The organism is Pseudomonas sp. YA1, from assembly GCF_058680555.1.
The window spans coordinates 1-56,525 of the sequence record NZ_JBZWBG010000014.1 but is presented as its reverse complement, the minus strand read 5'-3'; the positions used below and the strand labels follow the sequence as shown (position 1 = coordinate 56,525).

The window sequence follows — 56,525 nt, the reverse complement described above, 5'->3', positions numbered from 1 at the left end:
CTGGACGAAGAGCACGAACTTGTCATACAGCGAACCGGCACGTTCGGCGATTTCCCGCGCATTCTGGTTCTGCCGCTCCTGGCGCCAGAGGCTGTCGATTACCCGCAGGGTGGCCAGCAGGGTGGTCGGGCTGACGATCACGATATTCTGCGCGAAGGCGTCCTGGAACAGGTTCGGCTCGGCCTGCAGGGCCGTCGAGAAAGCCGCCTCGATCGGCATGAACAGCAGGACGAAGTCGAGGCTGTGCAACCCTTCCAGGCGTCGATAGTCCTTGCCGGAGAGGCCTTTCACATGGTTGCGCAACGACGTTACGTGCTGCTTCAGCGCCTGCTGGCGCAGCAGATCGTCGTCAGCGGCGATGTACTGCTGGTAGGCCGTGAGACTGACCTTGGCATCCACCACCACCTGCTTGTCGCCGGGCAGGCGGATCAGCACGTCCGGCTGGAAGCGTTCGCCCTCGGCGCCCTTCAGACTGACCTGGGTCTCGTATTCCCGGCCTTTTTCCAGGCCTGCATGCTCGAGCACCCGCTCCAGCACCAGTTCGCCCCAGTTGCCCTGGGTCTTCTGACCCTTGAGCGCGCGGGTCAGGTTGGTCGCTTCCTCGCCCAGGCGCAGGTTGAGCTGCTGCAGACGCTCCAGTTCCTTGCTCAGGGAGAAACGCTCGCGCGCTTCCTGCTGGTAGCTTTCCTCCACCCGCTTCTCGAACGCCTGGATGCGCTCCTTGAGCGGATCGAGCATCTGCCCCAGGCGCTGCTGGCTGGTTTCGGCGAAACGCTGTTCGCGTTCATCGAAGATCTTTCCCGCCAGTTCGGCGAACTGTGCCCGCAACTCGTCGCGGGCCGACTGCAGGTCGGTCAGGCGCTGCTGGTGGCTTTCCTGCTGCTCGCGAAGTTCCGCAGCCAGCGCAGCCCGTTCGGAAGCCAGGCGACGCACTTCCTCTTCCCGGCCCTGGCGCTCGCTTGCCCAACGTGCCTCCGCCTGGGACGCCCGTTGCCGCTCCTCCCCCATCAACTCGGCTTCCCGACGCAGCGCGGCGACCTCGCCGGCGAGCCTGGCATGGCGCTCGCCGAGTTGCTGGTAAGCCTCCCTGCTGGTCTCCAACTGCGCATTCAGCCCGTCCTGGGCCAGTTGCGCGGTCGCCAGTCGCTCGCCGAGCAAGGCTATCTCGCGCTCCGCCAGGCTGGCCCTTCTCTGTAGCTGCCATGCCAGGCCGGCCAGGGGAATCGCGGCAGCCAGCAGGCCAAGCAACAGGTTCGGTAGATCGACGGGCATGGGGCACTCCAGCGGAAAACGACGCAACACCCGCCTGGCAGGCGCGCGTGCAGCGGATTCTAGGTTCTTGGGAAAAGACCGTCGAGCGAATAGCGCCGCGCCGAACGAGCACTCCGCTTCCGAGCTGTGCGTAACCCCATGCGCAGGACATTTCAGATACTTCCGTAACGGAAGCCATCGCCCTGCGCCCTTCGCCGCCGGGACATTTCTGCTTCCACGGCATTTTTGTCGCGGCTACAGGGCTTGCCTTGGAGCGTGCGATGTGCTGTCGAGCAAGCGCTTGGGAAATCCACAGATCCTGTGGATAACCCAGTGGAAAAGCCCCTAAAAAACTGCCGAACCCCCGATGGAGTGGGGCTATGGGACAGATTGACGATTTTTTCACCAACTATTTTTATCGTTATTTTTCAATAAGTTACGTTTCAAACATGAAAAATCAAGCGTTTAGAGCCTAACGCTCTCAACCCTTGACAAGCTGCTTTCCATTTGTGCACAAATTTTCGCCGAAGCCTCTTGCCGCCCCATTGCAGGGCAATGCCGTTCGAAATCCCCAGCCACTCTTTTCCTCGGGGCATGCAGGCCAGCAGCCCCGCCCAACCAGCAGGTTGCGGCCTCCAGACGGCGACCCCGGATCGCTGACAACCGTGCGACCCTCCACTCACGCCGGATGCGGCAACTTTCCGTCCACCAGGAACAGCTCCCAGGAGAAGATTTTCGGCGACCCCGGCACATGCGCCGGCTTGAAGGCCACGTAACCGGCCGTGGTTTCGCACAGCCAGGGCGTCAGGTTGCGAGGGCGCTTTTCGGTGAAGGCCGCGGGCGTGAACAGGGCGACATTGCAGCCGCGCTCCGGGCAACGCGCCGAACGGTATTCGAATGCCTGCACCCCGGCGCTGCGCATGGCACTCCCCAGTTCCTGGGGAGCGCGGTAGTCGGCGATGTCGGTCAGCGCAGCCTCGTGATCGGAGAAAGGCGGCGCCTGCAGACGGATTCCCCGCTCCACCTTCCAGCCCGCCTCGAACGAAGCGTGCTCGGACAGAATCCTCCCGCTCGGTGGCGGCACCGCCATGCCACTCCACAGGACACAACGGTAATACGCGCTTTCGGCCATGGCCGTTTCCAGCTTCAACGCGGCGTAGAACAGGCTTGGCTCGTGACGACGGCCAAACCGCGACCCCCAACGCAAGGGCGGATAACGGAACGGGGTCTTCAACAGGTAATGCAATGGCTCGGCATCCGCCGGCACCGGCGGCTTGCTCGACTCGAGCAGTTCCTCGAGCAACGCCTGTTCTTCCAGGGTGTCGACCAATTGCAGGGTCGCCACCTGCTCCTGGCTCTCCACCAACCGCACCAGCCGCCCCTGGAGCGGTCGGACATGCCGCTCACCCTTGCACTGTCGCCAGATCTCGCTCACCTTCCGCCCCTCGCTTCCTGTGGTGTCGGATGCCAGCGTAGCGGCACCGCAGTCTCCATTCAGCCAGGCGTGTCGCCTCTGGCTGCCAGCCTTTTCCGTGACAGGCGTAGGCCCCCGTACAGGCGCGCCGGGCATCAGACCTTGCCGCGGATCGCATCCAGGTATTCCAGCACATGAACCAGGCCCTGCACCTGTCCCATCAGTGCCAGCGGCTCGCCCGCCAGGTGATGGTTGGGAGTGCGCAGGAAGTGGCGCATGTCCTCCTGCTGCCCGCCGAACAGGGCATACAGTGCGCGATAGACCCGCACCAGCAGCAGAGCCAGCTCGCCGGTCTTGCTGTCCACCCGCAGGCCCTGGGTCTTCCAGCGGCTGATGGCGCTGCGATCGACGCCGACGATGCCGGCCAGTTCGAGCTGCGTCAGCCCCAATTGCTCGCGCGCGGCCAGGACGGCCTTGGCCAGGACAGCATCGGCGCTGGGACGTTCCTTGATGAGAGCGCTCATGACGACCTCCTCATGTGTGTTTACAACAAACTATCATTATTTTGCTGAAAACACACCTTGATTCGGTCGAACCTAGAGAACCACGCGCAAGCATTGACCGGCGTGATAGAGAGAAAAACCCATCTCGTAGGCGCAACTGCGCAGCCTGGCCGCGGGGACGGGCTTCATGTCACTGAACGGCAACGGCAATGTCGCTCGCTCGCCGCTCAGCAGGTAGTCGGCGAACGCCTTGCCCACTACCGTACCGGTGGTCACGCCGCGTCCGTTGTAGCCGGTCACCGCCAGCAAGCCTTGCGCAGGCTCGAACAGGCGCATCAGATGATCGGGGGTGAAGGCGATGCAACCCGTCCAGCTGTACTCCCAGTTGACCTGGCCCAGGTCGGGAAAGTAATGGCTCTGGATTCGATCGGCCCATTGCCGCAGGAACCAGGCGGGCTTGTTCGCGCCATTGCCGAGGCTTCCCAGCAACAGGCGGCCCTGGGCATCGCGACGGATGCTGCTGAGCACCGTCCTGGTGTCCCAGGAACCCTGGCCGTGAGGCAGGATGCGCTCGGCCGCGGCGCCGTGCAGCGGCGCCGAAGCCACCTGGTAGTAGTAGCCGGGAAAGAAGTGCCGCCTCAGGTTGGTCCACTCGCCCTCGGTATAGGCGTTGGAGGCGATCACCACCTGTTCCGCCAGTACCGCCCCCGCGGCGCTGCGCACCGCCCACAGCGCGCCCTGCCGCTCCAGGGCGAGCACCGGCGAGCGCTGGTACAGTTGCCCGCCCCGCTGTACGACGGCGGTGGCCAGTCCGCGCGAATAGGCCATGGGATTGAGAGTGCCGGCGCGTCGGTCGAGCAACGCCGCGCTGATTCGCCGGGTGCCGCAGGCCTCGTGGCAAGCCGCGCCGGTCAGCAACTCCAGCGGAGCGCCGCGGCGCGTCCACTGCGCGTGACGGCGTTGCAGATCGGCCACGCCGCTGGCGTTATGCGACATGTGCAGGGTGCCCTCGCGGCGCAACTGGCAATCGATGCCGAGGCGTTCGATGGTCTCCATCACCAGCGCCGGCGCCCGCCCCAGCACGGCGTTGAGCTTTTCTCCCTGCTCGGCGCCGAGGGTGGCGACCACCTCGTCCGGGGGAATCCAGGTGCCGGCGTTGATCAATCCGACATTACGTCCCGACCCGCCGTGGCCGACCTCGTACGCTTCCAGCACGCACACCGAACGGCCCGCCTCCAGCAGGTGGAGCGCCGCCGAAAGCCCGGTGAAACCGGCGCCGATCACACATACGTCGGCGCGCTGCTCGCCGTTCAGGCTCGCCGCTCCGGACAGGCGAGGCGTAACCACTTCCCACAAACACCGTTGCTGCAAACCGCCCATGCGCGACTCCGCTGCCAGCCTCATTGCCATGCGGCGGGAGCCCGCCGCGCCCCGTTCAATCGAAGGTGATGCCCTGTGCCAGCGGCAGCTCGCGGGAATAGTTGACGGTGTTGGTCTGCCGTCGCATGTAGGCCTTCCAGGCGTCCGAGCCGGACTCGCGACCGCCGCCGGTCTCTTTCTCGCCGCCGAACGCCCCGCCGATTTCCGCCCCGCTGGTGCCGATGTTGACGTTGGCGATCCCACAGTCACTGCCCGCCGCGCCCTGGAACAGTTCCGCCTCGCGCAGGTCGGTGGTGAAGATGCACGACGACAGTCCCTGGGGAACCTCGTTGTTCAGGCGCAGGGCCTCGTCGAAATCGCGGTAGCCGACTACGTACAGGATCGGTGCGAAGGTCTCCGTGCGCACCACTTCGGTCTGTCCCGGCATCTCGACGATGGCCGGCGACACGTAGTAGGCATCCGGATAACGCTCCTGCAATTGCCGCTCGCCGCCAAACACCCGTCCCCCCTGCTCGCGGGCTCGCGCCAGGGCGTCCTGCATGGCCAGGTAGCTGCGTTCGTCGATCAGCGGCCCGACCAGGTTGCCCTCCAGCGGATGACCGATACGGACCCTGGAATAGGCTGCCTTGAGGCGCTCGACTATCTCGTCCTTCACCGACTCATGGGCAATCAACCGGCGCAAGGTGGTGCAGCGCTGCCCGGCGGTGCCCACCGCGCCGAACAGGATGCCGCGCACCGCCAGGTCGAGGTCGGCGCTTGGCGCCAGGATCATCGCGTTGTTGCCGCCCAGTTCGAGGATGCAGCGAGCGAAACGCGCCGCCACCCGCGGCGCCACTTCGCGCCCCATGCGAGTGCTGCCGGTGGCGCTGACCAGGGCGACGCGACGGTCGTCCACCAGCGCTTCGCCGGCCTCGCGGTCGCCGATCAGCAATTGGCTCAGGTGCGCCGGCGCATCGCCGCCGAAGGCCCGCGCGGCACGCTCGAACAGTGCCTGGCAGGCCAGTGCGGTGAGGGGGGTCTTCTCCGAAGGCTTCCAGACCACGGAATTACCGCAGACCAGCGCCAGCGCGGTATTCCACGACCACACCGCGACTGGGAAGTTGAACGCGCTGATCACGCCTACCACGCCCAGCGGGTGCCAGGTCTCGCGCATATGGTGGCCGGGACGCTCGGATGCGATGGTAAGACCGTACAACTGGCGCGAGAGGCCCACCGCGAAGTCGCAGATATCGATCATTTCCTGGACTTCGCCGAGGCCTTCCTGGGTGATCTTGCCCGCCTCCCAGGACACCAGTTCGCCGAGTTCGGCCTTGTGCCGACGCAATTCCTCGCCGAACAGCCGCACCAGTTCACCACGGCGCGGCGCCGGCACCTGGCGCCAGGCGCGGAACGCCTGTTCGGCGCGCTCGACCTTGGCGGCAACGGCGGCGCGCCCCTCCAGTCGCACCGCAGCCAGGCGACTGCCGTCGATGGGGGTATGCACGGCAAGCTCGCCATCGCGAAAAGCATTGGGGTCGAGGCCGAGACTGCGCAGCAATCCGTCGATCATGTGAGGTTCTCCTGGCTGTTCGTTTCCGCTCGTTTTAGTCGGTTTGCCCGGTAGCGACAAACGACCTTTATTCGCCACGTCATTCCGAGTTTTCATACTGGCTCCGAGCTGTCGCGATCCGCCGTCTTTCCCGTACCATGCACGCCTTCGCCGGCCAGCCCCCGCCTACCCGACATGGACAAGAAACAGCTGTTGCGCCTGATCACGGAAAAGCTCGCCGCGGACCTGGAAGTCGCCGTCCGCGCCGCGCAGACCGCCCATGAGACGGCAACCCACGAAGAGAACGTCGCCGAGAACAAGTACGACACCCTCGGCCTGGAAGCGGCCTACCTGGCCGCCGGGCAGTCGCGCCGGGTCGAGGAGATCCGCCAGGCGCTGGGCCTGTACCGCAACCTGGTGCTGCGCGATTTCGACGAGGAACAGGGCATCCAGCTCACCGCGCTGGTCACCCTGCTGAACGCCGACGGCAGCCGGCGAACAGTGTTCCTCGGCCCTGAGGCGGCCGGGCTGAAGATCGATTGCGAAGGTCGCGAGGTGTTGGTCATCACGCCTCGCTCGCCACTGGGCCAGAGCCTGATCGGCAGGCACCCGGGCGACGAGACCGGGGCGAAGGACTCCCTCCTTGCGGTGGAAATCCTCGCCGTCGACTAAGGCTACTGCTGCGGCGCACCGCAGGCGCCGCAGAACTTCGCGCCCGCCGCGAGATCGGCGTTGCAGGCGATACAGCGCAGCGGCGCCAGGGCGCCGCCGCAGCCCTGGCAGAATCGTGCCGTCGCCGCATTCTCGGTGCGGCAGGCGGGACAGGCCATTCCCGCCGCGACTGGCGCCGGCGGATAGCCGCCCTGACCGCGGTGATGACCGCCGCCGTGATGACCACCGCCCTGTCCATGATGACGCCCACCCATCAACAACCGTTCGAAGAACCCCATGGCACAACCCTCTCGTCTGGATCTGACGGCTTCCAGTGAAAAGGCTGTAGCCACTACAGGGTCAATGGCGCGGAAACATCGGGAAACTCAAGTCCGCTTCACCACAGCGGCAACGCGTAGCTGACGATCAGCCGGGTCTCGTCGATGTCGTTGCCGAAATCGCTGCGGAAGGTGCCGTTGCGCAACTTGATCCCCAGGCTCTTCAGCGGCCCCGATTGCACCAGGTAGGCGATATCGGTGTCCCGCTCCCATTCCTTGCCGCGCCCACCGCCGTCCAGAAGGTCGATGTGTTCGCCACGCAGGTAGCGGCTCATGAATGTCAGGCCGGGCAGGCCGATGGCGGCGAAGTCGTAGTCGTAGCGCAACTGCCAGGAGCGCTCGTCCTTGTTGGCGAAATCGCCGATCTGCACGAAGTTGACCAGATACGGATCGGTCCCGCCCAGGTAGGCGAAGCCGCTGTCGCCGGACATGCGCTGGTAGCCGAGGCCGAAGGCGTGGCCGCCCAGGCGATAGGTGAACAGCGCATTCAGCGCGCGATTGTCGACGCGGCTGCCGCCCTCGTCGGTGGAACGCGCCCAGCGGATGTCGGACTTCAGCGACTGGTCATCGGCGAGCGGCAAGAGGTGCTGCACGCCGAGATAATGCTGGCGGTAGAAATCCTCCAGGTTGGCGTAGTGGTAGCTGCTGCTCAGGCGCTCGCTCCAGCGGTAGGTACCGCCGGCGAAGTCGAAGCGGTCGCTGCCGGGGTGCCGGCCCGCCAGTACGTTGCGCTTGTTGCCGCGGGTGATGCCGAGGTCTTCGGCGTTGGTCGAGTCGCGCTGCTTGACCTGGCGCAACTGGCCGAACTGCAGCGCCAGCCCGTCGATCTCGTTCACTTCCAGCAGTCCACCCTGGAAGGTTTGCGGGTGCAGGCGCGTGTCGTTGAACTGCACCACCGGCAGCCTGGGCATCAGGCTGCCGATCTTCAGCGTACTGTGCGAGACCCGTAGCTTGGCGGTCAGGCCCAGGCTGGAATAGTCGTGGGCGGCGCGCCGGTCGCTCGTCGAATACGGCAACAGACCGCTACCGGATCGCTCTGGCGAGGAGTCCAGCCTGACGCCCAGCAGGCCCAGCGCATCGACACCCAGGCCGAAGAGCCCCTCGGTGTAGCCGGACTCGTAGCGCAACAGGAAACCCTGCGCCCACTCCTCCGAATAGGACTGGCTGGCACCGGGCTGGCGATAGTCGCGATTGAAATAGAAATTGCGCAGTTCGAGGCCGGCCTTGCCGTCGGCGAAAAACTCCGCCTGGGCGAACGACGGCAGCAACGCCAGCCCCGCGGCCAGCATCGGAACGGGAAGAATTTTCATTGTTGTTGTCTCTTCGTCGTCAGTGGATAGACACGGCGCCGCGGCCACTCCCTGCCGCGACCGCCGTGGCGGAGCGGATCAGACCCCGGCGAGCATGCCCTCCAGGCGTTGACGCACCAGTTGGCGCGCCTGCTCGACGATGTCCCTGAGCAACTCGGCGCAGGCCGGTTCGTCGTCGATCAGGCCCTGGACCATGCCGGCCGACCAGATCCCCAGGTCGGTATCGCCCTGCTGGTACACCTGGCGACCGCGCTGGCCGCTGACCAGCGCGGCGATATCGGCGTAGCCGGCGCCGCCGCGTGCCTCGATCGCCAGTACTTCCTGGCTGATCGCGTTGCGCGCCACCCGCGCGGTATTGCGCAGGGAACGCATGATCAGGTCGGTGGAACGCTCGTCGGCCGCACGGATCGCCGCCTTCACCGCAGGGTGTATCGGACATTCGCGAGTGGCCAGGAAGCGCGTGCCCATGTTGATCGCGTCGGCACCCAGCGCCAGCGCCGCGACCAGGCCACGTCCATCGGCGAAACCGCCGGAGGCGATGATCGGCACGCGTAGCCGGTTGGCCGCGGCCGGCAGCAACACCAGGCCGGGGATGTCGTCCTCGCCCGGGTGGCCGGCACACTCGAAGCCGTCGATGGAGACGGCGTCCACACCCAGTCGCTCGGCCTTGAGCGCATGGCGCACGGCGGTGCACTTGTGGATCACCTTGACGCCGTGTCGACGGAATTCGGCGATGTGCTCGCCGGGGTCGTTGCCGGCGGTTTCGACGACGCGGATTCCCGCCTCGATGATGGCTGCGCGATATTCGGCATAGGGCACCGGCTTCTGCGTCGGCAGCAAGGTCAGGTTGACCCCGAACGGCCGATCGGTCAGCTCGCGGCAGCGGGCAATCTCCGCAGCCAGTGCCTCCGGGCTCGGCTGGGTCAACGCCGACAGCGTCGCCAGGCCACCGGCGTTGGCCACCGCCGCAGCCATCTCGGCACGGCCGACCCACTGCATGCCGCCCTGCATGATCGGGTGTTCGACGCCGAAGGTCTCGGTGAAACGGGTCCTGAACACGCCCATGGATTGCCTCCTCGGTCAGATCGGGTCCCAGGAGAACACGTCCGGGCTGCGCGCCAGGTCCATGAAGCTGCCGCGCAACGCCGGCATGCCGTGCTCGGCGATGCTCTCCGGGGTCCAGCCGTGCTCGCTATGCACACTGCGCAGCGGCCGGCTCTGGCTCATCAGGAAGAGTTCGTGGTGACGCGCGGCGAACACCTGGCCGGTGACCTCGCGGGCGGCGTCGGACGCCAGGTAGACGGCCAGCGGCGCGTTCTTCTCGGGGGTCATGCGCTGCAGCTTGTCGACGCGGGCCTTCTGCTCCGGGGTTTCGGCCGGAATCGAGTCGGTCATCCGGCTCCAGGCGAACGGCGCGATGCAATTCGAACGCACGTTGTAGCGCTGCATGTCGAGGGCGATGGATTTGCTCAAGGCGACGATGCCCAGCTTGGCCGCGGAATAATTGGCCTGGCCGAAGTTGCCGATCAGCCCGGAAGTGCTGGTCATGTGTACGAAGGCGCCGGCCTGCTGGGTACGGAAGCGTTCGGCGGCGGCCCGGCTGACGAAGAAGCTGCCGTTGAGATGGACATTGATCACCGACAGCCAGTCGTCGGCGCTCATCTTGTGGAAGATCGCATCGCGCAGGATGCCAGCGTTGTTCACCACGATATCCAGACGCCCGAAACCGTCCATGGCGCATTCGACGATACGCCGCGCGCTGTCCCAGTCGGCGACGCTGTCGGTGTTGATCAGACCTTCGCCGCCTCGCTGGCGGATCAGGCCAAGGGTCTCTTCGGCCGGCGAGGCCGACCCGCCCTCGCCCTGTAGCGATACGCCGATATCGTTGATCACCACCCGTGCCCCGGAATCGGCCAGGGCCAGGGCGATCTCGCGGCCGATGCCGCCGCCCGCGCCGGTAACGATCGCGACCTTGCCTTCATTGAGTCTGCTGCTCATGGGTAATCCTCTTCGTCCCGTCGATGTCGTTCGGTTGCGCTCAGCCCGGCAGGCCGAGGACGCTCTTGGCCAGGATGTTGCGCTGGATTTCGTTGCTGCCGCCGTAGATGGTGGTCGGCCGCGACTGGATGAAGATCCCCGCCGGATGCAGCTCGGGGTCTTCGGCGAAGGGCTGCAGCAGGGCCGAGTCCTCCCCGGCGACCTCCAGGCCCAGCTCGCTGATGCGCTGGAACAGTTCGGACTGGAATATCTTCAGCATGGATACCTCCGGGCCGAGGCTCTCCCCACGCCGCAGGCGTTCGGCGAAACGCTCGTAGAGCGCCTTGTGGCTGTCCAGGTCCATGCTCAACGCGGCGAAGCGGCGCGCGAACAGAGGGTCGTGCCACAGTCCCAGGTGCCGGGCCAGGCGCTCCAGGCGCTGGAGGGCGAAGGTGGACTGCTTGGGCGAACCGAGGAAGATCCGCTCGAAACCGAGCAGCGCCTTGGCCATGCTCCAGCCCTGGTTGATTTCGCCGACCAGGCTGTCGTAGGGCACCCGCACGTCGTTGAAAAACACTTCGCAGAACTCGCCGTGCAGCTCCAGGTTGAGGATCGGCCGCACCTCGATGCCCGGGCTGTCCATCGGCACCAGCAGGAAGCTGATGCCGTGCTGCGCCTTGGCGCTGCGCTCGGTGCGGACCAGCAGGAAGATCCAGTTGGCCTCCGAGCCCATGGTGGTCCAGGTCTTCTGTCCGTTGATCACCCACTCGCCGTTTTCCAGGCGCGCCTCGGTGCGCAGGCTGGCCAGGTCGGAGCCGGCGTTGGGCTCGCTGTAGCCCTGGCACCAGATGTCTTCGCCGCTGAGAATGCGCGGCAGGAAGCGCGCCCGTTGCGCCTCGTCGCCATAGCGGATCAACAATGGGCCGAGCATGGTCACGCCGCTGTCGGGCAGGCGCGCGCAGCCGTACTCCTCCATTTCCTCCATCATGATCAGTTGCTTGCCGGCGCTCAGCCCCATGCCGCCGTACTCCCTGGGCCAGCCGGGACACAGCCAGCCCTGGCGCGACAACAGCAGGTACCACTCGCGGGTTTCCTCGCGCCCCAGGCGACGGGGCGGATTGCGGATGCGCTGCGGATAGTTGGCGGCGATCCACTCACGGACCATCAGGCGAAAGGCGTTGTCATCGAGACTGTCGTAGTCGGTCATCTCAGTTTCCTCTGAATACGGGGGGACGCTTGGCGAGAAAGGCCGCCTTGCCCTCGGCGTGGTCGGCGCTGAGAAACAACTGGCTCTGCAACTCGCCCTCCCGCTCCAGCAATAGGTCAAGGCCCTCGGCGAGCAACGCCTTGGTCATCGCCAGGGGCAACGGCGCCTGCTGCTCCACCCGCCCGGCCAGTTCCAGCGCCATCGCCAAGGCGCCGCCAGCGGCGCAGAGGCGGTCGGCCAGGCCGATGCGCAGTGCCTCCTCGGCCTCTACCACCTGGCCGAACATCAGGATCTGCCGTGCCCGCCCCCAACCGATGCGCGCCGGCAAGGTATGCAACTGGCCAAGGTCGGCGAGCAGCCCGACCTTGCCGAAGCCGGCGGCGAAGCGGGCGCCGGCGCCGCAAACGATGCTGTCGCAGGCCAGCGCCACGGACAGCCCGGCTCCCACCGCCCAGCCCTCGACCGCGGCGATCAGCGGCTTGCCCATGCGCACCATCTGCCGCACCAGCCGCGCGTTGTCCTGCATTCGCGCCCTGCCGGCGGCCAACTCGGTCACCCGCATGTCGCCCAGGTCGCCGCCGGCGCAGAACACCTCTTCGCCACCGGTCAGCAGCACGCTGCGGATCGATGGGTCGCATTCGGCCGCCTCCAGGGCCCGCAGCAATTCCATGCGCAGCGCCGGCGACAGTGCGTTGCGCCGGGCCGGGTTGTCGAAGCGCAGCAGGCGCACCGTGCCGCGCGTTTCCTGCAACAAACCGCTCATCAGGCCACCTCCCGCTGTAGCAGCGCGGCGTAGCGCGCCTTGTGGAACGCCAGCGAGCCGTGGGCATTGAGCAGTACCATGGCGCGGCGCAGGAACAGGCCGATGTCCGCCTCGTCGGTGTAGCCGATGCCGCCGTGCAACTGGATGGCCTGGCGGGTCACCAGCAGAGCCGCTTCCGAGGCCCGTACCCGTGCGCTGGAAACCTGCCGCTGGCGCTCGCTTTCCGACGCCCCGGCATCGATCGCGGCGGCGGCCTGCTCGACCATGGCGCGCGACAGTTCGATCTGGATCCTCAGGTCGACCATGCGGTGCTGCAGCGCCTGGAAACTGCCGATCTCGCGGCCGAACTGGCGACGTACCTTGAGGTACTCCAGGGTTCGCTCGAAGGCGCCATCCATCAGTCCGACCAGATAGGCCGCGCAGGCCAGCGCTGCCTCGTCCAGAACCTGTTCCGTTACCTCGCCGGACAACCACCGTGCCGGCGCATCGCGGAAACGCAGGCGCGCCAGGTGAGCGCCATCCTGGGTCGCCTCGCAGAGCAGTTCCACGCCATCGGCATCGCGCTCGACCAGCGCCAGGCCCTGCTCGCAGGCCACCAGCCAGGCATCGGCGGCACCAGCCAGATGTACGTGAGCGACTTCGCCGTGCAACCGCCCTTCCTGCATACGAGGGCGTCGCCGCCCATCGCGGTAGGCGATGCCCACCGGCAGGACCAGCCGCTCGGCGGCCAGCAACGCAACGCGCTCGTCTTCCGGCAGCAGCGGCGCCACCAGCCCGGCCTCGATCAGCGGCTCGGGCAGCAGGCCGCGCCCCAGCGCCTCCAGCAACGCCGCGTATTCGCTCATGCCCAGGCCGCTGCCGCCCAACGCTTCATCCAGGCGCAGCGCCGGCCAGCCCATGGCGCAGACCTCGCGCCAGGCCTGGCGGTCCACCCCGCTACCGGTGAAACGACCGCGGCGCACGCGGCTCAGGTCGCCGTCGCGCGGCACCAGCGAAGCCGCGCTGTCGCGGATCATCCGCAGACGCTGCTCGCGCTCGCCGGCCCACTCGTCTTGCTCACTCATCTGTTCGCCCTCCTGTCGATACGCCGACCGCCCGTCCGTCATCTGCACGGGCGGCGCCGGCTTGTCCGCGCGGAGCGACCGCGCAGGCCGTGGTCCGGACGCGCGACGGATGGCTCCGCTGCCGCGCCGCCGGAACTCCGCTACGGCTTAGCCGCGCGGTACCTGAAGCTGCCCGAGGCCATGGCGATGACCTCGCCGTCCTCGTTGCAGATTTCCGCCGTGCAGAAGCAGATCGTGCGGGTCCGCCGCACCACCCTGCCAACCGCACGAAGCTCGCCGCGGGCGCTACCCATGAAGTGGGTAGCCATGTCGATGGTCACCATCGAGCAGTCCGGCAAGCAGGCACGGATCGCCTGGGCCATGGCGGCGTCCAGCACCGACATCAACACCCCGCCATGGAACTGTTGCAGGTAGTTCATCAGTTCCGGGCGATGCCCCAGGCGCACCCGCGCCACCCCGTCGGCATCGGTCCAGCGCTCGAAGCCGATGAACTCCTGGAAGCTGGCGGGCCGCTGCTCCGCCGCTGGCTGTCGTGGAAAAGAACTCATGGATGTGCACTCCTTCCGCAGGATCAGGCCTTGGCCGCGCGCCGCTCGGCGGTATCCACGGCACTGCCCGGCGCTTGCCGTCGGGAAGCGCTCTCGCCATCGCGGGACTCGCGGTTCGGGTCGTAGAGCCGGTCCGCAATGAACAGCGCCGGGATCAGTCCGGTGAGCACGTAGGTGATGCCCATCACCAGGAAACCCGCGCCGATCGACACGTGGGTGGCCAGCAGGCCGATGCCGGCGGGCGCCACCGCCGCGCCGATACGACCCAGGTTGTAGGCGGTGCCCACCGCCGAGCCGCGGACGCGGGTGGAGAAGCTCTCGGTCATGTAGGTGGCCAGCACCCCGACCGGAACGCCGTAGATGAAGCCGAAGGTGATGAGGATCCAGAGGATGTTGGAGGGCGAGTGGTAGAACACGATCAACGGCATGAAGGCGGCGCTGCCGATGGCCCCGGCGGCGAAGGTCAGGCGCCGGCCGAAGACATCGGCGCAGACACCGGCGGCGACCTTGCCGAGGATCATCGCGCTGTAGGTGCCGACCATGTAGCCGGTCATCGACTTGAAGTTCATCCCCAACTCGCTCTCCAGGTAGGACGGCATCCAGTTGTTGGTGCCGTAGTAGCCGAACAGCAGGAAGCAGGAGGTGAGGCTCCAGAGCAGGAACATGCCGCGCGTTTCCGGATCGCCCAGCATCCGTCCCAGCGGGCCGGCGCCACCAGCCTCGGCGTGGCTCTGCGGAGCCGCGCCGGGACGCTGGCGCCCGGCCTGGGCCGCGAGCCAGGACGGCGACTCCGGCACCCAGGGCCGCAGGGCCAGGCAGACCAGCGCCGGCGCCACGGCGGTGAAGAACAAGGCGCGCCAGCCGAACTCGGGGATGATCTGCCCCGCCAGCAGGGTCGCCACCAGGTAGCCCACGGTCCAGCCGGCCTGCATGGCAGCGAGGATGGTGGTGCGGTACCTGGTTCCGACGCACTCGGACATCAGGATGTTGCAGGCGACGAACAACGAGCCGAGGCCGAGCGAGGCGACGAAGCGGATCAGCGCGAACTGCCAGTAGTTCTGGGTCAGCCCCAGCAACGCGGTACCGATGGAGAACAGCACGATGGTCCAGGTCACCACTCGCACCCGGCCGAAGCGGTCGCAGCACCAGCCGCCATAGATACCGCCGACGGCCATGCCGGCGAGAGTCAGGCTGCCGAGGGAGCCGGCTTCGAAGTTGCTCAGGCCGAATTCGGCCTTCAGGCTGTTGAGGCTGTAGGCCAGGAACATCAGGTCGACGCCGTCGGCGAGCAGGCCGAGGAAGCAGAAGACGAAGGCGATCAGCATGGTGCGCCGGGAAATGGCCGGCGCCGGGTTCGGGGAAAGCGCGGTTGCATTCATTATTCTTGTTCTCGCAAGCAGGATTTCGGTTGATCTTCACGGCAGCCCGACGGTCGTTCCCTCGCGCCACCGCCCTTCGCTTCAGTCCGGCCGCTCTGGCGGCGGACCTACCCGGCCGTTGTCCAGCACCACCACATCGCGCTCGACGACGCGAGTGCGGAACGAGCCGTCGCTCCACATCTCGGTACGCAAGGTCTCGCCGGGAAACACCGGAGCCGAGAAACGCACCTGCAGATGTCCCAGTTGCTCCGCGCGGTAGTCGGCGAGCCCGCGCAACACCGCGTGGAATGCCACGCCGAGGGTGCACAGGCCATGCAGGATCGGCCGCGGGAAGCCGGCCCGCAGCGCTGCCGCGGGCTCCGCGTGGAGCGGGTTGTCGTCGCCGTTGAGGCGGTAGTACAGGGCCTGCTCCGGACGGGTCGGCAGGTCGAGTCGCAGGTCGGGTGTCCGTTCAGGCAAGCGATGCGGCGTTTCCGGCACCTGCCGGGAACCACCGAAGCCGCCGTCGCCGCGAAGGAAGGTGGTGCTGCGGGCGACAGCCAGCACCTCGCCGCTGAGCGCGTCGCTGAGCACCTTCTCGCTGTAGAGCAGCGCGCCCTTGTCGGCGCCCTTGTCTACCAGACCGGTGACCCGGGTCCGACCGATCACCTCGCCTTCCGCCGGCAACGGCCGCCGCCACTCCAGGCGCTGCTCGCCGTGAACCAGGCGCAGCGCGTCCACGCCAGTCGCCGGATTGCCCAGCCAGAAGCCCGGATGACCGAGCACCAGGGCCATGCACGGCAATGCCTGGAGATCGCGGCACGGATCGACGTAGACCAGTTGGCGCTCGTCCAGCGGGTCGCCGCCCAGACCGAGGGTCAATGCATAGAAGGCGCTGTCGCGCCGGCTGTAGCGCTGGCGTACTTCGGGGATCGGGTAGTTCAGGAGCACCTCAGGATCGAGCGCCATCGGCCACCTCCTCGACTTCCAGCACCGCATCCACCGCCCAGGCGCCCTGGCCCTCCGGCAAGGCGATGACCGGGTTGAGGTCCACCGAGCGCAAGCGCTCTCCCGCCTCCCAGGCGAACCGCGAGAGATTCGACAGCAGCCGTGCCAGCGCCGCGACGTCGGCCCGCGGCCGGCCTCGCGCGCCGAGCAGGAGCGGCGCGCCTCTGATGCTACGGATCATCGCCTCGGCTTCGTCGACCTCGAACGGGCAGCGGCGGAACACCACGTCCTGCAGCACCTCGACGAAGATCCCGCCCAGGCCGAACAGCGCCACCGGGCCGAACAGCGGATCGCGCTGGATCCCCATGAAGCACTCCACCCCGCCCTGCAGCTGGCGCGCCACCAGGACGCCATCGAGACGCGCCTGCGGCGCCTTCTCGGCGGCCCGGCGCAGGAGCAGTTGGAAACCGGCGCGTACCGCGTCCGCATCGCTTACGCCAAGCAACACGCCGCCGATTTCCGACTTGTGCTGGATGTCCGCCGAGGCGAGCTTCAGCACCACCGGGTATCCGATGCCCTCGGCGAAGGCAACCGCCTCTTCGGCACTACCCAGCACCGCCTCGGCGGCGGACTCGATACCGGCGCGCGCCAGCAGGCGCTTGGCCTCGGCTTCGCCGGGCGTGGAGGCGGGCAACTGTAGCCCGCCGGCAGGCCGGCGCAGGCGCAACGGCCGGGCGAAGGCTTCGCCGAGCCGCCCCATGGCCTGGATCGCCACTACCGCCCGGGTGGGGTCTTCGAACAGTGCGAAGCCGGCCTCCTCGTAGGGTGCCAGCTCTTCCCCCTCGCCCATCACCGAGACCACGAACAGACGCTCGGGATGAGCCTCCTTGATCCGCCGGAACTGCTCGGCCAGGCGCGCGCCGATGGAGGCGGCGGTGCCGGCCTGGGTGAAGAAGGCGAGCAGCGAACGGTAGCCACCGTCGACCACCATCGACTCGGTAAAGTCGCGCACCAGCGTCAGATCGTTCAGGGCCTGCGCGGTGCAGTCCACCGGGTTGATCGGCGAGGCGAAGGACAGCCGTTCCTTCAGCCGCTCCTGGGCCATGTCCGGCATCGGCGGCATCGGCAGGCCGACTTCCTCGGCGACATCGCTGACGATGATCCCGGCGCCGCCGCTGACGGTGATCATGCCGAGGCTGTTGCCCACCGGATAGATACGCCGGGTGGCGAGGTAGGCGATGTCCATCAGTTCCTCGGTGGTCCTGGCGCGGATCACCGCATAGTCGCCCAGCACGGCGTCCAGCACCTTGTCGTCGCCGGCCAGCGAAGCGGTGTGGGACAGCGCCGCGCGGCTACCCAGGGCGCTGCGCCCGACCTTGTGCAGGATCACCGGCTTGCCGGCGCGATGCGCGGCCTCCAGGGCGGCGAGGAAGCTGTCGACGTTGCGGATGGATTCGGCGTAGGCCATCACCACGTCGATCTCCGGCGACTCCACCAGCCAGCCGATGCTGTCGCCCAGGGTGACGTCGGCCTCGTTACCGGTGGCCACGCAGATAGGGGTTCCCAGGCGGCGCTGGCGCGCCATGCCGAGCAGGTGCGCGCCGTAGGCGCCGGACTGGGTGGCGATGCCTACCCGGCCGGGCAGCGGTACGCCACGTTCCAGGCTGGTGGAGAAGAACGCGTAGTAACCTAGGTTACTGTTGAACGCGCCCAGCGCATTCGGACCGAGCAGACGCATACCGTACTCGCGGGCAGCGGCTACCACCGCATCCTGCATCGCCGCGCCGGCCTCGCCGACCTCGCTGAATCCGGAAGAGAACACGATGGCACTGCGCGCCCCCTGGCGGCCCAGTGCCCGGACGGTCTCCAGCACCTGAGGCGCAGGCACCGCGACAATGGCCACGTCCGGTGCCTGCGGCAGCTCCGCGACGCTGGCGAAGGCCGGTAGCCCCTGGATTTCAGCACGGTTCGGATTGACCGGGAGGATTTGCCCGGCATAGCCATGGCGCAGCATGTAGGCGATGGGTCGGCCACCGATGCGGGTCGGGTCGCTGGAAGCGCCGATCACCGCGACCGAGCGTGGTTCGATCAATGGAGTAAGACTGGCGAAACGGGGAGCGTCGATGAGCTGTTGCGAGTGGTTCGCTGACATGGGTTCACCTGATCCGTTTGTCTGTGGCCGGCACGACAACCTTCTCGCGGGCGAGCGCGCCCGCGGGACGCCGCCACGGCAGCGCCCGGAAGGCCTGTCGGCCAGGGGTCTAGAGCGTGTCGCCGGTGCCGAGCAACGCGGTTACCTGGCTGGACAGCGTGCCACCGTTGCCGTGCAGCAACGCCACGTCGGCCTTGGCCAACTGCCGCTCGCCGCCCTGGCGGCGGAGCTGGGTCACCGCCTCGATGATCAGGAACATCCCGTACATCCCCGGATGCACGCAGGACAGCCCGCCACCGTTGGTGTTCACCGCCAACTCGCCGCCGGGCGCGATGCGTCCGCCCTGGACGAATGGGCCGCCCTCGCCCTTGGCGCAGAATCCCAGGTCCTCGAGGAACAGCAGGGTGTTGATGGTAAAGGCGTCGTAGAGCATCACCAGGTCGATGTCGGCGTGCCGCACACCGGCCATCTGCATGGCTCGCGGAGCGCTTTCCGAGGCCGCCGTCACGGTGAGGTCGGGCATCGACACGATCGAGCGATGCCACTGCGCTCCGGCCGCGCCAAGGAAGTACACCGGCGCATTGGGCAAGTCGCGGGCGCGCTCGGCGCGCACTACCACGCAGGCGCCGCCGCCGTCGGTGACCAGGCAGCAGTCGGCGGCGCTCAGCGGGTCGCTGACCATCCGCGCGGCAAGGACGTCATCGACGCTCAACGGCCCGCGGGCGAACGCCTCAGGATTCAGGTTGGCCCATTGCCGGGCAGAGACCGCCACCTCGGCGAGCTGCTCGCGTGTGGTGCCGTACTGGTGCATGTGCCGGCTGGCCGCCAGGGCATAGGCGGTGATCGGGTGGCGCGGCTTGTAGGGCGTCTCGTGCCATTGTGGCTCGCTCATCGATACCAGGCGGCCGCCGGCGGTTCGCTGGTTGGAGCCGTAGCAGATCAGCGCAGCGTCGCAGAGACCGGCCTCCAGTGCCAAAGTGGCCTGCAGCAGGTGCAGCTCGAAACTGGAGCCGCCGATATTGGTGCCATCCACGAACTTCGGGCGGATGCCGAGGTATTCGGCGACCGACAAGGTGGGAAAGGCATGGGAGCTGGTGGCGGCGAAGATCGCGTCGATGTCGGAAAGCTTCAGGCCGGCATCGGCAATGGCCTTGAGCGACGCCTGGCCGAGCAGTTCGATGGCGCTGTAGCCCGGCGCCTCGCCGACGCCGGCGCTACCGATGCCGACGATGGCGGTCTTGCCACGGATGGCCGCGCTCATGGTCGTCCCTCCTGGTGGGGAACGAACACCACGACATTGGCACCGTCCTGCTCGACGATGCGCGCCTGCACACGGGTGCCGATCGGCAGGCTCTGGTGCCCGTCGATCCGCGACATCATGCGCACGCCCTCGTCCAGGTCGACCAGCGCGACATTGTGATTGCCGCCGCGGGAGCGATTGACAGTGATCGCGTAGAGCGTACCCAGGCCGCTGGCGGGAACCCACTCGAGATCAGTCTCGCCGCTACCCGGCACCAACTGGCGCGGGTAGAACACATGGCGACCGCTGGAACGGCTGCGCTGCAACATGAAACGGCCCTGGGCGAGAAACGCAAGGTACTGCGCCTCAGGTCCCGGAGTACTGCCATCGGGAAGATCTGCCACGAGGTTTCTCCTTTGTTCTTGTCGACCTTTGCTGCAAAGTGCATCGCGCTGGACGCCGAACCGGATACTGCTTCCGTTCCCGGTTGTACGTTCCGGAAGGCCAGAATATATTCACTATCGTGAATGTCAATCACAATACTGAATGAAAAGAGGAAAAATGACCAAGGACGCCACAACCAAAGGCACCAGCAGCAAAGATGTCGGCGCGGTAGTGAACGCCATTCAGATACTTCGCCACCTAGCCCACGCCGACGGACCGCAAGGCGTGGCCGCCATCGCTCGCGCCACCGGCATCAGCCCGAGCAGCGCCTTCAATATCCTGCGCACCCTGAGCAACGAACGGCTGACCTCCTTCGACGATGCGGGCAAGACCTACCAACTGGGCCTTGGCCTGTCGGAACTGGCCGTAGGATTCGTCGGACGCAGCTATGCCGACCTGATCCAGCCAGAGCTGGAGCGACTGAGCCTTGCCCACCACATCCTCATCGCCCTGTGGCAAGTCACCGACGATGCGCACATCCGCGTCATCGCCCTTGCCGCACCGCCCGTCGCCCACGTCAACGTCGCCGTCGGCACGCGCCTGCCGGAACTGGTCGGCGCCGCCGGGCGTTGCATTGCCGGCCTGCGCGAACTGCCGGAGGACGAACTGCGCCGCCGACTGACCCGCGTGCGCTGGGAAAATCCGCCGAGCTTCGAGCGCTACCAGGCCGAAGCGTCCGAGGCCGTCGAGCGCGGCTGGGCTATCGACCAGGAACACCTCTACCGCGGCGTGAGCATGGTTGCCAGCGCCATCACCGACCGCGACGGACAACCGCGCTTCGCCATCTCCGCGATCGGCATCAGCGCCCAGCACCAGCCCGACGACCTGGAACGGATCGGCACCAGCCTGCGGGATACCGCGCGCTTCGTGAGCCGCGCGCTATTTCCCCAGGGCGAGGCACTGAAGGAGAAATCCTGAAATGATATTCAACCCACTGAAAGATTAGCCGGCCAGCCGTCATCGACCCTCGACGCCGGTACCACCTTTCAACCCGAGGACCGGCAGATAACGGAGAAAGCGCCAGAATCGCTTCAGCGTCACCCGGTCCCACGCCCGCAGCGGCACCGAGCGGAACAACTGCCAGGCATATCGCCCATCCTGGACAACAGCCTTCTTCAGCGCCTTGTTCAGGATCAGTTGCCGGGCCCGGCGATAATTCGGGTGAGCCCGATAAGGCTCGATGGCTTGCATATCCGCCTCGTAATTGAGCTTGTACCTGCCGGACAGACCGCTTCCATGCCGGCGATAACGCCCCATGTAGGCCGGCAGTCGATGAATTTCATAGCCCTGCGCCGCGATCCTTAGGGTGATCTGGAAATCCTGCACGCGAATCGACGGGTCGAAGAAATCCGCCCGCTTCATCGCTTCCATGCGGTAGAGCGCCGTCAGCGGCATGACCACCAGGGTCTCGGCCAATGCTGCATCGAACCCCCAACGCTCCACACACCCCTCGCTGAAACCGTCTCGCGCCACTTCGTTACCGGCACTGTCGATACAGATATTGAAACCGCCCACGCACCCGACCTCGGGGTGCGCAAGCAAGTAGTCGACGCGCGTGTCGAGCGCTCCAGGCAGGAGAATGTCGTCCAGGTCGGGAGTCATCACGAACTCGCCCCGCGCATGACGCAAACCGTGATTGAGCGCGTCGCTCACCCCTCGGTTAGCCTGGCGGTAGAGCTGGAAACCGTGACGCTCGCGGAGCATGGCGAGACGCTCATAGGTGTCGTCCGTGGATCCGTCATCCACCACAATCAACTCGAGATTGGGATAGCCCTGCGCGTAGATGCTGGCGATCGCCTCGTCCAGATACTTCGAGATATTGAAACAGGCGCAAACGACGGAAACGAGCGGACGCATTTCTTCCTCCCCAGCCCCGTCTCCGGGACTCGGCACAAACCGATATCCTGGCTGTCCGCCGGAGGGAAACCGTGCCATGCAGCTCGGCCACACATCCGCGGCGCCTTCAAGCGCCGGGATACTAAGAAGAACCGCACCGACCATCGAAACCGGCAGGTCGCCCGACCCGGCGCCCGAAGGACAGAAAATCGGAAGCGGTGGAGAAATGCGCGCTCAGCGCACCCACGAAACCCAGGCAGAGCGGGACGACCACCCAGAGGAGAAGGAAGGGCAGAACCAAGGAAGGGCCCGCAGCATTCCTAGGAAAGCTGCACGACCTGGCCGGCACCCGAAACCATGGCACGGCTTTTTCGCCCGCCCGGCAGAGGGGATGCCCGAACACTCGCCAGAAAAGACAAAGCCCCCGGAACGCCAGGCATTCCAGGGGCTTTGCTCATATGTAATGGCGGAGAGATAGGGATTTGAACCCTAGGAGCCATTGCTGACTCAACGGATTTCGAATCCGTCCCGTTCGACCACTCCGGCATCTCTCCGTGCGGCGCGCATGATACCAGCTTGTACGAAGAACGCGAAGCTTTCTTGAAGATTTTTTCGCGTTCTTTCAGATGGTTGCGCGCGTTAGGAGGTTAAAGCGGCACGCCCAGGCGCTTGGCTACCTCTTCGTAGGCTTCGATCACATCGCCGAGGCCCTGGCGGAAGCGGTCCTTGTCCATCTTCTTGCGGGTTTCCTTGTCCCACAGACGGCAGCCGTCCGGGCTAAACTCATCGCCGAGGACGATCTGGCCATGGAACAGGCCGAACTCCAGCTTGAAGTCCACCAGCAGCAGACCGGCGTCGTCGAACAGCTTGTTCAGCACTTCATTGACCTTGAAGGAATAGGTCTTCATCTGCGCCAGCTGCTCGGGAGTGGCCCAGCCGAAGGCCTGGACGTGGGATTCGTTGATGAACGGATCGCCCAGGGCGTCGTTCTTCAGGAACAACTCGAAGGTGGGAGGAGTCAGGGCGATGCCCTCTTCCACGCCGAGGCGACGCACCAGGCTGCCGGCGGCAAAATTGCGCACCACGCACTCGACCGGGATCATGTCGAGCTTCTTCACCAGGCACTCGGTATCCGACAGCAGCTTGTCGAACTGGGTCGGAATGCCGGCAGCTTCCAGCTTCTGCATGATGAAGGCGTTGAACTTGTTGTTCACCGCGCCCTTGCGATCGAGCTGTTCGATGCGCTTGCCGTCGAAGGCGGAGGTGTCGTTGCGGAACAGCAGGATGAGACGATCGGCATCGTCGGTCTGGTAAACCGACTTGGCTTTGCCGCGGTAGAGTTCTTCGCGTTTTTCCATGATGGGCTCCGCTTACGGGTAATAGGGCCTAGGCGATCTCGCGCCAATCCAGGCCTGAATGCTGATCGGCCACCTGCAGCCAGCCCGGATCGCACCCGAGGGTGTCGACGAAGGTTTGCCGGGCCAGCTGCGGCGAGTTGTTCTTTTCGCTGAGATGGGCCAGCACCAGGTGCTGCATGCGGCCCCAATCCAGCTGCTTCACCAGCTCTGCGGACTGATGGTTGTTCAAGTGCCCTCGCGAACCGCCTACGCGGGCCTTGAGAAAATAGGGATACGGGCCACCGGCAAGCATCGTGCTGTCGTGGTTGGCCTCGACCACCAGAGCATCCACCGCACGATAGCACTCCAGCACCTCGGCCGTGGCCATTCCCAGATCGGTGAGCATGCCGAAGCGCCGCTGCCCGTCGGACAGCACGAACTGGGTAGGCTCGCGGGCGTCGTGCGAGACGCCAACCACCTGCACTTCCAGCCCGCGGATCGCCAGGCGCTGGCCGGCCCCCAACAGCTCGGCGGGGTGCACCGGGCGGCGCATGCCGCTCAGGGTACCCGCACTGAGATAGACCGGGATTTGGTAATGCCGCGCCAGCAGTTCGACGCCATGGATGTGATCGGCGTGTTCGTGCGTGACCAGGATCGCGTCCAGCTGCGCGGGACTCAGCCCCAGGCGCGCCAGACGCTTGATGATTTCACGCAGCGGGAAGCCGCAATCGATCAGTATCCGGGTGTCAGAACTGCTCACCAAGGCCGAATTGCCCCGGCTTCCGCTGCCCAGAACCGCGAACCGCATTGCGCATGCTCTCCTGGAGTTTTTCCAGTACGTTTTGCGCGACATCGGCCGGCGCAGAGGTGTTGATGTCCTTGTCGACGGTGACCTGCACGGCGTCGCTGACGGTGGTCAGGCGGACCTGGTAGCGCTGCGCCTTGGCGTCTTCCTCTTCCTTGGTCTTCTCGCCGCCGCCGAACAGGCGACTGAAGAACCCGGGCTTGTCTTCGTCGGGTTTCTTCGCCCCTTCGGCGATGTTCACGTAGTACACGCCAAGGCTGCGGTTGAGGTCGTCGACGCGGATATCGGCGTTATCCAGGGCACGCCCGACGCTGACCCAGGAGCGGTCGAAGTCGGATTGCAAGGTCAGCACCGGGTTGCCGCTGCCGTCCTTGCTCAACTCGAAGGTGCCGGGCGTGTCGTAGATCGAGTTGGCTGCCAGCAGGGAGACCGAGCCGCCCTGCTCGGCGCTGCGCGCCATGCTCGCGACCATCTCGTCGAGCAGCGCCGCGTCGAGGCTCGGCGCCACCGACTTGCTCGGCCAGTTCGGGCTGCTGGTGTCACCGGCGGCGCGGGTCTGGCTGAGCACGTAGACCTCGCTGGTATTGCTTTGCACGCCGGGCTCGATACGCACCCGAACCCGTGCCTGGCCGTCCGGCTCGACGCCGCTCACGCGGCTGCTAAGGCGGCGTGCCAGCGGCGCGGAAAGCTGCGACAGCGATTGCCAGTCGGAACTGAACTCACCGGTCTGCGGGCGCTCGTCGGCGATGCGGAAACCGTTCTCCTCGAAGAACTGCCGGGCCACCGGCCAGACTTCCGCCGGCGGACGCTGGGCCACGACCCAGCGGCTATCGCCGCTGCGCTGCAGGCTGTAGTCGCTGATGTCGCCGGCGTTGGCCAGCGGCTGCGGACGCGGAACCTCGTACTCACCCTCTTTTTCGTGGGTGGTGGCGACGTTCAGCGGAATCGGCAGCAGCGGATCGAGCGGCTTGCTGTGCACCCCTTCGGGCAATTGCATGGGAGGCGTCTCGCGGGCGCCGAGGTAGTCGTCGCCGCGGTCGCGGAAATAGCCCTCCGGCCCCCACAGCCAGCCGCAGCCGGAAGTGTTGCCGATAACCAGGGCGAGGGCGGTCAGTCCAGCCAGTCGCTTCATTGCGTGGAGCTCCTTGATCAAGCCAATACGCCGGTCTGGCGCATGGCCTGACGCAGCGGCTCGTGGCAACGCGGGCTGAGCCAGGTCAGGGGCAGGCGGATGCCCTCGGGGATCAGACCCATCTCATGCAGGGCCCACTTCACCGGAATGGGGTTGGATTCGATGAACAGCGCCTTGTGCAGCGGCATCAGGCGGTCGTTGATGGCGCGCGCAGCAGCGGCGTCGCCGCGCATGGCGGCGGCGCACAGGTCGCTCATGGCGCGCGGCGCGACGTTGGCGGTCACGGAGATGTTGCCCTTGCCACCCAGCAGCATCAGCTCGACGGCAGTGGCGTCGTCGCCGGAATAGACGAGGAAGTCCTTGCCGACGCGCTCGATGACTTCCTTGGCGCGTTGCAGGTCGCCGGTGGCCTCCTTGATGCCGATGATGTTCGGCACCTTGGACAGGCGCTCGACGGTCTCCGGAAGCATGTCGCAGGAAGTACGCCCGGGCACGTTGTAGAGGATCTGCGGGATCGCAACGGCTTCGGCGATATGGCGGAAGTGCTGGTACATGCCTTCCTGGGTCGGCTTGTTGTAGTACGGCGTCACCAGCAGGCAGGCGTCGGCGCCGCCGCTTTTCGCGGCCTCGGTCAGCGCCACCGCCTCGCGGGTGGAGTTGGCGCCGGTGCCGGCGATCACCGGGATGCGGCCCTTGACCTGGTCGACCACGCGACGGATCACCTGGATGTGCTCTTCCACGTCCAGCGTGGCCGATTCACCGGTGGTGCCGACGGCGACGATGGCGTTGGTGCCTTCCTGCAGGTGGAAGTCCACCAGCTTGGCGAGGCTGTCCCAGTCCAGTCGACCCTGAGCATCGAAGGGGGTGACCAGTGCCACCATACTGCCCGCAATCATGCAACCGCTCCTGCCGCGAAATTAAAGCGGTAATGGTACTGTCGGCGGCAGGCCTTGCACAAGACGAGCGCCACCTCGTCGGAAGCCGCTGACAGGCGGCAGACGTTTCCCTCGGCGGCGCTTTTCGCTACCCTTCCCGCTTTAGGTACGGCCCGTGCCGCCAGCGTATTCCAGGAAAGTTGAATGTCCACCAGCCAACCCCGCGAACAATTCCTTCTGATCAGCGCCCTCGGCCCCAATCCGATGGAGCTGACCACCCTGCTCTGCCGCGCCTGCGTCGAGAGCCGCTGCGCCGTGGTCAGCAGCCGCCTGACCCGCCACGGAGAGTTCAGCGCCCTGGTGCTGCAGATCTCCGGAAGCTGGGATGCCCTCGCCCGCCTCGAGGGCAGCCTGCCGGCCCTCACCAAGCGCGGCGACATCACCCTCAGCATGACCCGCAGCAACGCCCACGTGACCCGCGCCCAGGCGTTGCCTTACGTGGCCTATGTCAGCGCGGTGTATCGCCCAGACATCCTCAACGAACTCTGCCAGTTCTTCATCGACCACAACATCGAGCTGGAGAACCTGACCTGCGACACCTACCAGGCGCCGCACACCAACACCACCATGCTCAACGCCACGATTACCGTGACGCTGCCCGCCGGCACCCAGATCAGCTGGCTGCGCGACCAGTTCCTGGACTTCGCCGACGCCCTGAACCTGGATGCCCTGATCGAACCCTGGCGCCCCCAACACCCCTGAGGAGCCGAGCCATGCCGGTCGCAATCGACAAACCCGTACCCGACTTCACCGCCCCCGCAACCAGCGGCAAGGAGGTGACCCTGTCCGCGCTGAAGGGCAAGCAGGTCGTCCTGTACTTCTACCCGAAGGACAGCACTCCCGGTTGCACCACCGAGGGCCAGGGCTTCCGCGACCAGTACGCGGCGTTCCAGAAGGCCAATACCGAGGTCTTCGGCATCTCCCGCGACGGCCTGAAGTCCCACGAGAACTTCAAGTGCAAACAGGAATTCCCCTTCGAGCTGATCAGCGACAAGGATGAAGCGGTCTGCCAGCTGTTCGACGTGATCAAGCTGAAGAAGCTCTACGGCAAGGAATACATGGGCGTCGACCGCAGCACCTTCCTGATCGACAGGGACGGCGTACTGCGCCAGGAGTGGCGCGGCGTGAAGGTGCCCGGGCATGTCGACGCGGTTCTCGCCGCCGCCCAGGCGCTCAACGGCGCCTGAGCCCCGCCCCGAAAAAAAAGGCCGCATCCGCGGCCTTTTTCATTTTTCATGCGGCCGGTGCTATCGCGTGGCTGCCGGAGTCTCGGGAAGGTCCTTGGGCCAGGCATCCAGCACCGCTTTCACCAGGGTCGCCAGGGGGATCGCGAAGAACACGCCCCAGAAGCCCCAGAGCCCGCCGAACAGCAACACCGCGCAGATGATCGCCACCGGGTGCAGGTTCACCGCCTCGGAGAACAGCAGCGGCACCAGCACGTTGCCATCCAGCGCCTGGATGATCGCGTGGGCCACCATCAGGTAGATGAACTGGTCGCTCCAGCCCCACTGGAAGAAGGCGATCATCGCCACCGGTACGCTCACCACCACCGCGCCGATGTACGGCACCACCACCGACAGGCCGACCAGCAGGGCCAGCAGCGCCGCGTAATTGAGCCCCAGGTAGGCGAAGGCGATGTAGGTCACCGCGCCGGTAATGACGATCTCGATGACCTTGCCGCGAATGTAATTGGCGATCTGCTGGTTCATCTCGGCCCAGACCTGTTTCATCAGCCCGCGCTCGCGCGGCAGGTAGCGGTGGAACCAGGTATGGAAGCGCTTCTTGTCCTTGAGGAAGAAGAACACCAGGATCGGCACCAGTACCAGGTAGATCATGACGTTCACCACCACCGGCAGGCTGGCCAGCGACGAGGTCAGCGCCCACTGGCCGATCTGGCCGAATTCGCCGCGCGCGGTCTCGATGGCCTTGAGCACCTGCTCCTCGCTGATCAGGCTGGGATAGCGCTCGGGCAGCATCAGCAGCACGCTCTGCCATTCGCCGAGCATCCGCGGCAGTTCGTTGAACAGGGTGAACAATTGCTGCCAGAGCAGCGGCAGCAGGACCACCAGGAACAGCGCCAGCAAGCCAAGGAACAGGCTGTAGACCAGCCACACGGCGAACAGGTGCGGCACCCGGAAGCGTTCCAGCATGCCGACCACGCCCTGGATCAGGAAGGCGATCACCATCGCCGCCAGTACCGGCGCGAGCATCCCGCCGAAGGCGAGGATGACGCTGAAGCCGAGCACCAGCATGATCGCCAGCACCACTGCCTCCTCGTCGGAGAAGTAGCGCTGCATCCAGTCGCGTAACACCTTGATCATCGGAAATCCTGAATCGGAACGGCGAAGGCTCCGCTAACGCTTGCGCAGCCAGTATCGATAGACGCCTTCGGCGGCCTCTTCGCGCAGCAGTTCATGGCCGGCGAGCTGGGCGAAGGCCCGGAAGTCTCGCTGCGACCCGGCATCGGTGGCGATCACCTTGAGCACCCCGCCGCTGGGCAGGCGGTTCAGCTCCAGCTTGGCCTTTAGCAGGGGCAGCGGACAATTGAGACCACTGGCATCCAGCTCCGCGTCACATACCAGGGGGGATGAATCGTTATCCGTCATGACAGCCTCTCCCGAAGGGCCGACAAGCATACCCAAGCCTATCCGCCGCTGGCCAGTTGAAACGGCGCTCGAAGTCCAACAGCTTCGGGTCTCGGGCAGATACCTAGGCAGTGCCGATAACCAACGGCTAAAGTAAGGCCTTTGCCAACCTGAGCCTCCTGCATGAATGTACTGCGCCCTGCCCTGTTGACGCTCGCCTGCATGCTCGCTTCGCCGGTCATGTCGGACGATCTGCCCTCCCTGGGCGACGCATCTTCCTCAATCGTTTCGCCGGAGCAGGAGTTCCAGTTGGGCCGCGCCTGGCTGAGCATGCTACGCAACCAGGTCGATGCGATCTCCGACCCGCAGCTCAAGGACTTCGTCGAAAGCAGCGTCTACCGGCTGGCCGAAACCAGCGACCTGCAGGACCACCGGCTGGCCTTCATCCTCATCCGCGACGCACAGATCAACGCCTTCGCCGCGCCCGGCGGCGTGATCGGGGTCAACGGCGGGCTACTGCTCAACGCCCAGACCGAAGGCGAGTATGCCGCGGTGCTGGCCCACGAACTCGGCCACCTGATCCAGCGCCACTTCGCCCGCGGCATCGAGGCACAGCAGCGCATGCAACTGCCGGTGATGGCGGCGATGCTCGCCGGCATCGTCGCCGCAGCCGCCGGCGCAGGGGATGCGGGTATCGCGGCGATCGCCGGGACCCAGGCGGCGGCGATCCAGAACCAGTTGCGCTTTTCCCGGCAGAACGAGCAGGAAGCCGACCGCGTCGGCGTCACCAACATGGTTCGCGCCGGTTACGATCCGCGCTCGATGCCGAACATGTTCGAGCGCCTGGCGCGGCAGTATCGCTACGACGGCAAGCCGCCGGAGTTCCTCCTCACCCACCCGGTCACCGAATCGCGTATCGCCGACACCCGCAACCGCGCCGAACAGTATCCCCAGGGCGGCAAGGAAGACAGCCTGCGCTACCAGCAGATGCGCGCGCGCACCCAGTTGCTCTTCGAGGAAACCCCGGGGATGGCCGGCAAGCGCTTCCGCGCCATGCTCAACGACAATCCCAAGCTGGACGCCGCGCGCTACGGACTGGCCATCTCGCAGACGCGCATCGGCCAGCTCAACGATGCCCGTGACAACCTCAGGCAATTGCTGGCGAAGGCGCCCAACGACGTCGCCTACAACCTGGCCCAGGTCGAGCTGGACATCACCGCCAACCGCCTGCCGGATGCCGACCAGCGGTTGAAGAAGATGCTCGCCCAGTTCCCCAGCAGCTACCCGCTGAAACAGGTGCGCGCCGACCTGATGCTGAAGATGAGCAAGCCGCAGGAATCGGAGAAGATCCTCGACGACCTGAGCAAGGCGCGGCCGCTGGACCCGGATGTCTGGAACCGCCTGGCCGAGGTGCGCAGCCTGACCAACAACGCCATCGGCGTGCACCAGGCCCGGGCCGAGTACCTGTCTCTGACCGGCGACTACCAGGCCGCCATCGAGCAGCTCGATTTCGCCAAGCGCCGCGCTGGCGGCAACTTCCAACTGGCTGCGCGACTCGACGCCCGCCAGCAGGAAATTCGCCAGCAGGAAAAGATGGTCAAGGAAATGTTCCGCTGAACGGCGTATCCGAGGAAAAACGCCCGACGATGCTCGTCGAAACAGGAGGTTGGGCGAACAACCGCACCGCGCTTACTCGCCCTACGCAGCGGCACGCCCTCGCCAGGATCAGGCGTTCCCGGCCTGGCGCAGGCGCGCGGCCTGGGTGAAGTCGAGCATGCGCTTCAGCGGACGGACCGCCCTCGGGATCAACGCCGGGTCGACGAAGATTTCCCCGCTGCCCTCGCGCAGGCAGGCCAGGGTCCGCTCGAGCGTGTTCATCGCCATCCACGGGCAGTGCGCGCAGCTGCGGCAGGCGGCGCCGTTGCCGGCGGTGGGGGCCTCGATGAAATCCTTGTCCGGGCACAACTGCTGCATCTTGTAGAAGATGCCGCGATCGGTGGCGACGATGAAGGTCTTGTTCGGCAGGGTCTGCGCGGCCTTGATCAACTGGCTGGTCGAGCCCACGGCATCGGCCAGCGCGACCACGCTTTCCGGCGATTCGGGGTGGACCAGGATGGCGGCGTCCGGGTAGAGCGCCTTCATGTCTTCCAGCTGCTTGGCCTTGAACTCCTCGTGGACGATGCAGGCGCCATCCCAGAGCAGCATGTCGGCCCCCGTCTCGCGCTGGATGTAGCGTCCCAGGTGCTGGTCCGGCGCCCAGAGGATGGGCTCGCCGTTGTCCATCAGGTGTTCGACGATCTCCACCGCGCAACTGGAGGTCACGACCCAGTCTGCGCGTGCCTTCACCGCCGCGGAGGTGTTCGCATAGACCACCACGGTCCGTTCCGGGTGCTGGTCGCAGAATGCCGAGAATTCATCCACCGGGCAGCCCAGGTCGAGCGAGCAGGTCGCTTCGAGGGTCGGCATCAGCACACGCTTCTCAGGGTTGAGGATCTTCGCCGTCTCGCCCATGAAGCGCACCCCGGCCACGACCACCGTCTGCGCCGGATGCTGGTTGCCGAAACGGGCCATCTCCAGCGAATCGGATACGCAACCGCCGGTCTCCTCGGCCAACGCCTGGATCACCGGGTCGCAGTAGTAATGCGCCACCAGTACAGCATTTTGCGCCTTCAGTTCGGCCGCGATCGCCGCGCGATGCTCGGCGCTCTCCTGCTCGCTCAACACACGGGGTTGCTTGGCGGCCAGGTGGGCCTGTACCAGGAGTCGTTCGGAAATGTGCGTCATAGTCGCTACACCTGAAGGCGCAACAGCGCGTCTCTCGATTTTATACCCGGCGGCAGGCTGGACCGCAGGGAACTGACGATTGCAGGTTTCGGGCACGGCACCCGTGTCCCCCTTGAGCAAACCCCGGGGATCCGCCTGCAAGGCCGCGGATTCTAACCGCATAGGTCGCGCCAGGGCCATCCCGGCATCCGTACCGGCCTGGCCGGTGGCTACGCTAACAAAAGACATAGGTTTCGGTCGTTAGACCTACGCGACATAATTTTTTCGTTTCTTAGAACCGTCCCTGGCTCGGCTCGCTCCACGACCGAACACGAGATGCCGGCATGCCAGCGTTAATACTTTGGTATTAGGCCCTTGGTATTAACGTTAAATAACCGGTAAATATCCGGATTTTCTTTTCGTCGAATTTACGAGCAATATGAAACATATTTCGTTGAAATAAGCTCTTCTTTCACATAATTATAAAAATATCCTGAAACAGAGCCGTCATCCCTCACCTCCAAAACGACGACTCCCCGTGCCGTGCGCCCGCCGCGCAGAAAGCGAGCCGGCGGCCGATTCCACCCTCGCACGCCAGCCCTTGCGCTTCACTGACCGACGGGAGGTTTCCCCGATGAAAACGTCATCCAGAAGACAAGTTGAAACACTCGGGCGCTATCTATCGAGTCCTCGACGCTTCTTCCACAGTAGCGGCAACCTGACCCGATCAAGGGAAGCGGCACGCGCCACCCAATAAAAGGAATAAGGGATGCCTATTCATAACCTGAATCACGTGAACATGTTCCTCCAGGTCATCGCCTCCGGTTCGATTTCCTCCGCTGCGCGGATCCTGCGCAAGTCGCACACCGCGGTCAGCTCGGCGGTCAGCAACCTGGAAATCGACCTGTGCGTGGAGCTGGTCCGTCGGGACGGCTACAAGGTCGAACCCACCGAGCAGGCGCTTCGCCTGATCCCTTACATGCGCAGCCTGCTGAACTACCAGCAGCTGATCGGCGACATCGCCTTCAATCTCAACAAGGGTCCGCGCAATCTCCGGGTGTTGCTGGACACCGCCATCCCGCCGTCGTTCTGCGATACGGTGAGCAGCGTACTGCTCGACGATTTCAACATGGTCAGCCTGATACGCACCTCGCCCGCCGATAGCCTGGCGACGATCAAGCAGGACAACGCGGAAATCGATATCGCCATCACCATCGACGAGGAACTGAAGATCTCCCGCTTCAACCAGTGCGTGCTCGGCTACACCAAGGCGTTCGTCGTCGCCCATCCGCAGCACCCGTTGTGCAATGCCTCCCTGCACAGCATCGCGAGCCTGGCCAATTACCGGCAGATCAGCCTCGGCAGCCGCTCCGGGCAGCATTCGAACCTGCTGCGGCCGGTCAGCGACAAGGTGCTCTTCGTGGAAAACTTCGACGACATGCTGCGTCTGGTGGAAGCCGGCGTCGGATGGGGCATCGCGCCGCATTATTTCGTCGAGGAACGCCTGCGCAACGGTACCCTGGCAGTCCTCAGCGAACTCTACGAACCGGGCGGCATCGACACCAAGGTGTATTGCTACTACAACACCGCGCTGGAATCCGAGCGCAGCTTCCTGCGCTTTCTCGAAAGCGCCCGCCAGCGCCTGCGCGAACTCGGCCGCCAGCGTTTCGACGATGCGCCGGCCTGGCAACCGAGCATCGTCGAAACGGCGCAGCGCCGCTCAGGCCCGAAGGCGCTCGCGTACCGCCAGCGCGCCGCACCAGAGTAGAGCGTTCTCCAGCAGACGCTGGCCGTGGGTGGTGAGAATCGACTCGGGATGGAACTGCAAGCCCAGCTGTCGATTGCGCGGATCGGCCATCGCCATGATCTCGCCATCGGCATCGGCCAGGCAGTCGAAACCTTCCGGCAGGCGACTGACCACCAGCGAGTGGTAGCGCGCGACGCGCAGGTCAGCGATGCCGTCGAACAGCGGGTGACGCTGATCGAAACGCAGGGACGTGCTCTTGCCGTGCAGCGGCTTCCTCGCCTCGCCCACCGCGCCACCGGCGGCCAGCGCCAGCGCCTGGTGGCCGAGGCAGACGCCGAGCACCGGCAAGCGCCCGCGGGCCCAGGCGAGCAATTCCAGCATGCAGCCGGCGTCTTCCGGCCGACCGGGCCCCGGCGACAGCACCAGCAGTTCGCAACCGTCGGCCAGCAATGCCGCCTGGATCGTCGGCAACGGCGTATCGTTGCGCATCACCCGGACCTCCGCGCCGAGCAGGCAGAACTGCTCGACCAGGTTGTAGGTGAAGGAATCGAAGTTATCCAACAGCGTGATGCGCATCGCGCTCTCCCCTTTCGCGTTCGGCAGCGGCCACGGCGGTCAGCACCGCCAGCGCCTTGTTGCGGGTTTCCTCGGCCTCCAGCCGTGGATCCGAATCCAGCACCACGCCGGCGCCTGCCCGGACCCGGGCGATACCTTCGCGGACCTCGGCGGAGCGGATGACGATGCTGGTATCGAGGTTGCCGGCGCTGTCGAGAATGCCGATCGCGCCACCGTAGCTGCCGCGATAGCCATCCTCGTACTGCCGCAGCAACTGCATGGCACGGACCTTCGGCGCACCGACCAGGGTGCCCATGTTCAGGCAGGCACGGTAGGCATGCAGCGCATCCAGTTCGCCATGCAGTTCGCCAGCCACGCGCGAGACCAGGTGCATCACGTGGCTGTAGCGATCGACCTTGAGCATGTCGCGCACCTGCCGCGTACCGCTGCGGCAGACCCGCGCCAGATCGTTGCGCGCTAGGTCGACCAGCATCATGTGCTCGGCGATCTCCTTGGCGTCCAGGCGCAACTCCGCTTCCAGGCGATTGTCCAGTTCCGCATCGATGGCGCCCCGGGCATCGCGTCCGCGCGGGCGGGTGCCGGCGATGGGATAGAGTTCCACCTCGCGACTCTCCGCGTCGTACTTCAATGCCGACTCCGGCGAAGCGCCGAACAGGCAGAAGTCCCCCGCATCGAGGAAGAAGCGGTACGGGCTGGGGTTGCGCAGGCACAACTGGCGATAGGCCCGCCAGGGGTCCGCACACGGCATGCTGAAGCTGCGCGACGGTACGATCTGGAACACGTCGCCGGCCCTCACGTGGGCCTGCAGGCGCTCTACCTGGCGGGCAAAGCTCGCATCGTCCAGGTCGACCTGGTAGTTGCCGGCCCGTACGCCTGCCACCGGCGACTCGGAAGCCTCCTCCACGGCGCCATGGAATTCGTCGGCACACTGGCGCAGGCTGGCGGCCAACCGGTCGTGCCCGGCCGGATCGTGGACGAACGCCTGCAGCGAAGTCCGGCGCGCCAGGTGATCGATGTCCAGCAGCAACTCCGGCACCAGGAACAGGTAGTCCGGGCAATGCCGCGCAGGTTCGGCCGGCGCCGGCAAGGGTTCGAACTGCTCGGCCAGGTCGAAGCTGAACAGGCCGCCCAGCAGCGCGGGCCCCTCCGCGTCGCCCAGCGTTCCGAGCACGCGGCGCAGCGCCTCCAGGCTGGACAGGCCATGCAGGCGTCGCCACTCGTCCGCATGCGACTCTTCCTGGGGGAAGCGCCAGTGCAGGGTGTCGCCGTCACGCAAGCAGGTGACCTGGGCCGGACAGGCCTCGCTCAACGGCGCCAGCAAGGCGCGTCCATTGGCGTTCAACGCCCGCAGCACCACATCGCGCCCCCAGCACTCGATGCGCAGGCAGCTGGAAAGGATCGCCACGCTACGCCGCGCAGCCTTGCTGTCCACGTCGAAGCAGTCGAACAGCATCCGGTTGGCGCCGGCCATGCGCCAGATCGACAGCGCCTCCGGCACCAGCGTGCGGTACTCCAGACTTTCTTCCAGTCGATAGCCAACCCCGCTCACGAGCCACCTCCTCGCGCCCATGGGCGACTGGCCTGCGCGACGCTAGCGCGCAACGGCATGTTCATCATCGATACCCCCCCTTTTCCCCCAATTGCGACCGCTGCCGTCGGCGGCGATCGCCGCAATGGATGTCCCGTCTCAGTCCAGAGGCAGCGCCTGGCGGGAGAGAATCTCCAGCATCCGGCGCATGCTCCCCAAGTGCAGTTCGCCGGGCAGGAAGTCGACGCTCTGCCCACCCCAGGCGCGGTGCAGCTCCTCGCTCAGTTCGTCGAGGGATTCGCCCATGGACTGGCGCCAGAGCAACCGCCGGCACAGGCGCAGACACTCGGTATAGGCCGACTCGGCCCCATCCGCGGCCAGCCGCCCCCGCAGCAGGCCGCCGTGTCCCGGGATCAGTTGCAGCAGGGTCGGCAGACGCTGCAGACGTTCCAGGGACTCCAGGTAAGCCTCCATGTCGTCGAACACCAGCGGCCGCCACACCCCCTCTGCCTCGTCGAACTCGCCCAGGGCATCGCCGCAGAACAGGCGTCGGCGTCGCACGTCGTAGAAAACCACGTGATCGTCGCTGTGGCCGTGGGCCTCTATGACCTGCAGGCGATGCCGCGGTCCCAGCTCCAGCCACTCGCCGTCGGCCACCGCGCGAACCGGCAGAGCGTCCCAGGCACAGGCCTCGGGCAACCGCTGCTCCGCACGCAACAGTTGCCGGTTCAAGCGCTCGACCACCCGCACCGCGCTTTCCGACTTCCAGGCCTGGCAGGTCCGCTCGGACGCCAGGACCTGTACGTTCGGCAGCCGCGGACACAGGTAGGGCAGCAGGCCGCAGTGGTCGTAGTGCTTGTGGGTGATCAGCCAGTAGTGCACCTGGGACGGGTCGGCGACCCAGCGGCACAGGTCCGCCCAAACCAATTCGGCATCCCGGCTGATCCCTCCTTCAACCAGCGCCCAGCTCGCCTCACCGAGACGCAGCAGAAACACCGGCACCTGGACGTCCCCCAACAGGCACAGGTCATCATCCAGTTGACCGGGAGCCGAAAGCCTCAACATGGCCGGTTCACCTCCTCAGGTTTACGGTACAGCGCCGCGCCCCAGGTCGCGCCGGAACCGTAGGTCAGGACCAGCACCCGCTGTCCGGGCTGGATGTCCGGCCAGAACATCGCCAGCGTGACCGGGGTCGAGGCCGAAGCCATGTTGCCCAGACGATCCACGGTCACCGCGAACTTGTGCTGGGGAATGCCCAGTTGCTCCTGCACCGCATCGAGGATGCGCAGGTTCGGTTGATGGCAGATCACATGGTCGATGTCGTCCAGGGTCAGCTCATGGGCCGCGAGCATTTCGCCGGCGATCCGTACCAGGGTCTGGCTGGCATGCTCGAACATCGGCCGGCCGCGCATGAGGAACTCGCCCCCGCCCTCGCGCAGGACGTTCTCGTCGAGGAAGGTCGGCGAGGCACTACCCGGCGCCGCGGTCATCAGCAGGTCGAAGTAGTTGCCGTCGGCGCCCAGGCGCAGGTCCAGCAGTCCGTCTTCGAGACTCTCGCCGGCGCTGACCACCACCGCGCCGGCACCGTCGCCGAGCAGGATCGACAGGTTGCGGCCGCGGTCCGAACAGTCCATGCGCTTGGACAGCACCTCGCCGCAGACCACCAGGACATGCCGTGCCAGCCCGGCGAGGATCTGCCCGCGAGCCATCTGCAAGCCGTACAGCAACCCGCTGCACTGTGCCCGGATATCCAGCACCGGGATGTGCCGCAGGCCCAGCAGCGGCTGGATCAGGCAGGCCTGGGACGGGTCGTGGTGGTCCGGCGACAGGGTGTTCACCAGCAACAGGTCGATGTCCTCCGGCAGCAGCCCGGCAGCCTCGATGGCCTGGCGCGCCGCCGGCACCATCAGCGCGCTGACCGCCTGTTCCGGCTCGACGTGATAGCGGGTGCGTACGCCGGTGCGTTCAACGATGAACTCATCCGACGTGTTGATGCGCCCTACCAGGTCATGATTGCTGACCTGGCGTTTCGGCAGGCTGAAACCCAGCCCGGCCAGGATCGGATTACCCATGTACAGCCCTCCTCGGACACCGTGGTTCAACATGGCGATGCCTCAGCACACCAGCACCTCGCCCAATTGCCAGACCTGGGCGGCGAAACCCCAGCCGGTGGCTGCGCCGGCCATGACGATACGATCGCCGGGGCGGATCTTGCCCTCGCGCAGGCCGGTCATCAGGGTGTACGGGATGGAAACGGAGATCATCACGCCGGTATCGCCCATCGTCAGCTGGTACTGCTCCGGACGGGCACCGATGCCCTCGGCCCAGGCCTTGACCAGGAACGGCGCTGGCTGGTGGAAGACGAAATAATCGATGTCATCGCTGCCCAGGCCGGCCTTTTCCAACGCCCGGCGCATCGCGATCGGCACGTTGGTCGGGACGAAGCTGGCCATCTTGTTCTGGCCGTCGCTGAACAACGAGAAATACAGCCGCGGCTTGGCCTCGCCGGTCGGGTTTTCCGGCAGGCGCCAGCGACCGGTGGCCACTTCATAGAACGTGGCGTCGCTGTGTTCGGCCGAAGCCAGCAGATCGCAGCTGTCGTCGTCGCCGCGGGTCAGCAGGGCCACCGCGCAGCCATCGGCGAACAGGGTCGAGGTACGCGAGGTGAAGTCGAGCAGGTTGGAGATGTACTCGCTGCACACCACCAGCACTTTCTCGGCCTTGCCCTGGCGGATCATGCTCGCTGCCAGGCGCAGGTTGAGCAGGAAGCTGGCGCACTCCATCTGCGAATCCAATGGCAGCGCCCGGCTCAGGCCGAGCTGCTTGGACAGCACGTTGGCCATGCGCGGATAGAGACGCCCGCGCAGGTCCGGCAGGACATCGCCGGCGTCGGTCATGATCGGCGAGGAAGCCGAGCAGATCAGCATGTCCACGCTATCCGGCGCGGTAACGCTGCTGCGCAGCAGGCGCTCGGCGGCCCGGACCACCAGGCTGAACTCGTTCTCGCCGTTCCGCGGGTCGAAATAGCCCCGCCGATTGACGCCCCAGAATTGCCACCAGGACTCGCTGAGGTCCGGTACCGCAGCGAACACCGGATCGTCGTTTTCGTAGCTGCGAGCCGGAAGTTCACAGGTGATAGCTGCCAGTTTGACCTTATGCATGAGCTTCTCCCGCCAGTTCCAGGGTCACGCCCTCCACCACCATGCCGAACGGATCGAAGCTGATCAGCAGCAGTTCATCCAGACGGTCGCGCTGTGCCGCGCGCAGTTGCGACGCCAGTTCGAACGGCCCCAGGCAACGACCATCGGGCCGTCCCTGGCCGAACCATTCCTCGCGCACCCAGTTCAGTTGCGGGAAGTCCCCGGCCAGACGGGTGAATCCGGCGCGTACCGCTTCGGGCAATCCAGGTTGGGCCGGCAGGTTGAGGTGTCCCTTGACGTCGCCTACCTGGCGAATATCGGTATTCAGCGGAATGCTCAGCGGCAGCCATTCCTGCGCCGGATCACCGCCCAGCGCACCGCGACGGAACGCGGCCTTGCCGGTCGGCCGGCAGAGCAGCGCCAGGGCGCCGTCGGCAAGGGCGAAGCCGGACTCGCTGTCCACTTCCAATCCCTGGCTGGATTCGCCGCGCACGACCAGGACGTTGCGATAGCCCTGGTCGCTGGCGAGGGTATCGACCACGTAGAGGGCGCGGGCCAGGCTCGAGTCGGTGAGGTCGAAGACATGCGCGCGATTCGCGCCGAGGACCTTCTGCAACGGATGGCCGATCTTCGGCGCCATGATGTCGCGGTTCTCGATCAGATGGTCGGGAGACAGGGCGAGGCCGACGATCAGGTCGATCTCCTCGGGCTTGACCGCCGCCTCGTCCAGGGCTTCGCGAACCGCCGGCAGCAAGCGCTGCATCAGCATCTCGTCGCCCTGGGCGCGAGGGCGTTCGCCTCCCAGCGGCCCCTCCAGACACACATAGGATGGGGGCAGGTTCACCCCCACAGCCTGAATCAACATGCCCGTTCCTCCGGAAGGTTGTCGTGATAAAGGGTGTCGGCCAGGTGGCGCAGCTCGGCGCGCGCCAACTTGCCGTTGTCGTTGCGCGGCAAGGCCGGCAGCACATGCAATTGGCTGGGCAGCATGTGCGAGGGAATCTGTTCGGCGAGATGCTGGTCGATGCGCTGCGCCAGCAGGATCTGGTTGTCGTCCAGCGGAGTGGCCAGGGTGACGAACAGGGTCGGACGCAAGCCGTCGTGCAGCCGGCAGGTAGGAACCAGAACCGCCTCGCTCACTTCCGGCAGATGACGGCAGATCGCCTGCTCGACCTGGGTCGGCACCACCCAGCGGCCATTCACCTTGAACAGATCGTCTTCCCGCCCACAGTGACGGTAGGCACCCGACTCGTCGCGCTCGAACAGGTCGCCGGTGCGGTACCAGCCACCTGCGAAGCGCGCCTGCTGCTCTTCGCTGGCCCGCCAGTAACCCGGACTCAGCCCAGGGCCACGCACCAACAGCACGCCTTGCCGGCCCGCTTCCTCGATAGTGTGTCCTTCGCGGTCCACCAGCCGGCACTCATAGCCAGGCAACGGCAGCCCGGTGCTGTCGGCACGCGCCTGGCCCGGGCGGTTGGCGAGGAACACATGGCCGACCTCGGTAGCCCCGATGCCGTCGCAGATCTCCAGCCCGTGCGCGGCCCAGAATTCGAACTCGCCGCGCGGCAGCGGCGAGCCGGCGGAAAACGCCAGGCGCACGCTGCTCAACAGCTCCCTGGCCTGCGCACGCAGCGAGGCATAGATGGCCGGCACCCCAAACAGGACCCGGGGGCGGAAGGCGACCAGGTTCTCCAGAACCCGCTCCGGGCTCGGCCAGGTATCGTCGAGCAGCGCCGAGGCTCCGCTGAACCAGGGAAAGAACAGGCTGTTGCCCATGCCATAGCCGAAGAACATCTTGGGAATCGAATACAGCCGGTCTCCCGCCTGCAATGCCAGCAACTCCGTAGCGAACGCCCGGCAGAAACCGAGCGTGTTGCGCAGGCTGTGCATCACCCCCTTGGGCGCCCCGGTGGAACCCGAGGTGTATTGCAGGAAACAGGCTGCCGCCGGGTCCTGGCGATGGAAGGCACTCCAATCGAGGTCCGCAGGACCGACCAGCGCGTCCAGCGAGAAATCGTCGAGCAAAGGGCGTCCGGCGGCCGCACGCAAGGTCAACGGCGCCAAAGGACCGCTCAGCGACGGTGCATCGGCTTCACGCACCACCAGGCTGGCCTGGCAGTCGGCAGCGATATCGGCCAGGGCCTGCTCGCGGGACTTGGGATTGATCACGGCGGGAATGGCGCCGACCGCGATGCAGGCCAGGAACAGGCAGGCCAGCGAAGGCGAGTCGTTCAACGCCAGCACCACGCGATCGCCGGGCTTGAGCAGGCGGGCCAGTTGGCTGGCCTGGGAGAGAATGTAGGTCCGGCATTGCAGCCGGCTGAGAGTCTGGCCCCGATAGTGATAAACGGCGGTATCGGGATCGAAATCGAGGCGGAACAGAACCTCGGTCAGGTTGGCCAATGTGGACATGACAGAACGTTCCCTCTTCAGCGATATGCATCCGAATCAGGAGATACCTGAGCCAGAGCGCTTGCTTTGTCAGGAACGGGAAACTAGCGGCGCTGGGCGAAGCGCGATATTCGGAGTCCGAACGAAAAAGTTTCGGGGAGAAGAACCACGGGCTTAGTAGGCCGCGGCAATCGGCGCTATCCAAACCGCGAGAAATTTGGCACACCCACCGGACTGCGCGGGATCCGAGAACGGCAACCAAGCAAGAAGGGCGGCAGCCTCTTTACGCAAGACCCCACTGGCCAGACAAAAACCGTTACAACCCTTGCTCGAGGCCTCGTCAGAACCCATGAGATGGCAAACCAATGACAACCCACTTTGCTCGGCAAATCGCCTCCCAGATCTCACAGTTCGAGGCGCTCGGCCTGGGCCCCAAGGGGGCGACGGCATGCCTGGAAGCGGGCGGCCATCCATCCGGCCGATAGCGCTCCACCCCGTCTCGCCTGCCATTTGCAGGCCTCCCTGTTGAAATCCCATTGCGTAGTACACTGGGCGAGCCCGCCGAAGAGGACACCTACATGCCCCATAGCTACAGGAAAATGGAATCGCCGGTCGGGACACTGACCCTGGTAGCCAGGGACGATGCCTTTCTGGTCGCGATTCTTTGGCAGCATGAGCGTCCCAACCGAGTACCGCTGGACGAGATGCGCCTCTCCGAGGACAGCTCCCTCCTGGCGGAAACCGAACGCCAGTTGCGGGAATATTTTTCCGGCAAACGTTCCCGGTTCGAACTCCCGCTCGACTTCCAAGGTACCGAATTTCAGAAAAAGGTCTGGTCCGCCCTGCTCACCATTCCATTCGGCGAAACCCGCAGCTATACGGAAATAGCCGTGCAGATCGGCAGCCCCAACGCAGTACGGGCGGTTGGAGCCGCCAACGGACGAAACCCACTGTCCATTGTTGCACCTTGCCATAGGGTGATCGGAGCCTCTGGCGGCCTCACCGGTTTCGCCGGTGGGTTGGCCGCCAAGCAGTGGTTGCTGCGCTTGGAAACCCGAGGCAGGACACCGGACCTGTTGAGCATGATCGAGGACGAGTGAGCTGCCGCTTGCCCTCGCGCCCGGTGTTCAGCGGGAAAATCCTCGCCTTTTGCCTTGACCCGACTGCAGCGGGGGCATTTCAGATCGAAGACCGACGGCAACTGAGCGCAACTCGTTCGTAAGTCAGATCCTTGTTCCTGGGCGGCAACTGATAGTCGACGGAACAGGAGCCATCGCTCCAGCGAATGGACAGGCGCCCCTGGTCCTCGATACCGAACACCAGCAAACGGGACAGGTTGTCGACCATTCCCACGACCCGCTCTTCCTTGTCGTATGCCTGTGCACCGAAGGGAATCTTTCCTCCAGACTCCATGCTCAGGTCGAACTGCACCCGCCGACCGGACTCCGCGGAGAAACGCTTGGCAACCACGGCGCCCCGGGTCGGCACGGCCATTTGCGTGCTGTCGCTGATCTCGGTATCGCTTCCAAGGGTATTGGTATCCAGGTTCACCCAGTTGTAACGATAGGGTTGCATGTAGGGGAGCACGGCATAGCCACGGCCGTCGGTGCGAACCGAAGAGTAGCCGTCGAGGCCGACGCCGCCGACCTCCGGAACCTCCACCAGGCCGAACGTTTCCCCCACCGGCTGGCCGAAGGTCACTCCCCCCGGATGCACCACTACCGAACCGCTTGCTCCCAGGTTGATCTGCTTGTTGTCACGCCCCTGGCTGTAATTGGCGGACAACTTGGCCTTGGACGTGTCCCAACCCAGGCCGACGCTGCCGGAGTTGCCGCCGTCCTTGCTGTAGTTGGCCTGTGCGCTGTAGTTGAACGCATTGGCTTCATCCAGGTATCCGGAGATACCGGTGTTCAGACTCGAATCACCATGCTGTGAACTCACGGCATTGGCATATACCTGACTGGAGCGTGCGCTACCGCCCAAGGGGATGCTGACGGAGGCCGTGAACTGGGTATCGGAGCGCCCGAACGACCCCGTCTCCTGGGTACGGGAAACCGCCAGGCTGTAGCTCGCGCGCTTGATGCCGCTGCTGAAGCCGAACTGCACGCGACGGCTGCTGCCGGGGCGATTCCAATATGTGGTTTCGCCCGCCGTGAGATAGAGCGAACTGCGTCGGAACAGCGTCTGGTTCACCGTCAGGTCTATGCGGCTCTTCTGCCGACTGGAACTTGAGCCATAGAGGTAGCTCTCGTCGGACATGTCGTCGATATGCTGGCTGAGAGTACGGTAGCCTTCCGTGGAATAGCGATAGCCCACCACGGTAAAGCTGGTTTCGGTGGCGTTGATGGTCTTGGAATAGAGAAGCCGCAGACTCTGCCCCTGGTTGCGCCCACCCCGTCGCGTGCGGGACTGGCTATGGGTCACGTCCGCAGAAAGACCGCCCAGGGGCGTGTTGAAGCCGAGGCCCAGGTTGGTGGCATTGTACTTCTCGGCAGCCAGCAGGCCGCCAAAGCCGGTAACCCTGTCGGACAAGCCATACACAGCCGATCCCTGGAGCAGGTTGACCGACGGCTGGCCGTCATTATGGTATTCACCGGCGGCCAGGCCATAGCGCAGGTTCCCCTTGCGGGTCATGACCGGCAGGTAGGAATAGGACTGCTTGAAGGACCGCTGGCGTCCGTCCGCCTCGATGATCTTGACCTCTAGGTCGCCATTGGAGCCGCTGGGATAGATGTCGGTGATCTCGAACGCACCGGGCGGTACGTTGGTGGAATAGATCACGAAGCCATTCTGGCTCACCTCGACCGTCGCATTGGTTTCAGCGATACCGCGCACCACCGGGGTATAGCTGATCTCGTTGTCGGGCAGCATGCCGATATCGGATTGCAGTTGCACGCCGCGCATACGCACGCTCTCGAAAGCATCCCCCTGAGCGGAGGTATACAACTCACCGAGGGACAAGGTCCCCTTCAGGGCACGAATGTCACGTTCCACATAGGTACGGTTGCTACTGAACTTGTTGCGCATGCCGGTACCCCCGCTCAGGGAGGAGTCGTTGCGCAGACGCCAGCCAAACAGGTTGAAGCCATTGCGCAGGCCCAGGTAGCGGTAATCGCTGTTCTGGCCAAAATTGGTGTTGCGCGTGAAGTTGGCCTGGTAGTTGGAAAACAACGCGGTGACACCGTCATCCCAAAGAGAGGGATCCACATAGCCACGCGAGTGCCGCTGTACATACAGCTGTGGAATGCTGACCAACAGGGAAAGACTGTTGACGTCGAACTCGACGGATGCACCAGGGATGAGTTCGGCGACATTCAGGGGCGTATTGTTTTCCAGGTTGGCCGGAATGAGCTTGTCCCGAGTCAGCCGGGCGATATCGACCCCAATCTCCTTGAGCAGGCCCATCCGAATGATCGGGCGAACGCTTCCGGTGTCGGGATCGGCACTGAACACGACATCTTCGCGTCGGATCATGATCTGGTTCAAATGAATGTCGACGCTGTAAGTGCCGGGGGACACCGAGTTGCCGTTCTCGAAATACTTCAGTTCAACGGGCGCCCCGCCCTCGTTGTTCAGGAACTCGGCGTTGAATTCCACCGCGAAGGTTACGGCAGGCAAAGCCAATCCTAAGGCCACGAGACAGGAAGACCTGGAATAGACGGACACCTCGAAGTCGAACTTTTTCCTAAATATGGCCACGCGAATATTCCTTGGACTAATTTCCGACAAACCGGAAACACCCATCCATAGGGGAAGTTAAGAGCAGATCTTCTGCTCTTCTGCTCTTCTGCTCTTCTGCTCTGCTCTTCTGAGCGTCAGTCGGATAAGGAGCTGGAATGTTTATCGAGTCCGCCATAGTCATTTACGCTCTGGAACTCGATATTTCCAGAAACGCCGGGGGGAGTTCCCTTGACTTCGAATCGGCGACTCGACTTCGGCGCGACCATGTCGGCATCAACGACATAGGAGGCATTGCCAGCTTTTAATTTCACGTTAGCGAAAGAGACATGAAACGCAGTATCGTTGGAAACTTCGACAACCGACTTTCCACCCTGCCGGACAAGACGCCAGTTCAACTTTCCAGGCGCTTCGGCGGAAGTTCCCGATAAGTTATCAGGGCGGTAGAAGACCTTGATACGCTGGCGCAAAGCTATCTGCAACGTATTAGCCGACGCAGATTTTTGTGGAATTTCCTGGACGTTCAGACGGAATACGGATTCCCTGTCGCTCGGCAAGCCTTCCCCTTGAAACAGGATACGCAGGGTTTGCTGCTTATTGCCTCCCAAACGACTGAGGGCAGGCGTGATGACAAACGGAACCTCACGTTTATCTGCCCCATTATCAGCCTCTACCCAGGATTGAATCATCACGTCATTGGAAGCCTGGTTCCTGACCAGGATTGCAGCCTCCTTGGCAGGCGCCTGCAGAACGACCCGGGTTCCTCCCAGCGTGATTCCCGCATTGGCAAGGGTGGAAAAAAGCAAAAGGATGCCACCCCAGATAACTCTGGAAGAAAATGGATATTTCATGATGAACTCGCACCTTATGGAACGGGGTATATACATACCCCGCCCATGTAGCAGAACTTAGTTGTATTCCAGGGTGAACGGCAAGGAGCCGTTGGCAATACCTGCCGTAGCGGCCGCAGCGCCAGACTTGACGTAAGCAGCCCGCAGATTCAGATTGGCGCTGTAGACGGTGATGTCATTGCCTTCGCCATCTTTTTCAATATTGGAATTCAAGGGAGCATTAATGGTCTCGTTCGCCGACAGGTTCAGCAGCTTGCCATCGGAGCCATAGATGCCAATACCGACGCCAGTGGCAGTGGAGTCTTTACCAAGCTTCAGCAGGCTTTCGTTGTGCGAATCGATGCCGGTACCGGACATCGGGTCGAACTTCAGCTTCACGGTGGTCAGACCGGTACCGGTCTTGCCGCAGTCCAGGTTCAGGTTCAGGCTGGTACCACCAGCGATGCTGCCGCCCGCGGTGCCGCCCAGCGAGTCGATGCTGATCTTGCCGAGGCTTACGTCGATGGTCTGGTTGCCCGCTGCACCGCCAACGGTGGTGCCAGCACCACCAGTGATGCTGCAAGCGGCCGCGGTGATTTCACCTTTGAAATTGATGGTGCCGTCTGCCGCCATGGCATTGCCGACGACCAGGCTGGCTACTGCGGCAGCCAGAATGCTTTTCATGGAAATGGACACGATTGAGCTTCCTTTTGACAGTGAAAGTGTTGCGATTTTTGAACTCTATAAGAGCCAGCAACATTCTCCGAAAAGCCGAATAGAACGACAACGAAGCACTTCCCAGGCAATCGTGTGAAATCTCCCCAGTGCTTGTATGACGTTTCCTACAAGCGACAAAAACCTCGTAGTTAAAAACCCTCCGACACCACAAGCTCGCTGCCACTAACAGCCAAAGACAATGAACGATCCGAAAGAAGCGCCATCAACTTCGATAGCGCCTCTTATATAGAAGGATGAAAAGGCAAGGCAAATCAAAGCAAATCCAGCGAGTACCCACTTACCCCATTATCCCAATAGCAGACGCGGAGCTTACGGGATCGAGAAATCCATGCTGGTGAATAGATGCGATTCAGGTTATGGAGAAACCTGAACAGCTTCTGAAACCTCTATCTGGTCCGATCTCTAGAGCTTTGCCAATTCGGTTGAGATACTGATTTCGAACGCACTTAGTTTGCCTTCCAATGAAGAGACCAGATTGGCTATCCGCTCGGAAGACTCCGATGGGTTCTGGCAAGCCTTTTCAAGGCAGGAACAAGACTCGACCAATAGGCTGCTGCCCACCACCCTCGCAGCCCCTTTTATCCTGTGCGCAAGTTCGGCCACTCCTTGCATGTCTGCGAGTTCAAGCAATTCCGCCAACCGAGTACGATCATCCCGACTGCTGGCCAATAAAGTTTCCAGCAACCGCTGCAATGCAGCCGGCTCGCCGCCGGTAATGGCCTCCAGCGAACGAATGTCGAAAAGACTTTCCATCGGCGATTCCGAACCAAGCTCTTTCATACAGACTCCATCGATATGCTTAAAGGAAGGTCACTGCGCATTGCGCTGTCCCGCCTGCGGGACTCCAGGCATCCGTAGAACGACAAGGCCGTACATGCCGTCCGGGCCAGTTATCCGCAAGCAGCATAAGGGAATTGCCTCCGCCTCTGCCGTCCAAACAGGGGAGCATCGCTTGTTGCGCCTCATCGAACGGCCCCAAACGGCCCTGGAAACGCTCATGGCCGGCACGGAGTCTACCTTTGCCAGCCGACCGCAGCCGGCCCGACCGCTCGTTTCGGGGAGGGAAACTCCTACGGTAAGTCTGTGCGAAGAGGCGTCATCGGTTGCGACCGCCTGACGGTTCGAAGCGAACCTGGCAGTGGAGCCATCGCTGCGACACGCGAACCTGGGTTACGCGCATGTGTTGGAAAGCGACGGTCGCAACCAGGGTTTGATGAACCACTATTGGCGTGCACAGGCATACGAGGAAGACGCAGGGAACACCTGGTTGAAAACCAACTCTACCGATCATCGAGCAGCGAGGGTTCTATCTATGGCACAACCATTGGACGGCTCGCACGACGCGGACCACCCGAAGGCCGAAAAAACGGAAGGAAAGGTGCCATCGGTCAGCGATCCCAGGGCGCTTGCCCATCTTCTGGAGTTGATACTGTCCACCGCCCAGGCCGGTCTCGCCTTTTCCAAGGACCGCTTCGACATCGGACGCTTTCGCGCGCTCCAGCATGCCGTCGCCGAATTCATCGCCAGCGACCAGGGGGTAGCGTACGAACGGGTCGAGAACTGGATCGCCCTGGACAGCCACTACCCGACCCCGAAACTGGACGTCCGTGCGTTGATCCTCGACTCGCAACAGCGGGTCCTGCTGGTCCGCGAGGCCTCGGATGGTCGCTGGACCCTACCGGGCGGCTGGTGCGACGTAAACGAGTCGCCGGCAGATGCGGTAGTTCGCGAAACCCAGGAAGAGAGCGGACTGGAAGTCCGAGCGATACGCCTGTTGGCATTGCTGGACAAGCACAAGCATCCCCACCCTCCCCAACTGCCGCATGCGTTGAAAGCTTTCTTCTTCTGCCACGTCACCGGTGGCAGGCTTCAGCAACAAACGGACGAAACGTCGGCGGCCGAGTACTTTCCGGTGGACGCCTTGCCGCCGCTTTCCGAGCACCGGGTACTGGCCTCGCAGATCCAGACGTTATGGCAGCGAATCCGCGCAGGAACGCCAGAGGCGCTTTTCGACTAGGCTGCAGACCTCATGGAGTCATCGCGCGGCAGACGGCCTGACCCCAACGGCGTCCAGCAGGCGCACTCGGCAGATCGACCGACCAGTCGATAAGCGCTTGCCGCCCTCCACCATCGCCGGCAGCTTGACGCCGCCAACAGCGGCGCAGCGTGCCTTCCGACCAGTAAAGCCAGCCCGTCGTTCTCGTTCGAATGCTTGCCGGAGCGCACCCGAGGCACCAGCCGCCCGACCATCCCGAACGTGCAAACTCCGAGCGAGTTCCCCCCGCTTCGTCCATAGCTCATCCGTGCTAGTCGACCCTCACCTTGGGATGCACCTAAGATTCGTCCCTTGGATGACCCTCCGCGGTCGGGAACAAGACATTCAAGGACGAACTCATGGGCAAACCATTCCTTCACGCTCGGCGCTGGCTGCTGCCGCTCACCTTCATCTGCACGGCAACGACTGCGGTCGCCGAAAGCACCGGCGACTACTGGATCGTCTACGGCAAGGGCGAACGCTACAACAACGAGGTATTCGTCGCCAACGCCACCGGCATCTTGCAGCAACCCAAAGGTATCCAGTCGGCGCAGATCATCCAGCTATTCGAAGACCGGTCGATGCCGACGCTGACGGCCTACGAGGTCCAGTTCAAGTGCAAGGAGCGCAGGGTTCGCTTCGACAACGCGCGCGCCATGCGCCGCATCGACAACGTCATCACCAACGTGAAAACCGTCGACGGCTGGATCGACCCGGAGAAATACGATTATTGGCTGCAACGCTCGTTCGCCTTCGTCTGCGCCCCGGCCATCCGCGACAACAACCAGATGTTACCGCTGGGCAAGATGCCCATTGCGCGCATGGTGCAGACCGTCCAGGCAATGTTCGTCGAACTGCAGGGCGTCCAGGCCAAGAAACAGACCATGCGCGATCTGGATGCCATGCTCGGCAACGAGTAGAAATGAAGGAAGGCGGCTTGCCGCCCTCCTCCGGAGCGCCACGGAGCAGGTCAGCGGCATGCCGCTCGCAGCGTCCTGCCGGCCGTAGCCAGCGCCGCGACGAATAGCCAGAATGTTTCTCTATGCGAGGAGCGCGCGGAGCTGCGCGGGGACTTCCATGACTTCGCGGGTATCCGGGGAGACACAGACCTGCGTCAGGCTCGCAGTGAACGCCACCACGTCCGGCGAAAGACGTCCTTCGACTGAAAACGAGAAAGAATGCGTCCCCACGTTCGACACATCCACTCGCAGCGTGAGTTCGTCGTCCCAGGTGACCGGATGCAGGAACTCCAGGGAGAACGCTCTCGCCGGGGGAAGAATCCTGAAACCCAGGAGGGTTCTGAGCCCCGGGCCTCCCAGCCAGACCCCGAGCGCCTCCTGCACCGCTTCCAGCACGAAGTATGAAAAACGTGGCGTATAGACGATCCCTTCGGGATCACAGTCGCCAAACAGTACCGTTCTTTTTATGAAAACCGGGGTCGGCATCGCGTCACTAATCCAGTCGCGAGGAAAGGAGCTTCACTCTATGAAAGTCCAGGCCCACTGACAAATCCTCGGATAGCCATGCACCTGTTCACCAGGCTGCATGGAAGCAGACTGGCAGGCACACGACTGTGGTTGCCAGTGCCGATATAACTGGCGAAAGCACGAAACCAGCCGCTCGTTCTGGCGCGCTGTGGATCGGATATCCGGACTCCAGAAACAGAAAAGCCCACCTCGAGGGCCTCGGCTCGTTGAACCAGGATGGGGCTCGGTAGAAATGGTGTTGGCACGACAACTCATTGCAGCATGAACAGATAGGCCACCTTCGGGTGGCCCATCTATTAGAGAAATTACCAACTGCGGATTTTATTGGCAGTATCGCTCCTTCCCCTTGCGTTCAAACGAACACTAACGCGCTGGTTTGTATCTGAGCTGGAACCAACTCACCCGTCGGCTCTAGCAATGGCACTAATCGTGAATGTCCTTCCCGCAGCCTATCGTGCAAGCGGTTCAGTGCATCCACATCGTCAACGCCATCACGTGCCTCAGCCCAGAGCACAAGTCTACCGGCATCGTCCGCCGCAAGTTTCACCGGTGCCAAGGATGAGAATGGAGAGTTCACTTGTAACAATTGCAAGATCACACCCAGCGGTAACCCTGAAGGCACAAGTCCCAACTCAACGGCGAAAAGCCAACCGCCCTCGAGGCGCTCCATAACCAGTTCCGGTCCCTCTGCCGGTTGCAGCCGCAACGTGGCATCGTTGCTCGAGGGAAGTCTCAAGCCCCACTGTGCCAGCCATGTATCAATCATGTGAACTCCTTATTCCGCCAAGCCTTAGCCATCTCAACGGTAGTCGAACTCAAGGGTTTGCCGAAACGCAGGAAGCCTCGTGCCGAGTAGTTGTCGACGATATCGTTCAGCGCTTGATTGATTTCCGCCGGACTGGTGGCATGCAGTAGCTGCTCCTCCGCCCGACGTAACAGAGCTACGTTGGAATCCGGCTGGCCAGGGCGATACAGAGAGGGGAAGATAACTTCCTTACGAATGTTCTCGGCAATAACCGCCACTTTGCGGCGCTGCGCCTCTGCTAACGCAGCGGCGAGCACCGGCGACTGCACCGTCTGCCCGCGCATGGCATCGAGTAACTGCTGATGATCAACGTTATCAGCATGGTTTAACTCAGCTGCCAACCATGCTAGGCGTTCCGGAGTATCTGCCAGCGCATCGAGTCGCTGAAGAGCGGAGCGCATAGCCTCGTCCAACTTGAGCCTACCCGCCAAGCCATTGGCGCTAACGATAGCGACAGTCAGCTCGGTGAACGTATCCCGCGCCTTCTGGCGAAAAGCCACCGCCCCGTCTGTGATCTCCGGGTTCTGTTGAGCAACACTGGTGAGCATACTGTCATCAAGTGCCAGCAGCGCCTCGTCGAGAGAAGCGAAGGTATGACGCTCTGAAGCCTGAAGACGTTTCTCCAGATGTTCACCGACTCGCTCCTGGAGGCGCTCCTGAAGATGCGCCTTTATCTCGTCCGGCATGGTGAAGTTCAAGGTGCCACCGAGCATGCCACTGAAATCACCGCGCTCGCTCTTCAACGGCACCACAACGGTTTGCTCGCGCAATTCCTCCAGGCCCTCGAGCTGCAGCATTTCGCGCGCCTGCAGGGCAGGCACCCCGACGACCCAGCCCTTGAGCGCGCCGCCCCTAGTACCTCGGTCGGGCGCTACCTCCCCAGCTTCGCCCTCGAACTCAAGGATCAGGTTGTCGTTGCGCCGCAGTGGCCCGCTGTCAAAATGCTTGTCGATCATCTCAGGGACCGGCACGTTAATCATCACCCCGCCATCCTGGAATTCTGTCCACTCTACGCCGGCCTGGTACGGCTGATCACTCAAGCTGACCTTCTGGAACACTCCCGGGAAGGAACCGGAGATATGGGCCGCCTGGGCGACCTCCAGATCCGGTGTGTGACTGGCATTGAACACCACTAATTGCGGACGCCCCTCGAACATGGCCGTACCTGTGATGTTCAGCGTCTTAATCTGGGGAATGTAAGCACTCAACCGATCTAGATCGCCAAAGGTGACTCCGGAGCCGGACTGCAATCTGCTGGCGATGGCGGCAACGGTCGGCTGGCGTGCAACCTCTGGGTGCGTAGCGATCTGTCCGAGCACGGCCTTGCGTGTCTCGTCGCGCAATAGGCGTTCTAGGGGCTCAGCCCGCGAATCTATGCGTGGGAGTACATTGAGCAGCAACTCAGAGAAGCCGCCGATCTTGTTGCCCAAGCCCTTTTTCAGCGATGCGCCGATCTCGCTGCTAATGTGTTGGAACAGCTTCAGCTTCTTGTTCGAGCTGTCGAGCAGCGAAATAAGATCCATCTTGTCGGAAAGGGTCTTGAACGCCGCCGGGCTCATACCTGAGGCCAAAAGGGCGGCGGTGATGCCGCCAGCGGACGAACCGGACATGCTGCGGATGCCATCGAGCATGCCTTTCTCTTCTAGCGCCAGCATTGCTCCCGGGTATGCCGCACCTTTGGCACCACCGCCGCTTAGGACCAGACTGGTCAATGGTGGCCGACTGAGCTGCAGCTCGGTGACTCCGTTCTCAAACTGGCGCAGAGTGATCTGTCGCGGTCCTGCCGAGTCAGTCAGGGTACGGGACTCCCCTTGCCCTTGGGGACTGCTGAAACGCACGTCGCTAACGCTTTCCGGCAACTTCCCGGAAAGTATTCCCGGCGTGCTCTTTAGGGCAACCCCGAGACCTTGCCCTGAAGGTTCCTGACGCAAGCTGGCGGACTTATGCGCTGCCTGCGAGGGGGTTTCGACAGGCTCCTGATTCAGCGAGGAGGCAGTAGCCCCCAACGATTGGATATGCATGTTCGCTCCTTGAAATACCGAGGGGTTCGGAGCAAATATTAGGAAAACCGGTCATAAGGTTTTGCCAGTTTCGGACGTTTTTTTATCAGTTCGGACTGGCCTGCCCCCCCAGTTTTAGTACCGCTGCCTAGTTAGTAGGCTATGGGGTTGATATCAACTTTTCCTGCTTCAGCTGCTGCTGGTTGGTTCGCCACTTCGCAGCAAGCTCTGCCGGGGAGAGATTGCCAATGGCGCTGTGTGGTCGGTGCTCGTTGTAATCCCGCCAAGCCGCGATACGGATTCTGGCTTCGACCAGCGAGCTGTGCTCATTGAGGCATTCGCCCCGGAACTTGCCGTTGAATGACTCGATGAAGGCGCTCTGCGTGGGCTGGCCAGGCTGAATCAGCTTCAACTTGATGTCACGCTGACAGGCCCACTGATCAAGCGCCTTGCCGGTGAACTCGGGCCCTGGTCGGTGCGGATCGCCTGCGGGTAGCCACGAAACCGCGCCATCTCGTCCAGCGCCCGCGTGACACGAAAACCGCTGATACCGTACTCCACCAAGATGTCGACCGACACCTTGGTGAAGTCATCGACCACCGTCAGGCATTTGATCCGTCGCCCAGTGCTGAGCGCGTCGAAGACGAAATCCATCGACAAGACCTGGTTCGGTGCGCTCGACAGGCTCAGGCATTCGCGCGCCACCGCGACCCTCCGCCGCCTCACCATCAAGCCGGCGGCTCGGTACAGCCGGTAAATCCGCTTGTGGTTGACCTGCACGCCACAGCAGGATGTGCAGGCGGCGTTAGCTACAGCGTCGATACTCCTGGGCCAGTTCCACCAGTTGGGCGTGCAGCTCGGTCGGTACACTAGCCTCGACCCGCTTGAGGAAGTCGAGAAGAACGCTTCTGCACTGCCGTCTCCTGCTTGGAAAACGGATTCTACTAAGTTCAGCGTGGTACTGAAATCGGGGGGCAGGTCACAAGGCATCACTGAAATCGGCTGCATGGCCCACGCCCGGCGCAAGTTCTTTGATTTGCACGTGGCGAACAAAAGTCAGCTGGCTGAACAGGCCCTGCACTCGATCAGCGGCTTGTACGAGGTCGAACGTCAGGCGCGGGACATGAGTGATGAAGAGCGCTGGCGAATACGACAAGAATTGGCGGTGCCGATCCTCAAAAAACTGCATGACTGGATGTTGGCTCAGCGAGACCTGGTGCCCAATGGATCAGCCACGGCCAAAGCCCTCGATTACAGCCTGAAACGCTGGGTAGCGCTGACGCGCTACCTGGACGATGGGGCTGTGCCCATCGATAACAATCAGGTCGAGAACCAAATACGGCCATGGGCGCTCGGGCGTTCGAACTGGCTGTTTGCCGGGTCGCTGCGCAGTGGTAAACGGGCGGCTGCAATCATGAGCCTGATCTAGTCGGCGCGTATGAATGGGCATGATCCGTATGCCTATCTCAAAGATGTGCTGACGCGGCTGCCCACGCAGCGGGCCAGTGAGATCACTGATTTGTTGCCGCATAAGTGGGTAAATAGTCTGGAATAATCCTACAGCCGCTTCTCCATAACGATGGTGCGCTCCGCCCCATGAAACTCGTCGCGGATTTTCTGATAACCCAATGCGGTATAAAACCTTTCAGCTGTAATCGACGATGGCACACGTACAGCTCCAACTCCTGCGCTGGCAGCAGTTGTATGAATGACATCCATCAAATGCCGCCCGATACCGCCTTTCTGGTGAGCTGGGTCAACGAAAACACTTCTGACGACGTCACCGTCGAGACCGGCAGTGCCAATAATGTTTTCGCCCAATAAGGCTACGAAGACCCTACGCTTCGTAAGCTGTGTGGTGATGGCTTCAGGAGAAAAGCTCTGCTCAACCTGAGCGATCACATCAGGCGGATAGTCCTGTGAATTTGACTCACGCAGGGCGGCTATAACTACGCAGCTTATCGCTGCTGCATCTCTGCTCGTGGCGGGACGAACGTGGCATTCCATGCTGAGACCTCAATCCTAAAGGATTACAGCTTAGCGCATCGCAATGTGCCTTCCCCGGACGCTTACGAACATCGACACCGCACAGTCGAAGGGCATTACAGCGACCCCGACCCTCGTCATCCGGGACAACCAGACAGGACGAAGCGTGAAGCTTGAAGGCATGGCCGACGAGACCACGTTGCTGTCGGCGATAGACTGGCTAGCCAAGGATCTCTAGCGTCGCGCCAAGAGACTCTTGGCTAAGAAGTCAGCGAGGATTCCAACATCCCTCTTTTGGGCCTCCAGGATGCCCTGCACTTCACCTGGCAGAACCTCGACCTCCTCCCCATCCACAATCTTTACCATTCTCTTGCGGCCGGAGCTGGTGAGGCTAAGCCTCAACTCCATCGCCGGCCGGGCATTGATGTAAATGCTCTCGAGCAAGCGTTCCATGACTTCGACCACTCCTTAATATCAGTTAGCCATCTCCATACAGGGATTATGCCCTCTAGGGCATGAGGGAGTCACCCCTAACGCTGCAAGCAGCAGTTCTGGATACGGACGGGCTGATGGTTTCCTGCTGCCCCATCGCAAGCGATCCTGTCTGCTGTCTATTCCTTCCTCGAACCGGTACAAGCCCGCACCTCTTCATCACTTCCCCAAATGGGCCACCACACCCCCTGGCTATCGGCTTACTCTTAGTACTACTCACTAGCGTGTGCCTGACCTAACCAAGACTACAAAACGATAGGCGGTTCATCTTTCCTCATAACTTGAGGTTACTATTGAGTCTCATCCAACCCTCAGGGTTAAGGAGATTGGAATGCTTATTAAAATTCTTCGAATTATATTCTTGTTGCCTATAGTTGGTTTGGCACAGCAGGCTGCTGCCTCCCCGCCCGCAGAGTCACACTCGGAACAATCTGAATCTTCGTGTATCGATGTCCAAGTCAATGGAGCACGTAGCCTGTCTTATAACTGCATGGCTCAGCAAATGACTCCACCCAAAGAGGATCCTCGGCGTCGGAACCCTACCTTGAACTCCACATTAGCGTCTGAACGCGCCACTCGCCTGCCACCCACACAGACAGGACTTTTTACCAGCCTTCATCAACGTGCCATATCGAACTCGAAAGACTAGCCCTCAGCCAAACGACTTCCAGCCTATGCAGGGCACTCTATAGAGTGCCCTGCAGCACATTCACAAGCTGAACACCTTGAAATAAAATCCTACTAAGGCGCATCCTTAGTTCAAAACCACATTTATTATTCCTGACACATTCTGGACCTCGCCATACACTGCCCGCCCATCACGATAACTGTAGCTCATTATCACTGGAATCGTTGTTTTGAATGCAGTGCAACTGTAGTTTACAACAACAGATCCGCCATATGGCTCAACACCCAATTGAATGTCGGTCGGGCCGACCCATGACACATTACACCCTTGAGATGAATTCCCGGGTGTATTGTAACCAACACATCGTAGATCTGATGTTCCCCTGCTAACACCGTCTGGATAGAAATTGGCATAACGTGGAGCATAAAGATTTGCCCGGCAAGATGTTGTAAATTTCCTATCTCCGCTGGCAGAAACAGTGACCGTTCCTGGTGAAGGCATTGCCGAAATGATCATCCTTTGCAGAGGAGGGAGTGTAGGCGCTCTTTGACTCGACTTCATATTACTTGGAAGAATCGAACAAACTACAACATCTTCAACATCCACACCCTTTGAGACTTCCCCCAGACTTGTTATTTCAACTCCACCCTGCGCCCGACATATCTCACTTCCATCATTTGAGCCCTCATCAGCACACGCGAAATTGCTAGCCACCAAAAGCACAGCCGACATAACAAGTGATTTTTTCATTTTCAAAAAGACCTCTCCAGGCTAAAAATTATTAACTCAGTGAATACCCAGCTCATTGGGCGGCTTTCTTATCAGCTTCTCTGATTCAAGAACACGACCTTCAATTGGATCGCAGTTCAGCCGATTTGTAGTGGTCTACTGATCCCGGACACCGATTTAGGCGAGAATCCTCGCCGTGAGAGAGGTGTCTGATGAGCAAGCAACGACGTACGTTTTCCGCCGAGTTCAAACGAGAGGCCGCGGCC

General features: G+C 63.5%; 51 protein-coding genes, 1 tRNA gene and 3 pseudogenes (1 of these 55 running past the window's edge). 11 read left to right on the top strand and 44 right to left on the bottom strand.

Going from position 1 to position 56,525, the window contains the following annotated elements:
- The 5 genes from AC4OR5_RS20380 to amaB form a co-directional block, all read right to left on the bottom strand.
- On the bottom strand, window positions 1-1,158 hold the 5' portion of the coding sequence (locus AC4OR5_RS20380; protein ID WP_003134034.1) for a DNA recombination protein RmuC. The gene continues 204 nt to the left of window position 1, outside the view; only the first 1,158 of its 1,362 coding nucleotides appear in the window; it begins with the start codon at window positions 1,156-1,158; its stop codon lies beyond the left edge, outside the window.
- Between the two features lie 772 nt (window positions 1,159-1,930).
- On the bottom strand, window positions 1,931-2,686 hold the full coding sequence (locus tag AC4OR5_RS20375; RefSeq protein WP_003086331.1) for an RES family NAD+ phosphorylase: 756 nt from the start codon (window positions 2,684-2,686) through the stop codon (window positions 1,931-1,933).
- A 134-nt stretch (window positions 2,687-2,820) separates the two neighbouring features.
- The gene (locus AC4OR5_RS20370; RefSeq protein WP_003086329.1) at window positions 2,821-3,189 is read right to left on the bottom strand and encodes an antitoxin Xre/MbcA/ParS toxin-binding domain-containing protein; all 369 of its coding nucleotides are present in this window, start codon (window positions 3,187-3,189) and stop codon (window positions 2,821-2,823) included.
- 72 nt (window positions 3,190-3,261) lie between these two features.
- Entirely contained in the window at window positions 3,262-4,548 is a 1,287-nt protein-coding gene (amaA, locus tag AC4OR5_RS20365) for an L-pipecolate oxidase (RefSeq protein WP_003086327.1), read from the bottom strand.
- A 55-nt stretch (window positions 4,549-4,603) separates the two neighbouring features.
- Window positions 4,604-6,097 (bottom strand): L-piperidine-6-carboxylate dehydrogenase, encoded by a 1,494-nt coding sequence (amaB, locus tag AC4OR5_RS20360; protein WP_003086325.1) that lies wholly within the window; start codon window positions 6,095-6,097, stop codon window positions 4,604-4,606.
- A 174-nt stretch (window positions 6,098-6,271) separates the two neighbouring features.
- Here amaB and AC4OR5_RS20355 point away from each other — a divergent pair, with 174 nt between their 5' ends.
- Window positions 6,272-6,748, top strand: a complete 477-nt coding sequence (locus AC4OR5_RS20355; RefSeq protein WP_009877993.1) for a GreA/GreB family elongation factor — start codon at window positions 6,272-6,274, stop codon at window positions 6,746-6,748.
- A gap of 2 nt (window positions 6,749-6,750) precedes the next feature.
- Here the strand turns inward: AC4OR5_RS20355 and AC4OR5_RS20350 are convergent, their stop codons facing one another.
- The 13 genes from AC4OR5_RS20350 to AC4OR5_RS20290 form a co-directional block, all read right to left on the bottom strand.
- On the bottom strand, window positions 6,751-7,026 hold the full coding sequence (locus AC4OR5_RS20350; RefSeq protein ID WP_023099864.1) for a zinc ribbon domain-containing protein: 276 nt from the start codon (window positions 7,024-7,026) through the stop codon (window positions 6,751-6,753).
- Window positions 7,027-7,124: 98 nt separating this feature from the next.
- A complete protein-coding gene (locus tag AC4OR5_RS20345) occupies window positions 7,125-8,375 on the bottom strand; it encodes an OprD family porin (RefSeq protein WP_058159958.1) in 1,251 nt (416 codons plus the stop codon).
- 78 nt (window positions 8,376-8,453) lie between these two features.
- Window positions 8,454-9,440: an NADH:ubiquinone reductase gene (locus AC4OR5_RS20340; RefSeq protein WP_003086306.1), complete on the bottom strand. Its 987-nt coding sequence runs from the start codon at window positions 9,438-9,440 to the stop codon at window positions 8,454-8,456.
- A gap of 15 nt (window positions 9,441-9,455) precedes the next feature.
- Window positions 9,456-10,373 carry an SDR family NAD(P)-dependent oxidoreductase gene (locus AC4OR5_RS20335; RefSeq protein ID WP_003086302.1) on the bottom strand — a complete coding sequence of 306 codons (918 nt, stop codon included), beginning with the start codon at window positions 10,371-10,373 and terminating at the stop codon, window positions 9,456-9,458.
- Window positions 10,374-10,413: 40 nt separating this feature from the next.
- Window positions 10,414-11,559, bottom strand: a complete 1,146-nt coding sequence (locus AC4OR5_RS20330; RefSeq protein ID WP_003086301.1) for an acyl-CoA dehydrogenase family protein — start codon at window positions 11,557-11,559, stop codon at window positions 10,414-10,416.
- Window position 11,560: 1 nt separating this feature from the next.
- Window positions 11,561-12,322 carry an enoyl-CoA hydratase/isomerase family protein gene (locus tag AC4OR5_RS20325; RefSeq protein WP_003086299.1) on the bottom strand — a complete coding sequence of 254 codons (762 nt, stop codon included), beginning with the start codon at window positions 12,320-12,322 and terminating at the stop codon, window positions 11,561-11,563.
- Window positions 12,322-13,386 carry an acyl-CoA dehydrogenase family protein gene (locus AC4OR5_RS20320; RefSeq protein WP_058159957.1) on the bottom strand — a complete coding sequence of 355 codons (1,065 nt, stop codon included), beginning with the start codon at window positions 13,384-13,386 and terminating at the stop codon, window positions 12,322-12,324. Before AC4OR5_RS20320 ends, AC4OR5_RS20325 begins: the two co-directional genes overlap by 1 nt.
- Before the next feature lie 140 nt (window positions 13,387-13,526).
- The gene (locus AC4OR5_RS20315; RefSeq protein ID WP_058159956.1) at window positions 13,527-13,934 is read right to left on the bottom strand and encodes a PaaI family thioesterase; all 408 of its coding nucleotides are present in this window, start codon (window positions 13,932-13,934) and stop codon (window positions 13,527-13,529) included.
- A 23-nt stretch (window positions 13,935-13,957) separates the two neighbouring features.
- Entirely contained in the window at window positions 13,958-15,313 is a 1,356-nt protein-coding gene (locus AC4OR5_RS20310; RefSeq protein ID WP_058159955.1) for an MFS transporter, read from the bottom strand.
- Window positions 15,314-15,394: 81 nt separating this feature from the next.
- Entirely contained in the window at window positions 15,395-16,261 is an 867-nt protein-coding gene (locus tag AC4OR5_RS20305) for a MaoC/PaaZ C-terminal domain-containing protein (protein WP_023122244.1), read from the bottom strand.
- Window positions 16,245-18,392 (bottom strand): acetate--CoA ligase family protein, encoded by a 2,148-nt coding sequence (locus tag AC4OR5_RS20300; protein ID WP_003117003.1) that lies wholly within the window; start codon window positions 18,390-18,392, stop codon window positions 16,245-16,247. The genes AC4OR5_RS20305 and AC4OR5_RS20300 overlap by 17 nt, the downstream gene beginning before the upstream one ends.
- A 109-nt stretch (window positions 18,393-18,501) precedes the next feature.
- Window positions 18,502-19,653 (bottom strand): thiolase family protein, encoded by a 1,152-nt coding sequence (locus AC4OR5_RS20295; protein WP_009876040.1) that lies wholly within the window; start codon window positions 19,651-19,653, stop codon window positions 18,502-18,504.
- Window positions 19,650-20,036 (bottom strand): Zn-ribbon domain-containing OB-fold protein, encoded by a 387-nt coding sequence (locus AC4OR5_RS20290; protein ID WP_003086280.1) that lies wholly within the window; start codon window positions 20,034-20,036, stop codon window positions 19,650-19,652. The genes AC4OR5_RS20295 and AC4OR5_RS20290 overlap by 4 nt, the downstream gene beginning before the upstream one ends.
- Window positions 20,037-20,193: 157 nt before the next feature.
- Between AC4OR5_RS20290 and AC4OR5_RS20285 the strand changes: the two genes are divergently transcribed.
- Window positions 20,194-20,994 (top strand): IclR family transcriptional regulator, encoded by an 801-nt coding sequence (locus tag AC4OR5_RS20285; RefSeq protein ID WP_003108626.1) that lies wholly within the window; start codon window positions 20,194-20,196, stop codon window positions 20,992-20,994.
- A 39-nt stretch (window positions 20,995-21,033) separates the two neighbouring features.
- Here the strand turns inward: AC4OR5_RS20285 and wapB are convergent, their stop codons facing one another.
- The 6 genes from wapB to dapA form a co-directional block, all read right to left on the bottom strand.
- On the bottom strand, window positions 21,034-22,026 hold the full coding sequence (gene wapB, locus AC4OR5_RS20280) for a 1,2-glucosyltransferase WapB (protein WP_077563314.1): 993 nt from the start codon (window positions 22,024-22,026) through the stop codon (window positions 21,034-21,036).
- Window positions 22,027-22,376: 350 nt separating this feature from the next.
- A tRNA-Ser gene (locus tag AC4OR5_RS20275) sits at window positions 22,377-22,466 on the bottom strand.
- 93 nt (window positions 22,467-22,559) lie between these two features.
- Window positions 22,560-23,270, bottom strand: a complete 711-nt coding sequence (purC, locus tag AC4OR5_RS20270; RefSeq protein ID WP_003108622.1) for a phosphoribosylaminoimidazolesuccinocarboxamide synthase — start codon at window positions 23,268-23,270, stop codon at window positions 22,560-22,562.
- Between the two features lie 28 nt (window positions 23,271-23,298).
- Window positions 23,299-24,057 (bottom strand): MBL fold metallo-hydrolase, encoded by a 759-nt coding sequence (locus tag AC4OR5_RS20265; protein WP_058159954.1) that lies wholly within the window; start codon window positions 24,055-24,057, stop codon window positions 23,299-23,301.
- Complete coding sequence (gene bamC, locus AC4OR5_RS20260; protein ID WP_058159953.1) at window positions 23,996-25,186, bottom strand: NlpB/DapX family lipoprotein; 1,191 nt, start codon at window positions 25,184-25,186, stop codon at window positions 23,996-23,998. The genes AC4OR5_RS20265 and bamC overlap by 62 nt, the downstream gene beginning before the upstream one ends.
- A 17-nt stretch (window positions 25,187-25,203) precedes the next feature.
- Complete coding sequence (gene dapA, locus AC4OR5_RS20255) at window positions 25,204-26,082, bottom strand: 4-hydroxy-tetrahydrodipicolinate synthase (RefSeq protein WP_003086270.1); 879 nt, start codon at window positions 26,080-26,082, stop codon at window positions 25,204-25,206.
- A 183-nt stretch (window positions 26,083-26,265) separates the two neighbouring features.
- Here dapA and AC4OR5_RS20250 point away from each other — a divergent pair, with 183 nt between their 5' ends.
- The gene (locus tag AC4OR5_RS20250; RefSeq protein WP_003086267.1) at window positions 26,266-26,823 is read left to right on the top strand and encodes a glycine cleavage system transcriptional repressor; all 558 of its coding nucleotides are present in this window, start codon (window positions 26,266-26,268) and stop codon (window positions 26,821-26,823) included.
- Window positions 26,824-26,834: 11 nt separating this feature from the next.
- The gene (locus tag AC4OR5_RS20245) at window positions 26,835-27,308 is read left to right on the top strand and encodes a peroxiredoxin (protein WP_003086262.1); all 474 of its coding nucleotides are present in this window, start codon (window positions 26,835-26,837) and stop codon (window positions 27,306-27,308) included.
- Between the two features lie 60 nt (window positions 27,309-27,368).
- Here AC4OR5_RS20245 and AC4OR5_RS20240 read toward each other — a convergent pair whose 3' ends face one another.
- Both AC4OR5_RS20240 and AC4OR5_RS20235 read right to left on the bottom strand, forming a co-directional pair.
- Window positions 27,369-28,442 carry an AI-2E family transporter gene (locus AC4OR5_RS20240; protein ID WP_003108615.1) on the bottom strand — a complete coding sequence of 358 codons (1,074 nt, stop codon included), beginning with the start codon at window positions 28,440-28,442 and terminating at the stop codon, window positions 27,369-27,371.
- 33 nt (window positions 28,443-28,475) lie between these two features.
- Window positions 28,476-28,727, bottom strand: a complete 252-nt coding sequence (locus AC4OR5_RS20235) for a sulfurtransferase TusA family protein (protein ID WP_003086258.1) — start codon at window positions 28,725-28,727, stop codon at window positions 28,476-28,478.
- Between the two features lie 162 nt (window positions 28,728-28,889).
- On the opposite strand from AC4OR5_RS20235, the gene AC4OR5_RS20230 reads away from it, so the two are divergent.
- Window positions 28,890-30,323, top strand: coding sequence for a tetratricopeptide repeat protein (locus AC4OR5_RS20230; RefSeq protein ID WP_003086256.1), 1,434 nt, complete (start codon window positions 28,890-28,892; stop codon window positions 30,321-30,323).
- 108 nt (window positions 30,324-30,431) lie between these two features.
- On the opposite strand, the gene nadA is transcribed toward AC4OR5_RS20230, so the two are convergent.
- A complete protein-coding gene (nadA, locus tag AC4OR5_RS20225; protein WP_003112547.1) occupies window positions 30,432-31,490 on the bottom strand; it encodes a quinolinate synthase NadA in 1,059 nt (352 codons plus the stop codon).
- 748 nt (window positions 31,491-32,238) lie between these two features.
- On the opposite strand from nadA, the gene mvfR reads away from it, so the two are divergent.
- The gene (gene mvfR / locus AC4OR5_RS20220; protein ID WP_003108614.1) at window positions 32,239-33,237 is read left to right on the top strand and encodes a multiple virulence factor transcriptional regulator MvfR; all 999 of its coding nucleotides are present in this window, start codon (window positions 32,239-32,241) and stop codon (window positions 33,235-33,237) included.
- On the opposite strand, the gene phnB is transcribed toward mvfR, so the two are convergent.
- From phnB to pqsA, 7 genes are all read right to left on the bottom strand, one after another.
- A complete protein-coding gene (gene phnB, locus AC4OR5_RS20215; RefSeq protein ID WP_003112548.1) occupies window positions 33,190-33,792 on the bottom strand; it encodes an anthranilate synthase component II in 603 nt (200 codons plus the stop codon). The two genes, mvfR and phnB, sit on opposite strands and share 48 nt — an antisense overlap.
- The gene (locus tag AC4OR5_RS20210) at window positions 33,770-35,362 is read right to left on the bottom strand and encodes an anthranilate synthase component 1 (protein WP_058159952.1); all 1,593 of its coding nucleotides are present in this window, start codon (window positions 35,360-35,362) and stop codon (window positions 33,770-33,772) included. Before AC4OR5_RS20210 ends, phnB begins: the two co-directional genes overlap by 23 nt.
- Window positions 35,363-35,479: 117 nt before the next feature.
- Entirely contained in the window at window positions 35,480-36,385 is a 906-nt protein-coding gene (gene pqsE / locus AC4OR5_RS20205) for a 2-aminobenzoylacetyl-CoA thioesterase PqsE (protein WP_003086247.1), read from the bottom strand.
- Entirely contained in the window at window positions 36,379-37,392 is a 1,014-nt protein-coding gene (gene pqsD, locus AC4OR5_RS20200) for an anthraniloyl-CoA anthraniloyltransferase (protein WP_003112550.1), read from the bottom strand. Before pqsD ends, pqsE begins: the two co-directional genes overlap by 7 nt.
- Window positions 37,393-37,434: 42 nt before the next feature.
- Window positions 37,435-38,481: a 2-heptyl-4(1H)-quinolone synthase subunit PqsC gene (pqsC, locus tag AC4OR5_RS20195; protein WP_058159951.1), complete on the bottom strand. Its 1,047-nt coding sequence runs from the start codon at window positions 38,479-38,481 to the stop codon at window positions 37,435-37,437.
- Window positions 38,474-39,325 carry a 2-heptyl-4(1H)-quinolone synthase subunit PqsB gene (pqsB, locus tag AC4OR5_RS20190; RefSeq protein WP_003108611.1) on the bottom strand — a complete coding sequence of 284 codons (852 nt, stop codon included), beginning with the start codon at window positions 39,323-39,325 and terminating at the stop codon, window positions 38,474-38,476. The genes pqsC and pqsB overlap by 8 nt, the downstream gene beginning before the upstream one ends.
- Window positions 39,319-40,872 (bottom strand): anthranilate--CoA ligase, encoded by a 1,554-nt coding sequence (gene pqsA / locus AC4OR5_RS20185; RefSeq protein ID WP_022580151.1) that lies wholly within the window; start codon window positions 40,870-40,872, stop codon window positions 39,319-39,321. The genes pqsB and pqsA overlap by 7 nt, the downstream gene beginning before the upstream one ends.
- Before the next feature lie 557 nt (window positions 40,873-41,429).
- Between pqsA and AC4OR5_RS20180 the strand changes: the two genes are divergently transcribed.
- Window positions 41,430-41,951 carry a methylated-DNA--[protein]-cysteine S-methyltransferase gene (locus AC4OR5_RS20180; protein WP_003086236.1) on the top strand — a complete coding sequence of 174 codons (522 nt, stop codon included), beginning with the start codon at window positions 41,430-41,432 and terminating at the stop codon, window positions 41,949-41,951.
- A gap of 79 nt (window positions 41,952-42,030) precedes the next feature.
- On the opposite strand, the gene AC4OR5_RS20175 is transcribed toward AC4OR5_RS20180, so the two are convergent.
- The 4 genes from AC4OR5_RS20175 to AC4OR5_RS20160 form a co-directional block, all read right to left on the bottom strand.
- Window positions 42,031-44,550 carry a fimbria/pilus outer membrane usher protein gene (locus AC4OR5_RS20175; protein ID WP_058159950.1) on the bottom strand — a complete coding sequence of 840 codons (2,520 nt, stop codon included), beginning with the start codon at window positions 44,548-44,550 and terminating at the stop codon, window positions 42,031-42,033.
- Window positions 44,551-44,666: 116 nt separating this feature from the next.
- Entirely contained in the window at window positions 44,667-45,380 is a 714-nt protein-coding gene (locus tag AC4OR5_RS20170; protein WP_003112554.1) for a fimbrial biogenesis chaperone, read from the bottom strand.
- 57 nt (window positions 45,381-45,437) lie between these two features.
- The gene (locus AC4OR5_RS20165) at window positions 45,438-46,055 is read right to left on the bottom strand and encodes a fimbrial protein (protein WP_023107046.1); all 618 of its coding nucleotides are present in this window, start codon (window positions 46,053-46,055) and stop codon (window positions 45,438-45,440) included.
- 444 nt (window positions 46,056-46,499) lie between these two features.
- Window positions 46,500-46,877, bottom strand: a complete 378-nt coding sequence (locus AC4OR5_RS20160) for an Hpt domain-containing protein (protein WP_058134333.1) — start codon at window positions 46,875-46,877, stop codon at window positions 46,500-46,502.
- Window positions 46,878-47,475: 598 nt separating this feature from the next.
- Here AC4OR5_RS20160 and AC4OR5_RS20155 point away from each other — a divergent pair.
- Window positions 47,476-48,114: an NUDIX hydrolase gene (locus AC4OR5_RS20155; RefSeq protein ID WP_003086228.1), complete on the top strand. Its 639-nt coding sequence runs from the start codon at window positions 47,476-47,478 to the stop codon at window positions 48,112-48,114.
- Between the two features lie 377 nt (window positions 48,115-48,491).
- Window positions 48,492-49,052, top strand: a complete 561-nt coding sequence (locus AC4OR5_RS20150; protein WP_003112558.1) for a hypothetical protein — start codon at window positions 48,492-48,494, stop codon at window positions 49,050-49,052.
- 120 nt (window positions 49,053-49,172) lie between these two features.
- On the opposite strand, the gene AC4OR5_RS20145 is transcribed toward AC4OR5_RS20150, so the two are convergent.
- The 4 genes and pseudogenes from AC4OR5_RS20145 to AC4OR5_RS20130 all read right to left on the bottom strand — a co-directional run.
- Window positions 49,173-49,577 carry an acyl-CoA thioesterase gene (locus tag AC4OR5_RS20145; RefSeq protein ID WP_023107048.1) on the bottom strand — a complete coding sequence of 135 codons (405 nt, stop codon included), beginning with the start codon at window positions 49,575-49,577 and terminating at the stop codon, window positions 49,173-49,175.
- 394 nt (window positions 49,578-49,971) lie between these two features.
- Complete coding sequence (gene spcU, locus AC4OR5_RS20140; RefSeq protein WP_071536156.1) at window positions 49,972-50,385, bottom strand: CesT family type III secretion system chaperone SpcU; 414 nt, start codon at window positions 50,383-50,385, stop codon at window positions 49,972-49,974.
- Window positions 50,382-52,445: a type III secretion system effector cytotoxin ExoU gene (gene exoU, locus AC4OR5_RS20135; protein ID WP_058159949.1), complete on the bottom strand. Its 2,064-nt coding sequence runs from the start codon at window positions 52,443-52,445 to the stop codon at window positions 50,382-50,384. The genes spcU and exoU overlap by 4 nt, the downstream gene beginning before the upstream one ends.
- A gap of 139 nt (window positions 52,446-52,584) precedes the next feature.
- Window positions 52,585-53,207 (bottom strand): annotated as a pseudogene (locus AC4OR5_RS20130) (integrase core domain-containing protein); the annotation flags it as partial.
- A 199-nt stretch (window positions 53,208-53,406) separates the two neighbouring features.
- Between AC4OR5_RS20130 and tnpC the strand changes: the two are divergent.
- Window positions 53,407-53,979 (top strand): annotated as a pseudogene (tnpC, locus tag AC4OR5_RS20125) (IS66 family transposase); the annotation flags it as partial.
- Between the two features lie 2 nt (window positions 53,980-53,981).
- On the opposite strand, the gene AC4OR5_RS20120 reads toward tnpC, so the two are convergent.
- Window positions 53,982-54,431, bottom strand: coding sequence for a GNAT family N-acetyltransferase (locus AC4OR5_RS20120; RefSeq protein ID WP_003108471.1), 450 nt, complete (start codon window positions 54,429-54,431; stop codon window positions 53,982-53,984).
- 64 nt (window positions 54,432-54,495) lie between these two features.
- Here AC4OR5_RS20120 and AC4OR5_RS20115 point away from each other — a divergent pair.
- Window positions 54,496-54,648: pseudogene (locus AC4OR5_RS20115) on the top strand (DsbA family protein); the annotation flags it as partial.
- Here AC4OR5_RS20115 and AC4OR5_RS20110 read toward each other — a convergent pair.
- Window positions 54,645-54,863 carry a hypothetical protein gene (locus tag AC4OR5_RS20110; RefSeq protein ID WP_003108468.1) on the bottom strand — a complete coding sequence of 73 codons (219 nt, stop codon included), beginning with the start codon at window positions 54,861-54,863 and terminating at the stop codon, window positions 54,645-54,647. The pseudogene AC4OR5_RS20115 and the gene AC4OR5_RS20110 overlap by 4 nt on opposite strands.
- Window positions 54,864-56,525: the final 1,662 nt, after the last annotated feature.

Bases quoted from the DNA above. Each gene is read 5' to 3' on its own strand.
- spcU (WP_071536156.1), bottom strand. From the start codon at position 50,385: ATGATTGATACATGGCTGGCACAGTGGGGCTTGAGACTTCCCTCGAGC.
- AC4OR5_RS20120 (WP_003108471.1), bottom strand. From the start codon at position 54,431: ATGGAATGCCACGTTCGTCCCGCCACGAGCAGAGATGCAGCAGCGATA.
- dapA (WP_003086270.1), bottom strand. From the start codon at position 26,082: ATGATTGCGGGCAGTATGGTGGCACTGGTCACCCCCTTCGATGCTCAG.
- pqsA (WP_022580151.1), bottom strand. From the start codon at position 40,872: ATGTCCACATTGGCCAACCTGACCGAGGTTCTGTTCCGCCTCGATTTC.
- AC4OR5_RS20160 (WP_058134333.1), bottom strand. From the start codon at position 46,877: ATGAAAGAGCTTGGTTCGGAATCGCCGATGGAAAGTCTTTTCGACATT.
- pqsC (WP_058159951.1), bottom strand. From the start codon at position 38,481: ATGCATAAGGTCAAACTGGCAGCTATCACCTGTGAACTTCCGGCTCGC.
- mvfR (WP_003108614.1), top strand. From the start codon at position 32,239: ATGCCTATTCATAACCTGAATCACGTGAACATGTTCCTCCAGGTCATC.
- AC4OR5_RS20150 (WP_003112558.1), top strand. From the start codon at position 48,492: ATGGGCAAACCATTCCTTCACGCTCGGCGCTGGCTGCTGCCGCTCACC.
- pqsE (WP_003086247.1), bottom strand. From the start codon at position 36,385: ATGTTGAGGCTTTCGGCTCCCGGTCAACTGGATGATGACCTGTGCCTG.
- AC4OR5_RS20350 (WP_023099864.1), bottom strand. From the start codon at position 7,026: ATGGGGTTCTTCGAACGGTTGTTGATGGGTGGGCGTCATCATGGACAG.
- AC4OR5_RS20355 (WP_009877993.1), top strand. From the start codon at position 6,272: ATGGACAAGAAACAGCTGTTGCGCCTGATCACGGAAAAGCTCGCCGCG.
- AC4OR5_RS20250 (WP_003086267.1), top strand. From the start codon at position 26,266: ATGTCCACCAGCCAACCCCGCGAACAATTCCTTCTGATCAGCGCCCTC.
- AC4OR5_RS20370 (WP_003086329.1), bottom strand. From the start codon at position 3,189: ATGAGCGCTCTCATCAAGGAACGTCCCAGCGCCGATGCTGTCCTGGCC.
- AC4OR5_RS20315 (WP_058159956.1), bottom strand. From the start codon at position 13,934: ATGAGTTCTTTTCCACGACAGCCAGCGGCGGAGCAGCGGCCCGCCAGC.
- AC4OR5_RS20305 (WP_023122244.1), bottom strand. From the start codon at position 16,261: ATGGCGCTCGATCCTGAGGTGCTCCTGAACTACCCGATCCCCGAAGTA.
- amaB (WP_003086325.1), bottom strand. From the start codon at position 6,097: ATGATCGACGGATTGCTGCGCAGTCTCGGCCTCGACCCCAATGCTTTT.
- AC4OR5_RS20265 (WP_058159954.1), bottom strand. From the start codon at position 24,057: ATGCGGTTCGCGGTTCTGGGCAGCGGAAGCCGGGGCAATTCGGCCTTG.
- AC4OR5_RS20295 (WP_009876040.1), bottom strand. From the start codon at position 19,653: ATGAGCGCGGCCATCCGTGGCAAGACCGCCATCGTCGGCATCGGTAGC.
- AC4OR5_RS20235 (WP_003086258.1), bottom strand. From the start codon at position 28,727: ATGACGGATAACGATTCATCCCCCCTGGTATGTGACGCGGAGCTGGAT.
- AC4OR5_RS20310 (WP_058159955.1), bottom strand. From the start codon at position 15,313: ATGAATGCAACCGCGCTTTCCCCGAACCCGGCGCCGGCCATTTCCCGG.
- AC4OR5_RS20345 (WP_058159958.1), bottom strand. From the start codon at position 8,375: ATGAAAATTCTTCCCGTTCCGATGCTGGCCGCGGGGCTGGCGTTGCTG.
- exoU (WP_058159949.1), bottom strand. From the start codon at position 52,445: ATGCATATCCAATCGTTGGGGGCTACTGCCTCCTCGCTGAATCAGGAG.
- AC4OR5_RS20110 (WP_003108468.1), bottom strand. From the start codon at position 54,863: ATGGAACGCTTGCTCGAGAGCATTTACATCAATGCCCGGCCGGCGATG.
- AC4OR5_RS20340 (WP_003086306.1), bottom strand. From the start codon at position 9,440: ATGGGCGTGTTCAGGACCCGTTTCACCGAGACCTTCGGCGTCGAACAC.
- AC4OR5_RS20240 (WP_003108615.1), bottom strand. From the start codon at position 28,442: ATGATCAAGGTGTTACGCGACTGGATGCAGCGCTACTTCTCCGACGAG.
- AC4OR5_RS20230 (WP_003086256.1), top strand. From the start codon at position 28,890: ATGAATGTACTGCGCCCTGCCCTGTTGACGCTCGCCTGCATGCTCGCT.
- AC4OR5_RS20335 (WP_003086302.1), bottom strand. From the start codon at position 10,373: ATGAGCAGCAGACTCAATGAAGGCAAGGTCGCGATCGTTACCGGCGCG.
- AC4OR5_RS20245 (WP_003086262.1), top strand. From the start codon at position 26,835: ATGCCGGTCGCAATCGACAAACCCGTACCCGACTTCACCGCCCCCGCA.
- AC4OR5_RS20210 (WP_058159952.1), bottom strand. From the start codon at position 35,362: ATGGGCGCGAGGAGGTGGCTCGTGAGCGGGGTTGGCTATCGACTGGAA.
- nadA (WP_003112547.1), bottom strand. From the start codon at position 31,490: ATGACGCACATTTCCGAACGACTCCTGGTACAGGCCCACCTGGCCGCC.
- AC4OR5_RS20330 (WP_003086301.1), bottom strand. From the start codon at position 11,559: ATGACCGACTACGACAGTCTCGATGACAACGCCTTTCGCCTGATGGTC.
- AC4OR5_RS20180 (WP_003086236.1), top strand. From the start codon at position 41,430: ATGCCCCATAGCTACAGGAAAATGGAATCGCCGGTCGGGACACTGACC.
- AC4OR5_RS20300 (WP_003117003.1), bottom strand. From the start codon at position 18,392: ATGTCAGCGAACCACTCGCAACAGCTCATCGACGCTCCCCGTTTCGCC.
- purC (WP_003108622.1), bottom strand. From the start codon at position 23,270: ATGGAAAAACGCGAAGAACTCTACCGCGGCAAAGCCAAGTCGGTTTAC.
- pqsD (WP_003112550.1), bottom strand. From the start codon at position 37,392: ATGGGTAATCCGATCCTGGCCGGGCTGGGTTTCAGCCTGCCGAAACGC.
- AC4OR5_RS20145 (WP_023107048.1), bottom strand. From the start codon at position 49,577: ATGCCGACCCCGGTTTTCATAAAAAGAACGGTACTGTTTGGCGACTGT.
- AC4OR5_RS20320 (WP_058159957.1), bottom strand. From the start codon at position 13,386: ATGAGTGAGCAAGACGAGTGGGCCGGCGAGCGCGAGCAGCGTCTGCGG.
- AC4OR5_RS20325 (WP_003086299.1), bottom strand. From the start codon at position 12,322: ATGAGCGGTTTGTTGCAGGAAACGCGCGGCACGGTGCGCCTGCTGCGC.
- AC4OR5_RS20170 (WP_003112554.1), bottom strand. From the start codon at position 45,380: ATGAAATATCCATTTTCTTCCAGAGTTATCTGGGGTGGCATCCTTTTG.
- amaA (WP_003086327.1), bottom strand. From the start codon at position 4,548: ATGGGCGGTTTGCAGCAACGGTGTTTGTGGGAAGTGGTTACGCCTCGC.
- bamC (WP_058159953.1), bottom strand. From the start codon at position 25,186: ATGAAGCGACTGGCTGGACTGACCGCCCTCGCCCTGGTTATCGGCAAC.
- phnB (WP_003112548.1), bottom strand. From the start codon at position 33,792: ATGCGCATCACGCTGTTGGATAACTTCGATTCCTTCACCTACAACCTG.
- pqsB (WP_003108611.1), bottom strand. From the start codon at position 39,325: ATGTTGATTCAGGCTGTGGGGGTGAACCTGCCCCCATCCTATGTGTGT.
- AC4OR5_RS20285 (WP_003108626.1), top strand. From the start codon at position 20,194: ATGACCAAGGACGCCACAACCAAAGGCACCAGCAGCAAAGATGTCGGC.